This window comes from Serratia liquefaciens ATCC 27592 (genome assembly GCF_000422085.1).
Lineage (GTDB): Bacteria > Pseudomonadota > Gammaproteobacteria > Enterobacterales > Enterobacteriaceae > Serratia > Serratia liquefaciens.
In genome coordinates, this window is the sequence record NC_021741.1 from 3,547,671 (window position 1) to 3,604,522 (window position 56,852).

The 56,852-nt window shown below is 56.6% G+C and carries 54 protein-coding genes and 1 pseudogene (2 of these 55 cut by a window edge); 16 read left to right on the forward strand and 39 right to left on the reverse strand.

Features of this window, described 5'->3' with window-relative positions; all coding sequences use genetic code 11:
• The 6 genes from nuoF to lrhA form a co-directional block, all read right to left on the reverse strand.
• On the reverse strand, positions 1-1,322 hold the 5' portion of the coding sequence (gene nuoF / locus M495_RS16640; RefSeq protein WP_020827846.1) for an NADH-quinone oxidoreductase subunit NuoF. Its footprint begins 31 nt before the window's first position; the window shows 1,322 of its 1,353 coding nt (coding positions 1-1,322); the start codon lies at positions 1,320-1,322; its stop codon lies beyond the left edge, outside the window.
• Positions 1,319-1,870, reverse strand: coding sequence for an NADH-quinone oxidoreductase subunit NuoE (nuoE, locus tag M495_RS16645; RefSeq protein WP_020827847.1), 552 nt, complete (start codon positions 1,868-1,870; stop codon positions 1,319-1,321). Before nuoE ends, nuoF begins: the two co-directional genes overlap by 4 nt.
• Before the next feature lie 2 nt (positions 1,871-1,872).
• Entirely contained in the window at positions 1,873-3,669 is a 1,797-nt protein-coding gene (nuoC, locus tag M495_RS16650) for an NADH-quinone oxidoreductase subunit C/D (protein ID WP_020827848.1), read from the reverse strand.
• A 96-nt stretch (positions 3,670-3,765) separates the two neighbouring features.
• Positions 3,766-4,440 carry a NuoB/complex I 20 kDa subunit family protein gene (locus tag M495_RS16655; RefSeq protein WP_012146021.1) on the reverse strand — a complete coding sequence of 225 codons (675 nt, stop codon included), beginning with the start codon at positions 4,438-4,440 and terminating at the stop codon, positions 3,766-3,768.
• A gap of 23 nt (positions 4,441-4,463) precedes the next feature.
• Positions 4,464-4,901, reverse strand: coding sequence for an NADH-quinone oxidoreductase subunit A (locus M495_RS16660; RefSeq protein WP_020827849.1), 438 nt, complete (start codon positions 4,899-4,901; stop codon positions 4,464-4,466).
• 711 nt (positions 4,902-5,612) lie between these two features.
• The gene (gene lrhA, locus M495_RS16665) at positions 5,613-6,554 is read right to left on the reverse strand and encodes a transcriptional regulator LrhA (RefSeq protein ID WP_041414784.1); all 942 of its coding nucleotides are present in this window, start codon (positions 6,552-6,554) and stop codon (positions 5,613-5,615) included.
• Positions 6,555-7,413: 859 nt separating this feature from the next.
• Here lrhA and M495_RS16670 point away from each other — a divergent pair.
• Positions 7,414-8,628 carry a pyridoxal phosphate-dependent aminotransferase gene (locus M495_RS16670; protein WP_020827851.1) on the forward strand — a complete coding sequence of 405 codons (1,215 nt, stop codon included), beginning with the start codon at positions 7,414-7,416 and terminating at the stop codon, positions 8,626-8,628.
• A 117-nt stretch (positions 8,629-8,745) separates the two neighbouring features.
• Positions 8,746-9,345: a 5'-deoxynucleotidase gene (gene yfbR / locus M495_RS16675; RefSeq protein WP_020827852.1), complete on the forward strand. Its 600-nt coding sequence runs from the start codon at positions 8,746-8,748 to the stop codon at positions 9,343-9,345.
• Between the two features lie 26 nt (positions 9,346-9,371).
• Here yfbR and M495_RS16680 read toward each other — a convergent pair whose 3' ends face one another.
• The 4 genes from M495_RS16680 to yfbV form a co-directional block, all read right to left on the reverse strand.
• On the reverse strand, positions 9,372-11,204 hold the full coding sequence (locus tag M495_RS16680; protein ID WP_020827853.1) for an SLC13 family permease: 1,833 nt from the start codon (positions 11,202-11,204) through the stop codon (positions 9,372-9,374).
• Positions 11,205-11,301: 97 nt separating this feature from the next.
• Positions 11,302-11,958 (reverse strand): sugar phosphatase, encoded by a 657-nt coding sequence (locus M495_RS16685; RefSeq protein WP_020827854.1) that lies wholly within the window; start codon positions 11,956-11,958, stop codon positions 11,302-11,304.
• A gap of 16 nt (positions 11,959-11,974) precedes the next feature.
• Positions 11,975-12,469: a YfbU family protein gene (locus M495_RS16690; protein WP_020827855.1), complete on the reverse strand. Its 495-nt coding sequence runs from the start codon at positions 12,467-12,469 to the stop codon at positions 11,975-11,977.
• Between the two features lie 146 nt (positions 12,470-12,615).
• Positions 12,616-13,071: a terminus macrodomain insulation protein YfbV gene (gene yfbV, locus M495_RS16695; protein ID WP_020827856.1), complete on the reverse strand. Its 456-nt coding sequence runs from the start codon at positions 13,069-13,071 to the stop codon at positions 12,616-12,618.
• A 354-nt stretch (positions 13,072-13,425) separates the two neighbouring features.
• Between yfbV and ackA the strand changes: the two genes are divergently transcribed.
• Both ackA and pta read left to right on the forward strand, forming a co-directional pair.
• A complete protein-coding gene (ackA, locus tag M495_RS16700) occupies positions 13,426-14,628 on the forward strand; it encodes an acetate kinase (RefSeq protein ID WP_020827857.1) in 1,203 nt (400 codons plus the stop codon).
• A gap of 74 nt (positions 14,629-14,702) precedes the next feature.
• Complete coding sequence (gene pta, locus M495_RS16705) at positions 14,703-16,865, forward strand: phosphate acetyltransferase (RefSeq protein ID WP_041415539.1); 2,163 nt, start codon at positions 14,703-14,705, stop codon at positions 16,863-16,865.
• Positions 16,866-16,931: 66 nt separating this feature from the next.
• On the opposite strand, the gene yfcD is transcribed toward pta, so the two are convergent.
• Positions 16,932-17,489: an NUDIX hydrolase YfcD gene (gene yfcD / locus M495_RS16710; protein ID WP_020827859.1), complete on the reverse strand. Its 558-nt coding sequence runs from the start codon at positions 17,487-17,489 to the stop codon at positions 16,932-16,934.
• Positions 17,490-17,579: 90 nt separating this feature from the next.
• Positions 17,580-18,131 (reverse strand): phosphodiesterase, encoded by a 552-nt coding sequence (gene yfcE / locus M495_RS16715; RefSeq protein WP_020827860.1) that lies wholly within the window; start codon positions 18,129-18,131, stop codon positions 17,580-17,582.
• Between the two features lie 259 nt (positions 18,132-18,390).
• Between yfcE and yfcG the strand changes: the two genes are divergently transcribed.
• The 3 genes from yfcG (at position 18,391) to M495_RS16730 (ending at position 20,439) form a co-directional block, all read left to right on the forward strand.
• Complete coding sequence (gene yfcG / locus M495_RS16720) at positions 18,391-19,020, forward strand: GSH-dependent disulfide bond oxidoreductase (RefSeq protein WP_020827861.1); 630 nt, start codon at positions 18,391-18,393, stop codon at positions 19,018-19,020.
• Between the two features lie 104 nt (positions 19,021-19,124).
• Positions 19,125-19,496, forward strand: a complete 372-nt coding sequence (folX, locus tag M495_RS16725) for a dihydroneopterin triphosphate 2'-epimerase (RefSeq protein WP_012146035.1) — start codon at positions 19,125-19,127, stop codon at positions 19,494-19,496.
• A 28-nt stretch (positions 19,497-19,524) separates the two neighbouring features.
• On the forward strand, positions 19,525-20,439 hold the full coding sequence (locus M495_RS16730) for a TIGR01777 family oxidoreductase (protein WP_020827862.1): 915 nt from the start codon (positions 19,525-19,527) through the stop codon (positions 20,437-20,439).
• A 41-nt stretch (positions 20,440-20,480) separates the two neighbouring features.
• Here the strand turns inward: M495_RS16730 and hisP are convergent, their stop codons facing one another.
• The 15 genes from hisP to M495_RS16805 all read right to left on the reverse strand — a co-directional run bounded on the left by hisP (position 20,481) and on the right by M495_RS16805 (position 34,924).
• Positions 20,481-21,254 carry a histidine ABC transporter ATP-binding protein HisP gene (gene hisP / locus M495_RS16735; RefSeq protein WP_020827863.1) on the reverse strand — a complete coding sequence of 258 codons (774 nt, stop codon included), beginning with the start codon at positions 21,252-21,254 and terminating at the stop codon, positions 20,481-20,483.
• Positions 21,255-21,272: 18 nt separating this feature from the next.
• Positions 21,273-21,977, reverse strand: a complete 705-nt coding sequence (locus M495_RS16740) for an ABC transporter permease (RefSeq protein WP_020827864.1) — start codon at positions 21,975-21,977, stop codon at positions 21,273-21,275.
• The gene (locus tag M495_RS16745; RefSeq protein WP_020827865.1) at positions 21,974-22,660 is read right to left on the reverse strand and encodes a histidine ABC transporter permease HisQ; all 687 of its coding nucleotides are present in this window, start codon (positions 22,658-22,660) and stop codon (positions 21,974-21,976) included. The genes M495_RS16740 and M495_RS16745 overlap by 4 nt, the downstream gene beginning before the upstream one ends.
• Positions 22,661-22,745: 85 nt before the next feature.
• On the reverse strand, positions 22,746-23,528 hold the full coding sequence (gene hisJ / locus M495_RS16750; RefSeq protein ID WP_020827866.1) for a histidine ABC transporter substrate-binding protein HisJ: 783 nt from the start codon (positions 23,526-23,528) through the stop codon (positions 22,746-22,748).
• 302 nt (positions 23,529-23,830) lie between these two features.
• Positions 23,831-24,403, reverse strand: a complete 573-nt coding sequence (locus M495_RS16755) for a UbiX family flavin prenyltransferase (RefSeq protein ID WP_020827867.1) — start codon at positions 24,401-24,403, stop codon at positions 23,831-23,833.
• Between the two features lie 131 nt (positions 24,404-24,534).
• On the reverse strand, positions 24,535-26,052 hold the full coding sequence (gene purF, locus M495_RS16760; protein ID WP_020827868.1) for an amidophosphoribosyltransferase: 1,518 nt from the start codon (positions 26,050-26,052) through the stop codon (positions 24,535-24,537).
• 21 nt (positions 26,053-26,073) lie between these two features.
• Positions 26,074-26,574, reverse strand: a complete 501-nt coding sequence (gene cvpA / locus M495_RS16765; RefSeq protein ID WP_020827869.1) for a colicin V production protein — start codon at positions 26,572-26,574, stop codon at positions 26,074-26,076.
• A gap of 232 nt (positions 26,575-26,806) precedes the next feature.
• Positions 26,807-27,577, reverse strand: coding sequence for a cell division protein DedD (gene dedD / locus M495_RS16770; RefSeq protein ID WP_020827870.1), 771 nt, complete (start codon positions 27,575-27,577; stop codon positions 26,807-26,809).
• The gene (gene folC, locus M495_RS16775; protein WP_020827871.1) at positions 27,578-28,843 is read right to left on the reverse strand and encodes a bifunctional tetrahydrofolate synthase/dihydrofolate synthase; all 1,266 of its coding nucleotides are present in this window, start codon (positions 28,841-28,843) and stop codon (positions 27,578-27,580) included.
• Positions 28,844-29,050: 207 nt separating this feature from the next.
• On the reverse strand, positions 29,051-29,959 hold the full coding sequence (gene accD, locus M495_RS16780; RefSeq protein WP_020827872.1) for an acetyl-CoA carboxylase, carboxyltransferase subunit beta: 909 nt from the start codon (positions 29,957-29,959) through the stop codon (positions 29,051-29,053).
• Between the two features lie 233 nt (positions 29,960-30,192).
• Positions 30,193-30,855 carry a DedA family protein gene (locus M495_RS16785; protein ID WP_020827873.1) on the reverse strand — a complete coding sequence of 221 codons (663 nt, stop codon included), beginning with the start codon at positions 30,853-30,855 and terminating at the stop codon, positions 30,193-30,195.
• 75 nt (positions 30,856-30,930) lie between these two features.
• The gene (gene truA / locus M495_RS16790) at positions 30,931-31,752 is read right to left on the reverse strand and encodes a tRNA pseudouridine(38-40) synthase TruA (RefSeq protein WP_020827874.1); all 822 of its coding nucleotides are present in this window, start codon (positions 31,750-31,752) and stop codon (positions 30,931-30,933) included.
• Positions 31,752-32,762 (reverse strand): aspartate-semialdehyde dehydrogenase, encoded by a 1,011-nt coding sequence (locus M495_RS16795; protein ID WP_020827875.1) that lies wholly within the window; start codon positions 32,760-32,762, stop codon positions 31,752-31,754. The genes truA and M495_RS16795 overlap by 1 nt, the downstream gene beginning before the upstream one ends.
• An 89-nt stretch (positions 32,763-32,851) precedes the next feature.
• Positions 32,852-33,973 (reverse strand): 4-phosphoerythronate dehydrogenase PdxB, encoded by a 1,122-nt coding sequence (pdxB, locus tag M495_RS16800; protein WP_020827876.1) that lies wholly within the window; start codon positions 33,971-33,973, stop codon positions 32,852-32,854.
• Positions 33,974-34,150: 177 nt separating this feature from the next.
• Complete coding sequence (locus M495_RS16805; RefSeq protein WP_020827877.1) at positions 34,151-34,924, reverse strand: AraC family transcriptional regulator; 774 nt, start codon at positions 34,922-34,924, stop codon at positions 34,151-34,153.
• Positions 34,925-35,041: 117 nt separating this feature from the next.
• Between M495_RS16805 and M495_RS16810 the strand changes: the two genes are divergently transcribed.
• A complete protein-coding gene (locus tag M495_RS16810) occupies positions 35,042-35,944 on the forward strand; it encodes a DMT family transporter (protein WP_020827878.1) in 903 nt (300 codons plus the stop codon).
• Here the strand turns inward: M495_RS16810 and M495_RS16815 are convergent.
• From M495_RS16815 to M495_RS16825, 3 genes are all read right to left on the reverse strand, one after another.
• A complete protein-coding gene (locus tag M495_RS16815) occupies positions 35,941-37,359 on the reverse strand; it encodes a sensor histidine kinase (protein ID WP_020827879.1) in 1,419 nt (472 codons plus the stop codon). The genes M495_RS16810 and M495_RS16815 overlap by 4 nt on opposite strands.
• Complete coding sequence (gene tctD / locus M495_RS16820; protein ID WP_020827880.1) at positions 37,346-38,020, reverse strand: transcriptional regulator TctD; 675 nt, start codon at positions 38,018-38,020, stop codon at positions 37,346-37,348. The genes M495_RS16815 and tctD overlap by 14 nt, the downstream gene beginning before the upstream one ends.
• Before the next feature lie 220 nt (positions 38,021-38,240).
• Positions 38,241-38,567: a hypothetical protein gene (locus tag M495_RS16825; RefSeq protein WP_020827881.1), complete on the reverse strand. Its 327-nt coding sequence runs from the start codon at positions 38,565-38,567 to the stop codon at positions 38,241-38,243.
• Positions 38,568-38,867: 300 nt separating this feature from the next.
• Here M495_RS16825 and M495_RS16830 point away from each other — a divergent pair, with 300 nt between their 5' ends.
• From M495_RS16830 to M495_RS16840, 3 genes are read left to right on the forward strand one after another with little or no spacing between them, the layout of a single operon-like run.
• Positions 38,868-39,848: a Bug family tripartite tricarboxylate transporter substrate binding protein gene (locus M495_RS16830; RefSeq protein WP_020827882.1), complete on the forward strand. Its 981-nt coding sequence runs from the start codon at positions 38,868-38,870 to the stop codon at positions 39,846-39,848.
• Between the two features lie 13 nt (positions 39,849-39,861).
• A complete protein-coding gene (locus M495_RS16835; RefSeq protein WP_020827883.1) occupies positions 39,862-40,293 on the forward strand; it encodes a tripartite tricarboxylate transporter TctB family protein in 432 nt (143 codons plus the stop codon).
• An 11-nt stretch (positions 40,294-40,304) separates the two neighbouring features.
• Positions 40,305-41,822 carry a tripartite tricarboxylate transporter permease gene (locus M495_RS16840; RefSeq protein WP_020827884.1) on the forward strand — a complete coding sequence of 506 codons (1,518 nt, stop codon included), beginning with the start codon at positions 40,305-40,307 and terminating at the stop codon, positions 41,820-41,822.
• A gap of 35 nt (positions 41,823-41,857) precedes the next feature.
• Here M495_RS16840 and M495_RS16845 read toward each other — a convergent pair whose 3' ends face one another.
• Both M495_RS16845 and M495_RS16850 read right to left on the reverse strand, forming a co-directional pair.
• Positions 41,858-42,487, reverse strand: a complete 630-nt coding sequence (locus M495_RS16845) for a CatB-related O-acetyltransferase (RefSeq protein ID WP_020827885.1) — start codon at positions 42,485-42,487, stop codon at positions 41,858-41,860.
• 155 nt (positions 42,488-42,642) lie between these two features.
• On the reverse strand, positions 42,643-43,638 hold the full coding sequence (locus M495_RS16850) for a DMT family transporter (RefSeq protein ID WP_041414788.1): 996 nt from the start codon (positions 43,636-43,638) through the stop codon (positions 42,643-42,645).
• A 169-nt stretch (positions 43,639-43,807) separates the two neighbouring features.
• Between M495_RS16850 and pdxR (M495_RS16855) the strand changes: the two genes are divergently transcribed.
• Entirely contained in the window at positions 43,808-45,265 is a 1,458-nt protein-coding gene (pdxR, locus tag M495_RS16855) for a MocR-like pyridoxine biosynthesis transcription factor PdxR (RefSeq protein WP_041414790.1), read from the forward strand.
• An 8-nt stretch (positions 45,266-45,273) separates the two neighbouring features.
• Here pdxR (M495_RS16855) and M495_RS16860 read toward each other — a convergent pair whose 3' ends face one another.
• From M495_RS16860 to M495_RS16875, 4 genes and pseudogenes are all read right to left on the reverse strand, one after another.
• Positions 45,274-45,774, reverse strand: coding sequence for a protein disulfide oxidoreductase (locus tag M495_RS16860; protein WP_020827888.1), 501 nt, complete (start codon positions 45,772-45,774; stop codon positions 45,274-45,276).
• The gene (locus tag M495_RS16865) at positions 45,767-46,483 is read right to left on the reverse strand and encodes a DsbA family protein (protein WP_020827889.1); all 717 of its coding nucleotides are present in this window, start codon (positions 46,481-46,483) and stop codon (positions 45,767-45,769) included. The genes M495_RS16860 and M495_RS16865 overlap by 8 nt, the downstream gene beginning before the upstream one ends.
• A pseudogene (locus M495_RS16870) lies at positions 46,480-48,515 on the reverse strand (protein-disulfide reductase DsbD family protein). Before M495_RS16870 ends, M495_RS16865 begins: the two are co-directional and overlap by 4 nt.
• A 49-nt stretch (positions 48,516-48,564) precedes the next feature.
• Complete coding sequence (locus tag M495_RS16875; RefSeq protein WP_020827890.1) at positions 48,565-48,930, reverse strand: hypothetical protein; 366 nt, start codon at positions 48,928-48,930, stop codon at positions 48,565-48,567.
• A gap of 305 nt (positions 48,931-49,235) precedes the next feature.
• Here M495_RS16875 and flk point away from each other — a divergent pair, with 305 nt between their 5' ends.
• The gene (gene flk / locus M495_RS16880) at positions 49,236-50,264 is read left to right on the forward strand and encodes a flagella biosynthesis regulator Flk (RefSeq protein ID WP_020827891.1); all 1,029 of its coding nucleotides are present in this window, start codon (positions 49,236-49,238) and stop codon (positions 50,262-50,264) included.
• A gap of 95 nt (positions 50,265-50,359) precedes the next feature.
• Here the strand turns inward: flk and M495_RS16885 are convergent, their stop codons facing one another.
• The gene (locus M495_RS16885; protein ID WP_020827892.1) at positions 50,360-50,815 is read right to left on the reverse strand and encodes a rhodanese-like domain-containing protein; all 456 of its coding nucleotides are present in this window, start codon (positions 50,813-50,815) and stop codon (positions 50,360-50,362) included.
• Positions 50,816-50,908: 93 nt separating this feature from the next.
• Here M495_RS16885 and pdxR (M495_RS16890) point away from each other — a divergent pair, with 93 nt between their 5' ends.
• Positions 50,909-52,342, forward strand: coding sequence for a MocR-like pyridoxine biosynthesis transcription factor PdxR (pdxR, locus tag M495_RS16890; RefSeq protein ID WP_020827893.1), 1,434 nt, complete (start codon positions 50,909-50,911; stop codon positions 52,340-52,342).
• 32 nt (positions 52,343-52,374) lie between these two features.
• Here the strand turns inward: pdxR (M495_RS16890) and M495_RS16895 are convergent, their stop codons facing one another.
• Positions 52,375-53,271, reverse strand: coding sequence for an endonuclease/exonuclease/phosphatase family protein (locus M495_RS16895; protein ID WP_020827894.1), 897 nt, complete (start codon positions 53,269-53,271; stop codon positions 52,375-52,377).
• 214 nt (positions 53,272-53,485) lie between these two features.
• Between M495_RS16895 and pepT the strand changes: the two genes are divergently transcribed.
• Complete coding sequence (pepT, locus tag M495_RS16900) at positions 53,486-54,718, forward strand: peptidase T (protein WP_020827895.1); 1,233 nt, start codon at positions 53,486-53,488, stop codon at positions 54,716-54,718.
• A 43-nt stretch (positions 54,719-54,761) separates the two neighbouring features.
• On the opposite strand, the gene M495_RS16905 is transcribed toward pepT, so the two are convergent.
• A complete protein-coding gene (locus M495_RS16905; protein ID WP_020827896.1) occupies positions 54,762-55,874 on the reverse strand; it encodes an SLC13 family permease in 1,113 nt (370 codons plus the stop codon).
• A gap of 157 nt (positions 55,875-56,031) precedes the next feature.
• Here M495_RS16905 and apbE point away from each other — a divergent pair, with 157 nt between their 5' ends.
• Positions 56,032-56,852, forward strand: partial view of an FAD:protein FMN transferase ApbE gene (gene apbE, locus M495_RS16910; RefSeq protein WP_020827897.1) — the 5' portion only. Its footprint extends 211 nt past the window's final position; the window shows 821 of its 1,032 coding nt (coding positions 1-821); it begins with the start codon at positions 56,032-56,034; its stop codon lies off the right edge, out of view.

Sequence of the window (56,852 nt, forward strand, 5' to 3'; positions counted from 1 at the left end):
TGAATGCCGCCAATCGCATGCGCGTTACTGAAATGCTTCACGGCGATGCCCGCTTCGAACTCTTCACGGAAATATTTAATTGCGCTTTGCAGTGGCTCTACGGCACCTGGCGCGTGGGCGCAGAAGGTTTTGCCCGGGCCGAGGGAACGGCACAGCTGCTCGAGGGTTTCGATATCCCCCGGCTGCCCTTGGCCATTTTCCAACGCACGCAGGATCTTCACGCTCCACGGCAGGCCGTCACGGCATGGCGTACACCAACCGCAGGACTCGCGAGCGAAGAACTCTTCCAGGTTGCGCACCAACGGAACCATACCGATTTCGTGGTCCACCGCCATCGCCAGCGCGGTGCCAAGACGGCTGCCGGCTTTACCGATGTTCTCGAAGTCCATCGGCAGATCGAGATGATCGGCAGTCAGGAAGTCGGTCCCTGCACCACCTGGCTGCCAGGCTTTGAAACGCAGTCCGTCACGCATGCCACCGGCGTAATCTTCCAGAATTTCACGTGCGGTGGTACCAAACGGCAGCTCCCAAACGCCTGGGTTTTTCACCCGGCCGGAGAAGCCCATTAGTTTGGTCCCGGCGTCGTTACTTTTGCCGGCGGAGATCCCCTTGTACCAGTCAATGCCGTTCGCCAGAATGGCCGGCACGTTACACAGGGTTTCTACGTTGTTAACGCAGGTCGGTTTGCCCCATACGCCGGAGGAAGCCGGGAATGGTGGCTTGGAGCGCGGGTTGGCGCGGCGGCCTTCCAGCGAGTTAATCAGCGCGGTTTCTTCGCCGCAGATGTAGCGACCGGCACCGGTATGAACAATCAGCTCGAAGTCGAAACCGCTGCCCATGATGTTCTTGCCCAGATACCCGGCTTCGGTAGCCTCGGCAATCGCACGGCGCAAATGCACCGCCGCTTCGATGTACTCACCGCGCAGGAAGATATAGCCGCGGTAAGCCTTCAGCGCGAAAGCCGAGATCAGCATGCCTTCCACCAACAGGTGCGGCATCTGTTCCATCAGCAAGCGGTCTTTGTAGGTGCCCGGCTCCATTTCATCGGCGTTACACAACAGGTAACGGATGTTCATGGATTCGTCTTTCGGCATCAGGCTCCACTTCAGACCGGTGGAGAAACCTGCGCCGCCGCGGCCTTTCAACCCGGCGTCTTTCACCAGGTTGACGATCTCGTCCGGAGCCAGGCCTTTAATGGCCTTTTCGGCGCCCGCATAGCCGTTTTTGCTGCGGTATTCATCCAGCCAGACCGGCTGTTTGTCATCGCGCAGTCGCCAGGTCAGCGGGTGCATTTCGGGAGTGCGTACAATGTCTTTAATCATTGATACTGCTCCAGTAGCGTCTCGATATCTTCAGGCTTCAGCTGACTGTGAGTGTCCTCATCAATCATCATGGTCGGCCCTTTATCGCAGTTGCCCAGACAGCAGGTTGGCAGCAGAGTGAAGCGACCATCAAAGGTGGTTTGACCCGGTTTGATGCTCAGCTTCTTCTCGATGGCGGCCTGAATGCCCTGGTAACCGGTGATGTGACAAACAACGCTGTCACAATAACGGATCACGTGACGTCCTACTGGCTGACGGAAAATCTGGCTGTAGAACGTGGCCACGCCTTCTACGTCGCTGGCAGGAATGCCCAGCACTTCCGCGATGGCATAAATCGCACCGTCCGGAACCCAGCCGCGCTGCTTCTGCACAATTTTCAGTGCTTCGATTGAGGCGGCGCGTGGATCCTCGTAATGGTGCTTTTCGTGCTCGATCGCATCACGTTCTTCCGCGCTCAGCTCAAATGCATCAACGCCGCTCTGAGGAGCGGACGCATTGATGGGTTCAAGCGCTTCGTTATTCGCGTGATTGTCTTTTTGATCATGCATAGTTAGCGGTCCACATCTGACATTACAAAATCGATACTACCCAGATAGACGATCAGGTCGGAGACCAGGCTGCCACGGATTACCGCTGGGATTTGCTGCAGGTGCGCGAAGCTTGGCGTACGTACCCGGGTGCGGTAGCTCATGGTGCTGCCGTCGCTGGTCAGGTAGTAGCTGTTGATCCCTTTGGTGGCTTCAATCATCTGGAATGATTCGTTGGCTGGCATCACCGGGCCCCAGGAAACCTGCAGGAAGTGGGTGATCAGCGTTTCAATGTGCTGCAGCGTACGCTCTTTCGGCGGCGGCGTGGTCAGCGGGTGATCGGCCTTGAACGGGCCTTCCGGCATGTTGTTCAGGCACTGCTCAAGGATGCGCAGACTCTGGCGCAGCTCTTCTACCTTCAGCATCACGCGGGTGTAGCAGTCGCTGTTGCCGTCGCCGACCGGGATTTCGAAGTCGAAATTCTCATAGCCGGAATACGGACGCCATTTGCGCACGTCGAACTCGATACCGGTGGCGCGCAGGCCGGCGCCGGTCACGCCCCACTCCAATGCCTCTTTGGCATTGTAGGATGCAACACCCACGGAACGGCCTTTCAGGATGCTGTTCTTCAGCGCAGCCTTGACGTAGGAATCCAGGCGTTTTGGCATCCACTCCAGGAATTCACGCAGCAGACGATCCCAACCGCGCGGCAGATCGTGTGCAACACCGCCAATACGGAACCAGGCCGGGTGCATACGGAAACCGGTGATCGCTTCCACCAGATCGTAGATTTTCTGACGGTCGGTAAAGGCGAAGAACACCGGGGTCATGGCGCCGACGTCTTGAATGAACGTACTGATGTACAGCAGGTGGCTGTTGATGCGGAACAGTTCGGACAGCATTACGCGGATAGTGTCAACGCGCTCCGGCACCTTGATACCGGCCAGCTTTTCAACCGCCAACACGTAAGGCATTTCGTTCACGCAGCCGCCGAGGTACTCGATACGGTCGGTGTACGGAATGTAGCTGTGCCAGGACTGACGCTCGCCCATTTTCTCGGCGCCACGGTGGTGGTAACCGATATCCGGAACGCAGTCGACGATCTCTTCGCCATCCAGTTGCAGAATGATACGGAATGCACCGTGCGCAGATGGGTGGTTCGGGCCAAGGTTGAGGAACATGAAGTCCTCGTTCTCGGTGCCACGCTTCATGCCCCAGTCTTCCGGCTTGAAGGTCAGCGCTTCCATTTCCAGATCTTCTTTCTGTTTGGTCAACACAAAGGGATCGAACTCGGTGGCGCGCGCCGGGTAATCCTTACGCAGCGGGTGGCCTTCCCAGGTTTGCGGCATCATGATGCGCGTCAGGTGCGGGTGGCCGTCGAAGGTAATACCGAACATTTCCCAGGTTTCACGCTCATACCAGTTGGCGTTAGGGAAAACCTTGGTTGCTGTGGGCACGTGCAGGTCTTTTTCAGACAGCGCCACTTTCAGCATGATATCGCGGTTGCGTTCGATAGAAATCAGATGGTAGAAAACAGAAAAATCCGCGGCCGGCAAACCGTCGCGGTGGGTGCGAAGACGCTCGTCCACGCCATGCAGATCGAACAGCATGACGTAAGGCTTCGGCTGTTTTCTCAAAAACGTCATTACTTCCAGTAACTGGTCAGGCTTGACCCATACCACGGGCATTCCGGTACGGGAGGGCTGAACAGTGAAGGCTTCCGGCCCAAAACGGTTGCGCAGTTCGCCAATCACCGGATCGTCGAGGTGATCTCGGGTCTGCCAGGCCGGCAAGGCGTCGTGCGTCGTTGAATCTGTCATAATTTTTTTTCACCACACTAAAGGGTTATTTCGCCGCAAGTTCACTTTTCGCTGTGTTAACCAATAGCGCACTAAGATGGACGTTAAATGAACGTCTTAAATCTCGTCAGGCGTCCGAAGGTTGGTCACCGCGATACGCTCGCCGTGTTTACGCTCTCTTTCAGACTGCATATTGGCGCGGTAAACGCCCTGATCGCCAACAACCCAGGACAGCGGACGGCGTTCTTTACCGATCGATTCCTGCAGCAGCATCAGCGCCTGCATGTAAGCCTCTGGACGCGGTGGACAACCCGGGATATACACATCGACCGGCAAGAATTTGTCCACGCCCTGCACGACGGAATAGATATCGTACATGCCGCCGGAGTTGGCACAGGCACCCATGGAGATCACCCACTTAGGCTCCAGCATCTGTTCGTACAGGCGCTGAATAACCGGGGCCATCTTGGTAAAGCAGGTACCGGCTACGACCATCAGGTCAGCCTGACGCGGCGAAGCACGCAATACTTCGGCACCAAAACGAGCCACGTCGTGAACGGCGGTAAACGACGTCACCATCTCCACGTAACAGCACGAAAGGCCAAAGTTATAGGGCCAAATAGAGTTTTTACGCCCCCAGTTCACCATGTCATGCAATGCATGTTCGAGTTTACCCATGTAAACCGTGCGGTGAACCTGTTGATCCAGGGGATCGGCGACGACCTCCTGTTTTTGCAGGGGGTAACGGTCGTTCTCACCGTTCGGGTCTATGCGGGTGAGCGTATAGTCCATCTTAATGCCTCGTTTTTTACCGACTACTGCGGATGACTGTTGGTGTTAGTGATCGTGCCTGGTTTACTCAGACGTTTGGAACGCGACGGTGTCCAGTCCAATGCGCCGATACGCACCAGATAAAACAGACCGGCCAATAGCACCAAAATGAAAATGGCGGCTTCGATGAAGCCAACCCAACCGCTCTCGCGAATGGAGACCGACCAGGCGTACAGGTACAAGGCTTCAACATCGAAAATAACGAAGAACATGGCGACCAGGTAGAACTTGGCGGACAGACGCATACGCGCCGTGCCGACAGAGTCGATGCCTGATTCAAACGGGGTATGTTTGGCACGCGCACGGGCTCTCCCACCCAGGAAGAACGCGCCCAGCAGCATTAAACCGCAAAGCCCGATAGCCACGACAAAAAATACGGCGAACGCCCAGTGATGAGCGATAACTTCAGTGGTTGTTGACATACTCTATGCTTACTCATCAAAAGTGGCGTCGATCGCTCTGCTCTTGTATCTGGCAGTTAGTGCACCACATCGATTTAAGGGAAGGATAAATAAACCACACAAACAAACTGCTTTTACAGCGAGTTAGGCAGCGTTTTACTGTGGGCTTTTTACTCCTTTCTATAACCTTTTGTCAACTTTGACAAAAGTATCTACACACTAGTTTACATACGTATCATTTAATTAACATTTGATGCGCCTGGCTTAGGCTAAATCGTGTCAGTTAATTGCCGTGTAGAAACAGATAGATATAAACCAACATGCACATTTCAGTTTTACTATACCATTGTCTCAGGAATCTCCTGTTCTTCCACTCACTACCTAGGGGTATTTTTTTGATCCAGGACACGTTTTCAGCATAAAACCTCAAAAAAAGTGTGGCCCTTTAATAAATTTTGTCAATTCTGGCGGTAAAAATTGCCGTGACACGCTATCAAAATAACCCTATTTATTCCAGGCCTTTAGCAGCGAAATTAATCGTTCAAAAAAACAGCGAAAGTCATTTTTTTCGTCTGATAACCGTTCTCATTACCCAGCAAAACTTAAATAAATACCTACTTCGATATCTGAATCAAACGAACTCGACATAAATAAAACTTTTACCGAATTTTGGCCAAAAAAAACCTCCGCCGAAGCAGAGGTTTTATCATCCCGTTTTAACGCGTTTCGGCGTTATTCTTCATCATCAACCAAACAAGCATCATCTTGCAACGATGCCCCAGGTCCGTTGAAGCTGTAGTTGTCATTGCCATTCTGCATAGCGCTGAAAATCGCCATAGCCAGCTCGTTACCGCACTGGGAGTCTTTGCACAGGCTATATTGAGTATCAGGAAGTGCTGGCAACCCTTCCGCTGTGCCAAGCACTCGCAGATCCGGACTCATCATTTCGATAGGACGAACGGTAATACCCAGACCGGCCTTGCAGGCAGCGCGAACGGCGGAAAGCGTCGAAGCCACATAGGCGATCCGCCATGGGATCCCAGCGTCGTCCAGGTGTTTGATCGCCATCGCGCGGAACGGACTTGGATCGTCCATCACCACCAACGGGATCGGCTCACCGGCCTGGAAATAGTAATCCGCCGCGCAATACCACAGGGTTGGCGAAGTACGCAGCACAATGTGCGGACGATCGGCTGTCGCTGCCGCTAGAGTGGTAATCGCCAGATCAACTTCACCGTTTTCCAACATGTCGATCATGAACGAGCTCGGCTTTACCCGAACGTCAATCGCCAGTTTTGGATACACCGACGTGACGCGGTTTAGCAGGAAAGGCAGGATGGTATCGGCGGTATCGTCGGAAGCGCCAATAGTCAGAACACCCTTTATATTGTTATACATCAATGAAGTACAAGCTTCGTCGTTGAAACGCAGGATTTTCCTGGCGTAACCGAGAAGCTGAATACCGTGTTCGGTCAGTAATTTGTTGCGCCCATGACGGGCAAACAACTCTTTGCCAACCAGCTGCTCTAACCGCTGCATTTGTTGGCTGACGGCTGATTGAGTACGACAAACGGCGACTGCCGCCGCCGCAAAGGTATTCAAATCAGCAACAGCTACAAAGGTTCTTAGCAGATCGAGGTCGAGATTGAGTATCGGACGATTTGCAGTTGTCATAGTGTTTTCTTCACTTTTTGAATTCTAATTTACAAACTACCCTGGTGTGTTTCTAAGACATCGTTTAAAGGGCGATGTCAGACATGACAGTACCCCACTCATTAGTGGAGGGCAAAAAAATTACTTTTATTTCGTTACCTCTATCGCCTTTTAAAATGTGATCTATCGTAAATGCTTATCGAATGCCGTACTTTATAAGTGGTGAAAGTGTTTGATTTTGACCGGGCTAAATATTTTACTCATTCAACGCGTGAGATTTCCACACCAATCGTGCTGCACAACCCCCGCATCCAGACTGGCCTCAGCGTCATTTTATATACTGAAAAGTAAGTAGCTCGCAGCGTAACGTTCGGTTCATTTTTTCACGACTTTAATAAATTCAACCAGTAACATTTTATGCGTGAATAAATCTCTAATAACTACTTAAACGCTGCTTAAGATAGAAACTGAAATATGGCTAATGTAATTCATTGTTGTCTTTCAGTGTGGATCGCCGATTGCCATCCCGCTATCAGACTACTCCGGCATTATCATTTCTTTACATTTTAACTTCTTTAATCTCTGGCACCGCTTAACAGTTCTCCAAGTTTCCTTTCTCACACGGCGTGAGTGTGGGTAATTATGACTGTACGCCACCCGACAAGCAGAACAAAAAACCAAATAAATAAAAAATAGCAATATTAAAAACCACAAAAACACTTTAACATTGCTTATCTCACTTGGGTTCCTGCGTTCCCCCCTGCGTTTGCACCAAAGGCGTGCATGGCCCTTCAAAAGCGCCCGCGCCAGGAGTACATTGGGCAGGTTGCGGTGTTCCACGGTAGGAACGCCCCCATCCCAGCAAAAGGCTCAACTTTTTATGTCCCCCATTGAGAAATCCAGCAAACTGGACAACGTCTGCTATGACATTCGTGGCCCGGTGCTCAAAGAAGCTAAACGTCTTGAAGAAGAAGGCAACAAAGTCCTTAAACTGAACATTGGCAACCCTGCCCCTTTCGGTTTCGATGCTCCTGATGAAATCCTGGTCGACGTGATCCGCAATTTGCCCACGGCGCAAGGCTATTCTGATTCCAAAGGGCTCTTCTCGGCGCGCAAAGCGATTATGCAGCACTACCAGGCCCGCAACATACGCGACGTGACCGTTGAGGATATCTACATTGGCAACGGGGTTTCCGAGCTGATCGTGCAATCCATGCAGGCGTTGCTCAATAGCGGCGACGAAATGCTGGTGCCGGCGCCGGATTACCCACTGTGGACCGCGGCAGTTTCGCTGTCCGGCGGTAAAGCCGTGCATTATCTGTGCGATGAGCAAGCCGGCTGGTTCCCGGATCTGGATGACATCATCAGCAAGATCACTCCACGCACCCGCGGCATCGTGATCATCAACCCGAACAACCCCACCGGTGCGGTGTACAGCAAGGCCTTGCTGGAGCAGATCGTCGAGATCGCCCGTCAGCACAACCTGATCATCTTCTCCGATGAGATTTACGACAAAATTCTGTATGACGAAGCCGAACACCATTCGATCGCCGCGCTGGCACCGGACCTGCTGACCGTCACCTTTAACGGATTGTCCAAAACTTACCGTGTGGCGGGTTTCCGTCAGGGTTGGATGGTGCTGAACGGGCCGAAAAAACACGCCAAAGGCTATATCGAAGGCCTGGAAATGCTGGCGTCGATGCGTCTGTGCGCTAACGTACCGATGCAGCACGCTATTCAAACCGCACTGGGCGGTTACCAAAGCATCAGCGAATTTATTCAACCCGGCGGCCGTCTGTATGAACAGCGTAATCGCACCTGGGAACTGTTGAACGAAATCCCGGGGGTTTCCTGCGTGAAACCTCAGGGCGCGCTGTATATGTTCCCACGCATCGATGCCAAACGTTTTAATATTCACGACGATCAGAAATTGGTGCTGGATCTGCTGCTGCAGGAAAAAGTGCTGCTGGTGCAGGGCAGCGCCTTCAACTGGCCGTACCCGGATCATGTGCGCATCGTTACGCTGCCGCGCGTAGATGAACTGGAAATGGCGGTCGGCAAACTGGGCCGCTTCCTGGAAGGCTATCGTCAATAGTCATGATGGGCGCAGCCTGCTGCGCCCTTCTCCCCCATCACCGCACTGCCTGAGTTGCATAACCCGCCATCACTGCTCACAATGGAACCCTCACTTGCCGTTGTATAAGAGAGCACCATGAGCCAGAGCCACTTTTTTGCCCATCTGTCACGTTTGAAACTGATTAACCGCTGGCCGCTGATGCGCAATGTACGTACCGAGAACGTTTCCGAGCACAGCCTGCAGGTGGCATTTGTCGCCCATGCGCTGGCGGTGATCAAGAACCGGAAGTTCAATGGCAACCTGAGTGCCGAGCGTGTCGCCCTGCTGGCGATGTACCACGATGCCAGTGAAGTGATCACCGGCGATATGCCGACGCCGATCAAATACTACAATCCGCAGATCGCCCACGAGTACAAGAAGATCGAAAAGATCGCCCAGCAGAAACTGCTGGATATGATCCCGGCCGAATTGCGCAACGATTTCCGCTCGATTCTCGACGAGCACTATTACACCGAAGACGAAAAGTTGGTGGTGAAGCAGGCCGATGCGCTGTGCGCCTACCTGAAGTGTCTGGAGGAGCTGTCTGCCGGCAATAACGAATTCAAGCTGGCGAAGGCGCGATTGGACAAGACCTTGCAGCAGCGCAGCAGCCCGGAAATGGACTATTTCATGAACGTGTTTATTCCCAGCTTTAGCCTGTCGCTGGACGAAATCAGCCTCGACTCCTCTCTGTAAATCTTATGGCGCAGCACGCTGCGCCGTTAAAAAGCATACAGCCAGGGCACGATAACCACGCTAACCAGCATCACCAACAGCGTGAACGGCACGCCCATACGCACAAAATCACCGAACTTATAGTTCCCTGGCCCCAACACCAACGTGTTCACCGGTGAAGAAACCGGTGTCATAAAGGCCGCCGAAGCGGCAATGGCGATAATCATGGCAAACGGGTACGGTGACACCCCCATTTCGCGGGCGGCGGCAATGGCGATCGGCGCCATCAACACCGCGGTTGCCGTATTGGAGATAAACAACCCAATAGTGGCGCACAGAACAAACAGGCACACCAGCATCACCCTTGGCCCGGCACCGCCGGCAACGTCCATTAACCCGCGTACGATCAAATCCACCCCGCCAGTCTTCTGCAATGCCTGAGCAAAGGGCATCATGCCGACAATCAAAATAATGCTCGGCCAGTGGATCGATTTGTAGGCACTTTCCATGTCGATACAGCGGAACTTACCCATCAGCAGGCAGGCAATCAATGCGGCGATCGGATTGGGGATCTCGTCGGTCAGCATCATCGCCACCATCAATGCCAGACAGAATAATGCGTGCGGCGCCTGGGTGATGGCTGGTGCAACCTCGTCGACCTCGGCGGGCAGATTGAGCACGATAAAATCGTGGGTTTTCGCCTGCAGCTGGCGAATTGCCTTCCAGTCGCCAATCACCAACAGAATGTCACCCAACGCCAGGGGCTCATCCACCAGCTTGCCCGCCAGGGTTTCGCCATTACGGCGGATCCCCACCACGTTCAGATCGTAACGGCTGCGAAAGGCAGATTCGCGCAGGCTTTTTCCCAACAGCGTCGAGTCAGGAATCAACGACACTTCCGCCATACCGACGTTGCGCGACTGCTCGGAAAAATAGTCGCCGCGCAGAACCATAGGTTCCAGTTGCTGCTCACTGCAAAATTCCCGTAAATCGACCTGGCTGTCCGACATGTCGAGCAGCAGCACATCGCCTTCGCGCAGCTCGGTACTGCCGGATGCGCTGACCATTACCCGCCGAAAGCGCTTCCAGCGTTCAATGCCCACCACATTGGCGCCGTAGCGAGCACGCAGGTGCAGCTCGTCCAGCGAATGTCCCACCAGCGGCGAACCGCTGCGCAGCGCCAGCCGACGCGCCCGGCCGGTCAGCTTGTAGTCACGGATCAAATCGCGGAAAGTGCGTCGCTGCCAGGTTTCGCGCGCCTTATCGCCGTCTTCATTACCCAGCCAACGGCGAGCCACCAGCATATAGCCCACGCCCAACACCAGCACCGCTAGGCCTACCGGCGTCACGCCGAAGAAGCCAAAACCGCTGATGCCTTCGCGCACCAGCTCGCTGTTTACCACCATGTTCGGCGGGGTCGCCACCAGGGTCATCATGCCGCTGATCAGGCCGGCAAAGCTCAGCGGCATCATCAACCTTCCCGGGGCGATTTTCATTCGCGCCGCCACGCTGAGCACTACCGGGATAAAAATTGCCACCACGCCGGTCGAGCTCATGAATGCCCCCAGGCCGGCGACGGTGACCATCAGCAACATCAGCATTTTGGTTTCGCTACTGCCGGCGACCTTCACCAGCCAGTCTCCCACCTGATAAGCCACCCCGGTACGCACCAGCCCTTCACCAATCACGAACAGCGCAGCAATCAGGATCACGTTGGGATCGCTGAACCCGACCGTGGCCTCCGGCAGGGTCAGGGTACCGCTCAGCACAAAGGCGATGATCACCAGCAACGCCACTACGTCCATACGCAGTTTATTGGTGGTAAACAACACAATGGCAATCAACAGTAAACTCAGCACCCACAGTAATTCGCTGTTCAAAACGGCCTCACCCGGCAGAGATATCCAAGGGCTTAAAAATTAGCATAAAAAAACCCCGCGGGTGCGGGGTCTAATCAATTTGGGTGAAGATAACGCGTTACGCCACCAGGTTAATCGCGGCGCCCTGCTCCGTTTTGCTCACGGCGATCTGCTCAAGCGATGACAGCAGCAGATCGACCTGATCCAACTTTGGCGCATCGGCTGGAGCATTGACGGCAATCACCTGGCAGCCTGCGGCCAACCCGGAAAGAATGCCGGCAGCGGCGTCTTCCACCACCACACAATCTTGCGGTGCCAACCCCAGGCGCTCAGCCCCCAACAGGTACGCATCCGGCTGCGGCTTGCCCTTTTTCACCTGCTCGGCAGTAATGAAAACCTCCGGCTGTGGTAGGCCACCGGCGTTCCGCCGAGCGGTAGCTACCGGGATCGAGCCGGAAGTGACGATCGCCCAGGGAATGTCGAGTTGATTCAAGCGCGCCAGCAAGGCAGCGGCGCCGGGCAGTGCGGTAACGCCCTCGGTGTCCTGCGCTTCCACCTGTTCCAGCAGCAGAAACTCCTGCTGGATCGCCGCCTCGCTTTCATCCGGCATAAAATGACGCAACGAGGTAATGGCCTGTTTACCGTGAATAAAATCCAGCACGTCCTGCGGATCAACGCCGCGGCGTTTGGCCCAGTTAACCCAGGCGCGCTCTACCGCAGGCAATGAATCCACCAACGTCCCATCAAGATCGAACAGAAAACCCTTACACTCCACAGGAAACCTCTTTTAATCAGGCATTGATAATTTGCGCTATCTCAACGGCGCTCAAGTGATACTGGCGTGGACATGACAGCCAGATAGCCAGCATACGCTGGTACTTTTCCCACATTTTGGTTTGGGCGTTGAAGCCGTGGCTGCCGGAATCGAAATGAGTATAGCGCCCCTCGGTGTTAACCAGGAAACGCACGTAGCTCAGATGGCGCGCCTCGGTCGCGGCGTCAAAGCCGAGAAACGCCAGGCGGCGGGCTTCAATACCTTGTTTGTCTTTCAGATTGTCCCAGGAAACCTGCAGCGCGTGGTGCATTTCCATCACGTTGATAATGGTGCGGCACACGTCTTCGCTCATTTCGCCGAAGTCGCGATCCAGCTCGCGCATCTGCAGGCCAAAACCGCGTTCGATAATGGTCTGCAAGCGACGGTAACGTTCGGCGTTATCCGGGTCCAGCAGGGTCATCATCTTGTATTGGTTCGACAGGATCAGGCGTTGGGCGTGGGTCATTTCCATTATAATTTCCTCGATAAATTACTCATGGCGAAAGCATCGCACAGCGCAATATCACAGGAAATCACAACTCGCCGGTTCTTTGATTTGAACGGGGGTTATTGGCCTGAACGCTAAAATGGCCGCCGGCAATACGGCCATTTTTAGTGTTAAAGGTCATCCAGGAAGGTTTTATCCAGCTGCTTGAAGGCGCGCTTCAGCAGGTCTGCCAGCGACTGGTAGGTTGGCGTGCCTTCTACCGGCGCGACGGCCTGACCGGCTTCCGTCAGCTTGTTGCGTACCTCATGGAACCACTGCAGCAGCGTGGGCGGCAACGGGGTAACCGAACGACGGCCCAACCACCACAGACCCTGCATCGGCATGCTGCAGGCAAACAGTGCGGTGGCGATCGCCGGGCCCAGTTGGCCCCCCAGGGCAATCTGCCAGGTCAGGGTAAACACCGCCAGCGGCGGCATAAAGCGGACGGCAAAGCGGGTGGCACTCGCAACGCGATTCTCCGGAAAGACCGGAGCCAGACGTTTGTCTGACGGCCAGGTTTTCATGTAATGCTGCCCGCGCTGGAAGACCTGAAACCAGCTTACGGAACCGGACGGTTTGCTCGTCATCGCGTACCTCAACGTCACAAAGAAAAATAAGGGCACGGCCAACACATACTAAAAAATTTGAAGCTTTAAATTTATTTTGTGTTTGCCTCGGGCTATCGGTATCCTAGGCCGGCCTTTTGGCCGGTAGAAGATGACAATAATTCTGTCAACTTTTAGCCCTATAAAAATCAAGATTATTTAAACCGCAGAGAAATCATCGGTTTTTTCATCGTCATGTGGTTTGTGCAATTCACATGATGTTAATCATAAATGTCAACGGCATTATGCGCTACGCTTGTTGTCTGATTGACGATTAATTCACCACGTGTTTTGGTATTTCCTTTAACAACACGAACTATTTAAGTAGGTACTTCCATGTCGAGTAAGCTAGTACTGGTCCTGAACTGCGGCAGTTCTTCCCTGAAGTTCGCTATCATCGATGCTGTCAACGGTGAAGAACACCTCTCCGGCCTGGCCGAATGTTTCCACCTGCCTGAGGCTCGCCTCAAGTGGAAGATGGACGGCGCCAAACACGAAGCGGCTCTGGGTGCCGGCGCTGCGCACAGCGAAGCACTGAACTACATTGTTAATACTATTCTGGCACAAAAACCGGAGCTTTCTGCACAGCTGACCGCTATCGGTCACCGCATTGTGCACGGCGGCGAGAAGTTCACTTCTTCTGCCGTAATCAATGACGAAGTCTTGCAGGGTATCAAAGATTCGGTGCCATTTGCACCACTGCATAACCCAGCGCACCTGATCGGTATCGCTGAGGCATTGAAATCCTTCCCTAAACTGGCGGATAAAAACGTTGCCGTGTTCGACACCGCGTTCCACCAGACCATGCCGGAAGAATCCTACCTGTACGCCCTGCCGTACAGCCTGTACCGTGACCACAGCGTTCGTCGCTATGGCGCACACGGCACCAGCCACTTCTACGTAACTCAAGAAGCTGCGAAAGTGCTGAACAAGCCGGTTGAAGAAGTTAACCTGATCACCTGCCACCTGGGCAACGGCGGTTCCGTAACCGCAGTGCGCAACGGCAAATGCGTTGACACTTCTATGGGTCTGACCCCGCTGGAAGGCCTGGTCATGGGCACCCGCAGCGGTGACATCGATCCGGCGATCATCTTCCACCTGCACGACTCTCTGGGCATGAGCGTTGATCAAATCAACAAAATGCTGACCAAAGAATCCGGCCTGCTGGGCCTGACCGAAGTCACCAGCGACTGCCGTTACGTTGAAGACAACTACGCAACCAAAGCCGATGCAAAACGCGCTATGGACGTATTCTGCCACCGTCTGGCCAAGTATATCGGCGCTTACAGCGCACTGATGGACGGCCGTCTGGACGCGGTGATCTTCACCGGCGGCATCGGCGAAAACGCCGGTATGGTGCGTGAGCTGACCCTGGACAAACTGGGCCTGCTGGGCTTCGAGATTGACCACGAACGCAACATGGCCGCTCGCTTCGGTAAATCCGGCGCCATCACCAAAGACGGCAGCCGCCTGGCGCTGGTTATCCCGACCAACGAAGAGTTGGTCATCGCGCAAGACGCATCCCGTCTGACCGCGTAACGCTCTCCGACACCGTCAGCCCAGGCTGACGGTGCTGTTTTAGCCTCATGTTAATTCGTGAAGAGGACTATTCTGTGTCACGTACAATTATGTTGATCCCCACCGGCACCAGCGTCGGCCTGACCAGCGTCAGCCTGGGTGTCATCCGCTCCATGGAGCAAAAAGGCGTTAGCCTGAGCGTGTTCAAACCTATCGCTCAACCACGCACCGGCGGCGACTCGCTCGACCAGACCACCACCATCATCCGCAGCAGCAACTCCACCATCACGGCGGCCGAACCGCTGCGCATGAGCTACGTTGAAGGCCTGCTGAGCTCCAACCAGCAAGACGTGCTGATGGAAGAGATCGTGGCGCGCTATCACGAAAACACCAAAGACGCGGAAGTGGTGCTGATCGAAGGCCTGGTGCCGACCCGTAAACACCAGTTCGCCAACGCGCTCAACTATGAAATCGCCAAGACCCTGAATGCGGAAATCGTTTTTGTACTGGCACTGGGCAATGATTCCCCGGCTCAGTTGAAAGAGCGCATCGAGCTGGCTCGCAGCAGCTTCGGCGGCAGCAAGAACAAAAACATCACCGGCGTGATCATCAACAAGCTGAACGCCCCGGTTGACGAGCAGGGCCGCACCCGTCCTGACCTGTCCGAGATCTTCGACGACTCCACCAAGGCCAGCGTAACCAACGTTGACCCGGCGCAACTGTTCGCCAACAGCCCGCTGCCAGTGCTGGGCTGCGTGCCGTGGAGCTTCGACCTGATCGCGACCCGCGCTATCGACATGGCCCGTCACCTGAAGGCCACCGTGGTCAATGAAGGCGACATCATGACCCGTCGCGTGAAGTCTGTAACCTTCTGTGCGCGCAGCATTCCGCACATGCTGGAACACTTCCGTCCGGGTTCACTGCTGGTCACCTCGGCAGACCGTCCTGACGTGCTGGTTTCTGCCTGTCTGGCCGCGATGAACGGCGTGGAAATCGGCGCAGTGCTGCTGACCGGCGGCTACGCTATCGACGAGCCAATCAGAAAGCTGTGTGAACGTGCATTCCAAACCGGCCTGCCGGTCTTTATGGTCGAAACCAACACCTGGCAGACCTCGCTGAGCCTGCAAAGCTTCAACCTCGAAGTGCCGGCGGACGACCACCAGCGCATCGAGAAAGTGCAGAACTACGTGGCTAGCCACATCAACGCCGAATGGATCGAGTCACTGACTGCGACCTCCGAGCGTTCGCGTCGCCTGTCTCCACCGGCGTTCCGCTATGAGCTGACCGAGCTGGCACGTAAAGCCGGCAAACGCATCGTGCTGCCGGAAGGCGACGAGCCGCGTACCGTGAAAGCGGCGGCTATCTGCGCCGAACGTGGTATCGCTGAGTGCGTGCTGCTGGGCAACCCGGAAGAGATCCAGCGCGTTGCCGCTGCGCAAGGCGTTGAGCTCGGCAAAGGCATCGAGATTGTTGATCCGGTCGCCGTGCGCGAGCAGTACGTTCCACGTCTGGTTGAGCTGCGTAAGAGCAAGGGCATGACCGAAGTGGTTGCGCGCGAGCAACTGGAAGATAACGTGGTTCTCGGCACCCTGATGCTGGAGAAAGGCGAAGTCGACGGCCTGGTTTCAGGTGCGGTTCACACCACCGCCAACACCATCCGTCCACCGCTGCAGCTGATCAAAACGGCACCGGGCAGCTCGCTGGTGTCCTCCGTGTTCTTCATGCTGCTGCCTGACCAGGTTCTGGTCTACGGCGACTGTGCGATCAACCCGGACCCAACCGCTGAACAGCTGTCTGAAATCGCGATCCAGTCGGCAGACTCCGCTGCGGCCTTCGGTATCGAACCACGCGTTGCCATGATTTCCTACTCCACCGGCAATTCCGGCGCGGGTAGCGACGTTGAGAAAGTGCGTGAAGCGACCCGTCTGGCGCAGGAAAAACGTCCTGACCTGATCATCGACGGCCCACTGCAGTACGACGCCGCCATCATGGCCGACGTCGCCAAGTCCAAAGCGCCAAACTCTCCGGTTGCAGGCCAGGCTACCGTGTTCATCTTCCCAGACCTGAACACCGGTAACACCACCTACAAAGCGGTACAGCGTTCTGCTGACCTGGTGTCCATCGGGCCAATGCTGCAAGGCATGCGCAAGCCGGTGAACGACCTGTCACGTGGCGCACTGGTAGACGACATCGTTTATACCGTCGCCCTGACCGCCATTCAGTCTTCCCAGGCTGATGCAGCAGCAGTCAAAGCCTGATAATCCCCGAATTATCAGATAAAAAAAACCGGTCAATTGACCGGTTTTTTTATTTGCGCGAACGCATCAGGCATTTTCATCGCTATCGCGCAATGGCTTGCCATAGGCCTGTTCGTTGTTGCGCGTCAGCCATAGCGACAGCGCTTTTAACGAGTCCGGCGTGAATTCGTCGCAGCGGGCGGTGATTTCTTCCGGCGTCAGCCAGCTAACCTCAACCACTTCTTCTTCCTGCAGTGCAAAGGGGCCATGCGAGACACAGCTGAACAGCGCCCCCCACACCCGGCACTGCTCTTCTTCAAAGTAGAACAGCCCGTGCTCGGCAAAAGGCACGCCGGCAATGCCCAGTTCCTCTTCCGCCTCGCGGCGAGCGGAGTCCAGCACGTTCTCCCCGCTTTGCACTACGCCACCGGCAGTGGCGTCCAGCCAACCCGGATAGAAATCTTTAATGTCGGTGCGACGCTGCACCAGAATTTTTCCCATTCCATCATGCACCACAATATAGGTAGCACGATGACGCAGCCGTTGAGCACGCATCTGTTGGCGACTGGATTGAGCAATCACTTCATTTTGCTCGTTGACGATATCAACCCACTCGGTATCTGCAGCCTGACCCTGTTCCGCCATCCTCTAAAACCTTCTATTTTGGCGCGATGCATCCCGCGCACTGGTTAATCAATGAGTGTTTTTCAAAGATTTTTATTGTGTGTGTATAAATTAGTGCGTTAATGCCACCTCTGCAACAGCCTTGCCGCCGTCCAAAGTGACCACACTTAAAATGCCGTCCTCCAGTATGCCATAGCTGGCGGGAAAGCCCCCTTTCGGAATGCTGACCGACCCTGGATTAAAGCAGTAAATTTCGCCCTGCCGTTCCGCCTGCGGTAAATGGCTGTGCCCGTAGACCAGCACATCACCGGCAGATAACGGCGGCAGTGCGGAAGGATGATAAAGGTGTCCGTGGGTTAAAAACAATCGTCTTTTTTGCAATAGCACCTGCTGCCAAGACGCGGTGATGGGAAATGACAATAACATCTGATCAACTTCACTGTCACAGTTGCCGCGAACGGCGATGATCTTGTCGCTATAGCGATTCAATTGTTCAGCAACCTGCGCCGGTTGATAGCCCGCTGGCAACGCATTTCGCGGCCCGTGATTCAGCAAATCACCCAGCAGGATCAGCCAGTCGGCACCGCTTTGCTCAAAACGTTCCAGCACGCTTTCGGTGGCGGGTAGCGAACCGTGTATATCAGAGGCGAATATCAGCTTCATAACCTTTCCTTTGGCAGGGAAATAACGGCTATTTTATCGCAGTGGCCAGCGACGGCAAGGCTGCCGAGGAAGCGATTCCTGAAGACCCGGAATTGTGATGCATGTTGTAGAGATAGCATCAGACGAATCTCACATAGCCTGCTATTCTTAGCTGCTATTGTTGGTAACCCTATAGAAAGATCTCTGATATACCTTTGTGCGCGGCGAAGACCGCAACAACGTGTAATGACTTACAGATCACCTTACCGCAGGAGGCAACATGATTGACCTGTATTACGCGCCTACTCCCAATGGTCACAAAATTACCCTGTTTCTGGAGGAGGTTGGCTTACCCTACCGTATCCATCGCGTAAATATCAGCGCCGGCGACCAGTTCAAGCCGGATTTTCTGAGCATTTCACCCAACAACAAAATTCCGGCCATCGTCGACCAGCAGCCGGTTGATGGCGGTGCGCCGATCAGCCTGTTCGAATCCGGCGAAATCCTGCTGTATCTGGCGGAGAAAACCGGCAAATTGCTGAGCAAAGGCCTGCGCGAGCGTGCCGCTACGCTACAGTGGCTGTTCTGGCAAGTCGCGGGCTTTGGGCCGATGCTCGGGCAAAACCATCACTTTAACCATTACGCGCCGCAGCCGGTGCCCTACGCCATCGAACGCTACCATCTGGAAACCAAGCGTCTGTATGCCGTGTTGGAAGCCGAGCTGCAAAAACACCCGTACCTGGGCGGCGACAACTACAGCATCGCTGATATTGCGACTTACCCCTGGGTGGTGTCTCACCCACGCCAGCGCATCGATCTGGCGGATTACCCGGCGGTACGCAACTGGTTTGAACGCATCAGCAACCGTCCCGCTACCGCACGCGCCTACAAGCTGGCCGAACAGGGCTAAATTTCCCGCTCCCCGACCCGCGGGGAGTTTCCTTTAGCTCGTTATCTTTTCCTTACTTTCCGTGTATTCTGAGCGGCAATAATCAGACCTGTGGAGATCTTCTGATGTCATTCAGTCAACCCGACGCCATTATTCGTATAAAAAACCTGCGGTTGCGTACTTTCATCGGTATCAAGGAAGAAGAAATTAACAATCGTCAGGACATCCTGATTAACGTAGTGATCCACTACCCGGCGGATAAAGCGCGCGACAGTGAAAATATCGACGACGCGCTCAATTACCGCACCATCACCAAAGCCATCATCCGCCATGTGGAAGATAACCGCTTCGCCCTGCTGGAAAAATTAACTCAGGATGTGCTCGATATCGTGAAACAACATGCCTGGGTAACCTATGCTGAAGTAGAGATAGATAAACTACTGGCCCTGCGCTACGCCGACTCGGTTTCGATGACCATGAGCTATCGCCGGGCCTGAAAACCACCTGTTTCAGGGAGAATCGACCATGCGGATCCTGATCACCGGCGCCACAGGATTGATAGGGAGCAGCCTGACGCGGCGGCTGTTGGGCCTTTCTCACCAAGTCACGGTGCTGAGCCGTAACGTGCCCCACGCTCGTGAGCGCTTCGGTGAACAGGTCAGCTACTGGTCAACGTTGCAGGATCAGCCTTCGCTCGATGGCTTTGACGCCGTGATCAACCTGGCCGGCGAGCCGATCGCCGACAAGCGCTGGAGTAAGGCGCAGAAAGAACGCCTGTGCCACAGCCGTTGGGATCTGACCGAGCAGTTGGTGAAATTGATTAACGCCGGCAGTACCCCGCCCAGCGTGCTGATTTCCGGTTCCGCGACCGGTTATTACGGCGATCAGGGCCAGGCGGTGGTCACCGAAGACGAAGCGCCGCATGACGAGTTCACCCATCAACTGTGTCAACGTTGGGAATCGTTGGCGTTGCAGGCGCAAAGCGATGCCACCCGCGTCTGTCTGCTGCGCACCGGCGTAGTGCTGGCGGCAAAAGGCGGCGCGCTGGCGAAGATGCTGCCGCTGTTCCGCTTCGGTCTGGGCGGGCCCATCGGCAGTGGCCGTCAATACCTGCCGTGGATCCACCTGGACGACATGGTCAATGGCATTATCTATTTGCTGGATCACCAGACCCTGCAAGGCCCTTTCAATATGGTTGCCCCCTACCCGGTCCACAACGAGCAGTTTGCCGCTCAGTTGGCCAACGTGCTCGATCGACCGGCATTTTTGCGCGTACCGGCATTCGCCATGCATTTATTGATGGGGGAAGCGGCAGTGTTGGTCTTGGGTGGGCAACGTGCGGTGCCGAAACGGCTGGAAGAGGCAGGCTTCAGCTTCCGCTTTCTGGAGCTGGAGCAGGCGCTGGATGATGTGATCAATCAGCGGGACCCAGTCCGCTGAGGAAGTTATCGGGGCCAGAAAAATCCGGCCCCGACAATCGATTATTTTAATGCGCCGGAAAGAAACTGCTGCAAACGCGGGCTTTTCGGATTGCCAAACAGTTCGGCCGGTGGCCCCTGCTCTTCAATCAGCCCTTTGTGCAGGAAAATCACGTGGCTGGACACGTGGCGAGCAAACTCCATCTCGTGCGTCACCACCACCATGGTTTTCCCCTCTTCCGCCAGCTTTTGCATGATGCGCAGCACTTCCCCTACCAGTTCCGGATCCAGCGCCGACGTCGGTTCATCAAACAGTAAAACTTCCGGCTCCATCGCCAACGCCCGGGCGATCGACACGCGCTGCTGCTGCCCGCCGGACAGGTGCACCGGGTATTTGCCGCGGGCACGTTCATCGATGCCGACCTTATCCAGATAGCGTATCGCGCGCTCACGCGCCTCGGTCTTGCTCAACCCCAGCACCTGCACCGGTGCTTCCATCACGTTCTCCAGCACCGTCATGTGGCTCCACAGGTTGAAGTGCTGAAACACCATGGTCAGGCGGGTACGCAGCAGCTGCAGCTGTTTCTTGTCGAACACCTTAAGCTGCCCGTCCTTGTCGCGCACCATGCGGATATCTTCATTGTTCAGGCTAATGGACCCTTCACTCGGCTTTTCCAGGAAGTTAATGCAGCGTAAAAAGGTACTTTTACCGGACCCGGAAGAGCCGATGATGCTAATCACATCCCCTGCGTTAGCCGCCAGCGATACGCCTTTCAACACTTCGTGTTCGCCATAGCGCTTATGCAGTTCGGTGACGGCTAATTTATTCTCAGACATAGTGTGTTCCCGTCATTATCAGTGATTAACGTGTGCCATCCAGCGCTTTTCCGCCTTGCGGAACAGGCTGATTAACCCGTAGGAGATAATCAGATACAGCACCGCCGCAATGCCGAAGGCATAAAACGGTTGATAGGTCGCCGCATTGATGTCACGCGCTATCTTCAGCAGATCCGGCACGGTGGCGGTAAACGCCAGCGCGGTAGAGTGCAACATCAGGATCACTTCGTTGCTGTAGGCCGGCAACGCGGTGCGCAGCGCGGAAGGTAAAATGATGCAGCGATACATTTTAAAGCGTGAGAAACCATAGGCATTGGCTGCCTCGATTTCACCATGCGGTACCGCGCGAATAGCCCCGGCGAAGATTTCGGTGGTATAGGCACAGGTGTTCAGCGTCAGCGCCAAAATGGTGCAGTTGAGCCCGCTGCGGAAGAAGGCGTTGAGGAAGTCCGTACCACGCACGATTTCCAGGCTGTACATGCCGGAGTAGAACACCAGCAATTGCACATACAACGGCGTGCCGCGGAAAATGTAGGTATACAGCCATACCGGGAAACGCACCCAGCTGATGGAGGAAACGCGCGCCACCGCCATTGGGATCGCCAGCAAACCGCCCATCACCACCGAGGAGATCAGCAACCACAGCGTGACCGCCACGCCGGTAAAGCGATAACCGTCGCTCCACAACAACGACTGCCAATACTGTTGCAAAATTTCGATCATAGCTCAGCCCTCCGGACGCCGAGGGAATAACGCCGTTCAAGCCACAACAGCACGCCATTGGACACGGTGGTGAAGACCAGATAAACCACTCCTGCCACGATCGCAAAGAAGAACGGCTGATAGGTGCCTTTACCGGCCAGCTGGGTGGCCTTCACCACGTCGTTCAGGCCCAGAATTGACACCAGCGCCGTCGCCTTCAGGATCACCTGCCAGTTATTGCCGATGCCCGGCAGGGCAAAACGCATCATGGCAGGGAACAGAATGCGGCGGAATATTTGCGAACCGGAAAAACCGTAGGCGGTGGCCGCTTCTATCTGCCCTTTCGGCACCGCCAAAAAGGCCCCACGAAAAGTCTCAGTGAAATAGGCACCGTAGATAAACCCGAGGGTGATGATCCCCGCGCTGAGCGGATCAATATCGATTTGCGAAAAACCAAGCAGTTCGGTGATGTTGTTAAGTGCAATTTGCAGGCCGTAGAAAATCAGCAGCATCAGTACCAGATCGGGTACGCCACGGATCAGCGTGGTATAAGCGCCAAACAGCGTGGAAAGCAGGCGGTTATGGGAAAGCTTGCCACCGGCGCCGATCAAACCAATCACCACCGCCAGCAGTACGGAACTGAGGGCCAGCTCCAGCGTCACCAGAGCGCCCTCAAATATCAATTGGGAGTAGCCTTGCAGCATTTACTTCACCCTGTCGTCATAGGATCCCGAACCATCGGGGCCGGCAGACCGGCCCCGTAGTCACAACATGGAAGGGTATGCGGCATTAACCGCCGTAGACGTCAAAGTCGAAGTATTTCTTCGCAAACTTGTCGTAGGTGCCGTCTTTGCGCATTTCGGCAAAGGCCTTATCCAGCGCCGCCTTGAGCTCGGTATCGGTCTTGCGCAGGCCCATGCCGGTGCCTACGCCAAAGAATTTGTCATCCTTCACCGATTCGCCGGCGAAAGCGTAATCCTTGCCTGGAGGCTGTTTCAGGAAGCCATCACTCCCTGCGACTTCATCCTGGAAGGCGGCATCGATACGGCCGGATGCCAGGTCGGCGTAGACCAAATCCTGGTTCTGATAAGGCACAACGGTGATGCCCTTAGGTTGCCACATGGCGTTGGCATAGGCTTCCTGAGTGGTGCCCTGCAGCACGCCGACGCTCTTGCCTTTCAGCGCATCCACGGTAGGCAACAGTTTCGACCCTTTCGGCGCGATCAGGCGGGCGTTAGCGGCATACAGCTTGTCGGTAAAGGCAATTTCCTGCTGGCGTTTTTCGGTGATCGACAAAGAAGAGATGATGGCGTCAATTTTCTTCGCCTTCAGGGAAGGGATCAGCGCGTCAAAATCGCTTTCCACAAAGGTACATTGGGTATTTATGCGTTTGCACAGCTCTTTGGCCAGATCGATATCAAAGCCGACCAGCTCACCTTTGGCATTTTTGGACTCAAAGGGTGCATAGGTCGGATCGGTACCTATCTTCAAGGTCGATGGTACGGCGGCAAATGCGCTGCTTGCCGCGCTTAAAGCCAAGACTAAAGGAAGAACCTTAACCAGCTTTTTCATAAATTACCCTCAAATTGATTTTTTCGATGCCACTGCGGGCATTATTTTTCCACCAAATCAATTTGCAGTAATCGTGCCACATTGGTTGCTGTAGGCGGAGGGAACGGCTCCGACCTTCACAAAACTGTTTCCTGGGACGATAACCGCAAAATTAAATCGGCCTGGCTGGGCCGCGCCACGGGCAATGGAGAAATACCAGCGCCTTGAAACAGTGAACGTGATGAAGTGGGATCATTATGGTGCAGGTGCCGCCCTAATTCAGTGCGGTGTTGCACAAATGTGCCAAATTGGAGAGAAATTTGTTAATTGGCACCTTGCCAGCGGGAAAATAAATCTTTGGGTAATTCAATATCGAACTGATCGACCACCCGGTTCACCGTTTGGTCGATGATGTCTTCTACGCTTTCGGGGCGGTGATAAAACGCCGGCACCGGCGGCATAATGACGGCCCCCATTTCTGCCGCTTGAGTCATCAGGCGCAGGTGGCCCACGTGCAGCGGAGTTTCACGCACGCACAGCACCAACCGGCGACGCTCTTTCAGCACCACGTCAGCGGCGCGCGTCAGCAGACCATCGCTGTAGCTGTTGGCGATACCGGACAACGTTTTGATTGAGCAAGGTAAAATCACCATCCCGATAGTTTTGAACGATCCGGAAGAGATGCTGGCGCCAATATCGCGCGAGTCATGTACCACATCGGCCAGCGCCTGCACTTCGCGCAGGCTGAGTGCGGTTTCCAGCGACAGCGTTTGTCGCGCTGCATTACTCATCACCAAATGGGTTTCCACCTCTGCGACGTCACGCAATACCTGCAGCAGGCGCACGCCGTAGATAGCGCCGCTGGCGCCGGAAATACCGATGATGATTCGTTTCATAAAGCTGGCCTCTGCCACGGAAAAAATAGGATCAGGCAGACTTTGCCGCAATGGCGCTATATAAGCAAGTCAGGCGGGAATAATGCACCGCAGCGACCGCCGCGGTGCACCATTTTGGTCAGTGCGAAGGCTTAACCTTCGTTGTGCATTTCCAGATTTTCCGCTTCGGTCTGGCTACGCATTTCTTTGGCGTCGTCATTGCGCAGCGATTCCAGATACTCGAGGTAGCTCTGGTCGACGTCTTTGGTGACGTAGATACCGTTGAATACCGAGCATTCGAACTGGCTGATGTCCGGGTTCTCTTCACGCACCGCTTCAATCAGATCGTCCAGATTCTGGAAGATCAAACCGTCGGCGCCGATGATCTGGCGGATTTCATCCACTTCACGGCCGTGGGCAATCAGTTCGTTGGCGCTTGGCATGTCGATGCCGTACACGTTGGGGAAACGAATCTCCGGCGCTGCGGAAGCCAGATAAACACGCTTCGCCCCGGCGTCGCGCGCCATTTCCACGATCTGTTCAGACGTGGTACCGCGCACGATGGAGTCGTCCACCAGCAGCACGTTCTTGTCGCGGAATTCGGCGCGGTTGGCATTCAGCTTGCGGCGTACCGATTGGCGACGCGCCTGCTGGCCAGGCATGATGAAGGTACGGCCGACGTAGCGGTTCTTCACAAAGCCCTGACGATACGGCTTGTCCAGGATACGGGCGATTTCCAACGCGATATCACAGGAGGTTTCCGGGATCGGGATCACCACGTCGATGTCCAAATCTTCCCATTCGCGGGCAATTTTCTCACCCAGCTTCTGCCCCATGCGCACGCGGGCGCTGTAGACCGAGATCTTGTCCATAAAGGAGTCTGGACGGGCGAAGTAAACGTATTCGAACAGGCACGGGTTGGTTTTTGGGTTCTCTGCACACTGACGAGTGAACAGTTGGCCCTTGTCGGTGATGTACACCGCTTCCCCAGGCGCCACATCGCGCAGGAACTCGAAGCCCAGCGTATCCAACGCCACGCTCTCGGAAGCCACCATATACTCGTTGCGGCCGTCTTCAAGCGTGCGTTTGCCAATCACCAGCGGGCGGATGCCGTTAGGGTCACGGAACGCCAGCAGGCCATGGCCGATGATCATCGCGACGCAGGCGTAAGCGCCGCGCAGCTGCTGGTGCATGGCGGCAACGGCGGTGAATACGTTGTCGGACTCCAGCGGATAGTGTTGGAAACGGTCCAGCTCGCTGGCCAGCACGTTCAGCAAAATCTCGGAATCGGAGGTGGTGTTGACATGGCGGCGACCGCTTTCAAACAGCGTTTGACGCAGTTCATGGGCGTTGGTCAGGTTGCCGTTGTGTGCCAGCGTAATGCCGAACGGTGAGTTTACATAGAAAGGTTGAGCCTCTGAGGCACTGGAGCTGCCAGCCGTCGGGTAGCGCACATGGCCAATACCCATGTTGCCCTGCAAGCGCTGCATATGGCGTGCCTCGAACACATCCTTCACCAGACCGTTTGCCTTACGCAGACGGAACCCGTTATGGGCATCGATGGTGACGATGCCTGCGGCATCCTGGCCACGGTGCTGTAGCACCGTCAACGCATCATAAATCGACTGGTTTACCGGCATAAAACCGGCGATACCGACAATACCGCACATGTTGTCTTTTCCTCATCAGCGCTACCGCCCCGGTAAATGGGTCGGTAAGAAACTCGACGTGCTCTGCAGGTAGTCAAAGAACCACCTGATGATGTAACTGAACTGGGGAATAAGCTGCGACTGTTTCCAGTCTGCGCTTTGTGAAAAGCCGGTAAAGGTATCCAGGAAAAACAGTATCGCCGAAACGATTAACACGCCGCGCAGTGCGCCGAAACAGACGCCCAGCACCCGGTCGGTGCCTGATAACCCGGTTTTCTCTACCAGTGAGCTAATCACATAGTTAACAATAGCTCCTACGATCAGGGTCGCGATAAACAAGATGGCAATCGCGATGCCGTTTCGCACCAGTTCATCTTCAAAACGAGTGAAGTAGACCGCAAGGTAAGAGTAGAAATGGCTGGCAACAAAAAACGCACATCCCCATGTCACAAGTGACAATGCTTCGCGAACAAACCCTCGGATCAGGCTAACCAGAGCCGAAAATCCAATCACCGCTATAATGACGTAATCAATCCAGACCATGAACTATTCCAATGATGAATCGCCCCTGCATCCAATTCGCGGCGAATTCTAACAGAAAAAGAAAACGTTTGCGTAGGGGTTTTCCTACCACGTTACAAATAAAAAGCGGCGATAAAAAAATTCCCAATCGCCGCGCCTACATAGGCCATTTCAGCTACGAAAGGCACAGTTTTTTTAATGATTATACCGTCATCTTTCGGTTCCGGGGCACAGCATGCTGTGCCCCCTGCGCTTAACGTACGCCGTACGGCTTCACCTGACCGCTCAAGCCGCTGATAGAATTCAGCGCGGGCAGCGAAGACTGCAGTTTCTGTTTCGAGGCGTCTGGCCCGACATAAATCCGGGTGATCTGCCCCTGTACCGGCGTTGACGGCACGGTAAAGGCACGATAGCCGGACAACCTCAGCGACGCCACCACCTCATTAACCTTGGCGGCGTTCTTCAGCGCCCCGAGCTGCACCACATATGCCTGCCCTGCCGGCGCTTTCTCTTCCGCCGGTTTCTGCACGGGTGCAGGTTCAGGCTTCGGTGTCGGTGTCGGCGTAGGCTCCGGTTTCGGCTCTGGCTTAGGTTCAGGTTTCACCACCGGCTTCACTTCCACCGGTTTCGGCTGCTGCACCGGTTTTGGTTTCACTTCCACTGGCTTGGTCTCAACCGGTTTCGGTTTCGGCTGCTGTACCGGTCGGGTTTCAACCGGCGGCGGCGTAACCTGGGTCGGCTGCTGAGCCGGCTGGCGGATGGCCTGTTGCGTCGCCGCTTCATTGGCGGCCTGCTGCTCCACCATCGCGCCCGCGCCTTCCGGCGGTTGGGCCGGCAGCGTCTGGCTTACCGGCGGCACCACGTCGTTTTCTTCCACATCACCGGCCTTCGGCACCAAAGGGATGGCGGCGAACTCGTCCTCATAATGTTTCTTTTTACCGTCCAGCAGCCCTGGCAGGATAATCACCCCCAGCGCAACCAAAATGACGGTACCGACCAATCGGTTTTGAAATTTACTTGCCACTCACACTCCCCGCATCTCGTCTAACGCCGCCATTACCTGTGCAACGGTGTGGAACGATCCACAGACGATCACAATATCCTGAATATCAGCGTCCTGCATAGCCTGACGCCAGGCAGTTTCGACATCGGCGAACTGCCGCGGTTCCGTCAAATGTTGTGCCAACTGCTCGGCGCTGGCACCGCGCGGCCCTTCCAGCGGCGCACAATACCACTCATCGACCTGCTCACTCAGACAGGCCAGCGTACCGGCGATGTCTTTGTCCGACAGCATGCCCACCACCGCGCGCACTTTACCGCCATTGCGCGGCAACGTCGCCAGACGCCCGGCCAGATAACCGGCTGCGTGTGGGTTATGCGCGACATCGAGGATCAACATCGGATCGCGGCGCACAATCTGGAAGCGCCCAGGCAACGTCGCCTGCTGCAGACCGGCGAAGATCGCACGTTCATCGATTTCCAGCGCAGAAAAATGCAGCGCCGCCAACGCCGTCGCGGCATTCGCCAGCGGCACATTTGGCATCGGCAAGTCGGTCAGCAAGGTGCCACCGCCCTCCCACTGCCAGCGTTCGCCCTGTTCGCTGAAGGTCCAGGCGTCGCCGCGACGATACAGCTGCGCCCCCAGCGTATCCGCCACCTGCTGAATGGTCGCCGGCATATCCGGTTCCCCCACCACCGCAGGTTTACCACCACGGAAAATACCGGCCTTTTCGCGGCCAATGCTTTCGCGATCGCTGCCCAGCCAGTCGGTATGATCCAGCGCGATGCTGGTTACCACCGCCACGCTCGGATCGACGATATTGGTTGCGTCCAGGCGGCCGCCCAGGCCCACTTCCAGGATCACCACGTCAAGCTTAGCCTGTTTGAACAGCTGCAACGCCGACAGGGTGCCAAATTCGAAGTAAGTCAGTGAGGTTTCGCCCCGGCCCGCTTCAATGGCGGCAAACGAACGGCTGTGTTCGGCCTCGCTCAGCTCATCGCCTTGAATGCGCACACGCTCGGTGTAGCGCACCAGGTGCGGCGAGCTATAAACGCCGACGCGCAGACCGGCCGCCATCAAAATGGCTTCCAGGGTGCGACAGGTGGTGCCTTTGCCGTTGGTACCGGCAACGGTGAACACCGTCGGTGCAGGGGTGAGTAAATCAAGATGCGCTGCAACGCGCTGTACGCGTTCCAGGCCGAGTTCGATCGCCTGGCTGTGCAGACGCTCAAGATAGAAAAGCCACGAGCTCAATGGCGACGTGGCTTGGGGAATTTGGTGGTTTTGCATGAGTCCCGTCACTGAACTTGGGTTCATTAATCCATCAGGGCACCACCCTCACCGCGGTAAAGGCGATGCTCTGCATGATACCCGTTGTCTTCCAAGCGTCGGAATGGACCGCTACGCTCAATCTACAAGGGTATTTCAACCGTCACTTAGCCACAAAATGACGGTTGAAACCCGCGAGACCTGCGCCGCGCGGGTGACTTATCAGCCTCAGGCGTCGGCCTGACTTTCCTGCCCGGCCACCGGCGCTACCTCATCGAAATGCGGCTGCGGCTGGTTGGTCAGCTTGGAAAGGATACTCGCCAAGGTCTGGCGCATTTCCGGGCGACGCACGATCATGTCGATCGCGCCTTTCTCAATCAGGAACTCACTGCGCTGGAAGCCCGGCGGCAGTTTTTCACGCACCGTCTGCTCGATGACGCGTGGGCCGGCAAAGCCGATCAGCGCCTTCGGCTCGGCGATATTGATATCGCCCAGCATGGCCAGACTGGCGGAAACGCCCCCCATGGTCGGGTCGGTCAGCACCGAAATGTACGGCAGACCGCGTTCCTGCAATTTTGCCAACGCTGCGCTGGTTTTCGCCATCTGCATCAGCGACATCAGCGCTTCTTGCATACGGGCGCCGCCACTGGCAGAGAAACACACCAGCGGACAGTTGTCTTCCAGCGCCTGCTCAACCGCACGAACAAAACGCGCGCCGACCACGGACGACATGGAACCGCCGATGAAGGCGAATTCGAATGAAGCGGCAACGATCGGCATACCGTACAGCGTGCCTTTCATCACCACCAATGCATCTTTTTCACCGGTCGCTTTCTGCGCGGCAACCAGGCGGTCCTTATACTTCTTGGAATCCTTGAACTTCAGAACGTCTTTCGGCTCCAGTTCGCTGCCCAGCTCCACTTCACTGCCTTCATCAAGCAGGGTATGCAGACGCATACGCGCAGTCATGCGCATGTGGTGGTCGCATTTCGGGCACACTTCCAGATTACGCTCCAGCTCGGCGCGGTAGAGAACCTGGCCGCAGCTATCGCATTTGGTCCAAACCCCTTCAGGAATACTCGCCTTACGGGTTTGGGTAATATTGCTCTTGTTAAGAATTCGTTCAATCCAGCTCATCGATGACCTTTCTGTTTGAACCTGGCAGACGCCAGTCCGCAGTTCATGCTTTAACAATCCCCCCGAAAACAAACCCAATGAAAAAGTGCCCGAGCAAAACGCGACTAGCGCGCGACAGAGGCACTGGTTTCAAGGTTGTTAACAGGAACAGACCATAAATGTCGCTCATTAAACCATATCGGCCCGACACTGTGGATAAAAAACTGGTCGAACCGACAGGTTGAGCGATGTTTTTACTGTTTTTGCTGGCGAGCAGCCGCGCGCTTGTGGCGCCAAATTTCAATGATGCCCGGCAGAATTGAAACAATGATGATAGCCACGATCAACAGTTTCAGGTTTTCCTGCACGATCGGCAAGTCGCCGAAAAGGTAACCAGCATAGGTGAACAGCAGCACCCAAACCAGTGCGCCAATCACGTTGTAGGCAGCGAAATGGCGATAGGACATATGCCCCATACCGGCAACGAACGGCGCAAAAGTACGCACGATCGGCACAAATCGCGCCAGAATGATCGTCTTCCCGCCGTGTTTTTCATAAAACTGGTGGGTTTTATCCAGGTAGCTGCGGCGGAAGATTTTCGAATTCGGGTTACTGAACAGCTTTTCCCCGAACAACCGCCCAATAGTGTAGTTCACCGCATCCCCGAGTATCGCCGCGCCGATCATCAACGCCACCATGGTGTGCACATTCAGATCGTTGGTCGGCAATGCCGCCAGCGCCCCTGCAACAAACAGCAGAGAATCCCCCGGCAGGAAAGGCGTCACCACCAGGCCGGTTTCGCAAAACAGGATCAGGAACAAAATACCGTACACCCACATACCGTATTGCGCCACCAGCTCGGCCAGATGCACGTCAATATGCAGAATAAAATCAATCACAAACTTGATGATGTCCATAGGTTCTCTCTTTGACCGGGTGTCTCACCCACCCGGCAGGTACACAAGGGAGCAACGCGTCAGTCGCGCCGGCGTTTAATCGTCGGGTAAAAACAGTGGCCCCATCGGTGGCCGGGGTAAAGCAAAGTGCTCAGGATAATCAACGCTCACCAGGTATAACCCTTCGGCCCGCGCCGTAGCCGCAGCCAGATTGCGATCCTTCAGCGCCAGCAACTCGGCCATCCAGTTCTCGTCCTGATTGCCGCAGCCAATTTCCATCAGGCTACCGACAATGTTGCGAACCATATGATGCACAAAGGCATTCGCCTTGATATCTACCACAATATATTCACCGTGGCGCGTAACCTTAACGTGTTTTACGTTACGCCAGGGAGTACGCGACTGGCATTGCACGGCGCGAAACGACGTAAAGTCGTTTTCGCCCAGCAGCGCCTGCGCCGCCCTTTCCATCCGGTCGGCATCCAGCGGGTGATAAAAATGGGTCATCCCCTGCTGCAATACCGCTGGGCGGTAGCGGTGATTATAAATAATGTAGCGGTAACGGCGCGCGGTGGCGCTGAAACGCGCATGGAAATCTTCAGGCACGCCGGTTACCCAGCGCACAGCGATATCCGGCGGCAGATGGGTGTTGACCCCCATCGTCCAGGCGGCGTCCTTGCGCTGCGCGGTGGTTTCAAAATGCACCACCTGACCGGTAGCGTGCACCCCGGCGTCGGTACGTCCGGCGCACAGCACGTTGATCGGCGCGTTGGCCACCTTGCTCAAGGCCTGTTCCAGACAGGCCTGCACGCTGGCCACTTCCTGCTGACGCTGCCAGCCATAATAACGGCTGCCGTCATATTCAATCCCCAGCGCGATTTTCAGTGTCGGCTGGGTGGGCAAAACAACCTCTGACATCAGTACATCTGCTCCTGCACCAGACGCTCTGCGGTTTCGATAGCCATCAGCGCGCCACCGAAGCGTACGTTGTCGGCGACCGACCAGAACTGCAGAATTTCAGGAATGCCGTAGTCATTGCGCAAGCAGCCCAGGCTCAGCGCATCGCTGCCGGAAGCTTCCGTGACCTGAGTCGGATAGTCGTCTTCTTCGCTCAGTTGGATATCGTCTACCTGCTCCAGCTCGCTGCGCGCTTCTTCCGCAGAAATTGGGCGCAGCGCTTCCAGATGCACCACCTGCGCATGGCCGTAAAACACCGGCGACTGCACGCAGCTCACCGAGATCGGCAGCCCTTCGTCCTGCAGCACTTTACGCACCTGGTCGACGATCAACCGTTCCTCGCGCACGCTGCCCTGCTCGTCGGTCATCAACGGCAGCAGGTTGAACGCCAGCTGCTTGGCAAACACGCCCGGCTCGGCCGGAATGCCGTTCAGCAGGCGCGCACTCTGACCGGCCAAATCGTCTACCGCCACTTTTCCGCGGGCAGAGACCGACATCAGGGTGGTGACGTGCAGACGGGAAAGCCCGGCCTGTTCGGTCAAAGGTTTGATGGCCGTCAGCAGTTGGCTGACCATGCTGTCGGCCACGGCGACGATATTACGATTACGGTAATCCGCCAGCACCTGCGGGTTAACCCCCGGTACCACCAGCGGAACGTCCGGCTCCAGCGCAAACAGGCCACTGGTGTCGATCACCAGGCAGCCCATATTGCCGGCTTCTTCCGCATAGCGGGCCGAGGCTTCGCTACCGGCGACGAAGAACGCCAATTGGGCCTGTGACCAGTCGAATTCTTCCGTTTTTTGCACCAGAACCGATTTGCCATTGAAGCGCACCGTGGCACCGGCACTGCGTTCGCTGGCCAAAGGATAGAGTTCGCCCACCGGGAACTGGCGTTCCTGTAACAATTCCAGCAACGCTTCACCTACCGCGCCAGTGGCGCCAAGCAGAGCGATATTCCAGCCGTCAGACATTGGGTTTCTCCAGAGTATTTTTCAAATGCAGATGGGCGACTGATTCGCCGCCCTGATAACAAAATTAGTCACTGTGGCTTAAGAAAGCCTTACGCGATCGAAAAGCCCAGCTTGTGCAGCAGCTCCGCACTGGCGCTATCATCACACTGGACGCGTAATGAAGACCATTCACGGCGCTCCTGATAATGTTTGCGCAGACGATCAAACTCGCCCGGTTGCCCGGCCACTTTACGCAGCGGCGCGTCGTCGCGGCGCACATCATACACCAAGTGCATCAATCGTTTTAATTTGCCTTCGTCCAGTGGCCCATTGAGCTGGATCTGACTGAACTCGGGCACCGGCAACAATGAGGCCAGTTCGATCTGCTGCGGCTGTCCCAGGTGGCGGCTGAAAGCCTCGAAGACCTGCGTCGTGCCGCGCGCCTTGCCCTCCAGCGTGTAGCCGGCGATATGCGCGGTACCGATATCGACCCGCGCCAGCAGCGGCAGACACAGCTCCGGCTCCGGTTCCCACACGTCCAGCACCGTGCTCAGCTTTTTGCCTTTTTCCAGCGCCTGCAACAGCGCCGCGTTGTCGACTACCGGGCCGCGGCAAGCGTTGATCAGAATGCGATTGTCCGGCAGTGCCGCCAGCAGTTCGGCGTCAGCCAAATGCAGTGAATGATAAGGGCCGGATTTATTGAGCGGCGTATGGAAGGTCAGCACGTCAGCTTCCGCCACCAGCTTCTCCAATGGCCAGAACTCGCCGCTGTCACCACGATCGGCCCGCGGCGGATCGCACAGTAAGGTACGTACGCCCAGCGCTTTCAAACGGGCATCCAGCCGTGAACCTACGTTGCCGACGCCGATAATGCCGACGGTTTTATCGCGCAGGTGAAAACCGTCACGCTCAGCCAGCAACATCAGCGCGGAGAAGACATATTCCACCACGGCAATGGCGTTACACCCCGGTGCCGCAGAAAAACCTATGCCCTGCTGTTGCAGCCAGGCGTCGTCTACGTGATCGGTGCCGGCTGTCGCGGTGCCGACAAAACCAATGCGGGTGCCGGCCAGCAGCGCTTCATTCACTTTGGTCACCGAGCGCACCATCAACGCATCGGCATCCGCCAACGCATCACTCGGAATTGGGCGGCCAGGCACGGCCTGTACGTTCCCCAAGCGACTGAACAATTCAGTCGCGTACGGCATATTTTCATCAACCAGGATTTTCACTTGTTGCTCCGACGGTTTACGGCTATTTATACCCAAAATAATTGGCGCGGCATCAAGGCGGTAAGAGCAGGAGTCCCCAGAAGCTTACTCAAATAAGTGACTGGGGTGAGTGCTCGCAGCCAACACAGAGGCGGCGTCAAGTATGAAGCGTTATCTGGGAAATAGTGTGCCACTGAATCATGCCCGGCGAAAGCGCTCGGGGGTGGTGCCGGCGATTTGCTGAAACATGACGATAAACGCCGACGCAGAGCTATAGCCCACTTCCAGCGCAACCTCTTGTACGGTTTTACCCTGCTCCAACAGCGAAACGGCATGCAAAAAACGCAGGCGCTGACGCCATTCGCTAAACGACATCCCCAAGTCCTGCTGGCAGCGGCGCGACAGCGTGCGTTCAGTGGTGTAGACCCGAGTGGCCCAGATGGCGAGCGAGGTATTGTCCGACGGACAGTGCTCCAGGGCTTCCAACACCGGTGCCAAAAATTTGTCTTCGGAGGTCGGCAGATAAGTTTGCTGCACCGGTGATACATGCAGTTGGTCGATCAACGCGCGGCACAGGCGTAAATCCTGTTTGCTTTGCGGGATGTATTGTTTGCGAGCGTAAAAATCTTCGGCAATGGCGCGGAAAATCGGGGTCACGCTGACCAGACAAGGTTCTTTCGGCAAACCGGCGCACAGCGGCAGCGCAATATCCACCATGCGACACTGCGCCAAGCGCTGGTTATAGCAGGAGTGTTCAATCTCCGCCGGCGCCCACAACACAAACTCTGGCGGCGCCAAAAAGCGCTGGCCGCCGATACGCAGCACCATGACGCCAGCTTTTACCCACATCAACTGTCCCCAGCTGTGGCGATGTGGCTGGAACTCGGTACGCGCATTGAACTCTTCGCAGCGGAACTGCACCGGCCGCGGCGCCGGGATCAAGGCTTCTGGGAAATGGCGGATTTCTGGCATGGTTTCGCCCCGTTACTTGTCTTGTTTGGCAGAAAATTTGTCTGAATATCGCTATATATAATAAACCGGACACGAGTAAACTAGCCAGCATGTTAGTCGTTAATGAGAATAATTATCATGAATATGCTCTTCCCTTTGCTGGCGGTTCTGATTTGGTCAATCAACGCCGTGGTCAGCAAACTCTCGGCCACCGCTATCGATCCGGCCGCGATCTCCTTCTACCGCTGGTTGCTGGCGCTGATCACCCTTACGCCGTTCGTACTGCCCGGCGTGATCCGCCACTGGTCGGCGATACGCGCCAACTGGTGGAAATTGCTGGTCCTCGGCATGCTGGGCATGGTGTTGTATCAGAGTCTGGCCTATTACGCGGCGCACAGCGTCAGCGCGCTGTTTATGGGCATTATTGTCTCGCTGATCCCATTACTGACCATTCTGATCAGCATCGTGCTGTTGCGCGTCGCTCCCACGGTAGGTATTGCCATCGGCAGCCTGTTGTCTTTGGGCGGCTTGATCTGGCTGGTGAGTGCCGGTAACCCGGGTGAGTTGCTGCAGCACGGCATCGGCAAGGGGGAATTGATGATGTTCGCCGCCACCGCCTCTTATGCGCTGTACGGCGTGCTGACCAAACGTTGGGCGATTGCCCTGCCGAACTGGCAGTCGTTGTATGTGCAGATCCTGTTCGGCGTGGTGCTGTTACTGCCGAACTTCCTGATGGCACAAGACGTGTCTCTGACCAGCCAAAACATCCCGCTGGTGCTGTTTGCCGGCATTCCGGCCTCGATTGTCGCACCTTATCTGTGGATCCACGGCGTTATGCGTCTGGGGGCCAATACCGCGTCGATCTTTATGAACCTGGCACCGGTATTTACCGCCATCATTGCGGTGCTGTTCCTGCATGAACATCTGCACAGCTACCATCTGATCGGCGGCGGCATTACCCTGCTGGGCGTGATCCTGTCGCAGCGTCTGCGCACACCGCTGGGGCGCAAGGCCAAACAAGCCGCGGAGTGTCAGAGCTAAGATAATAATTGAAAACGCACCCGCACCAGCAGGCCACCCAGCGTGGCCGAGGTCAACAGCTCCGGGCGGGTGCCGTGATAACGGGTGATATCGCTGACCAGCGCCAGCCCTAACCCGGCACCGGGTTGATCACCCACGTTATCCAACCGATGAAACGGCTGCAGCGCCTGCGCGGTATCCTGTTGGGCAATGCCCGGGCCGCTGTCTTCAATTTCCAATATTCCCTCCCCGGCCTGCTTGTCCAGGGTTAACCGTGCGGTGACCGTGCCCTGATGCGGCGTATATTTCAGTGCGTTATCCAGCAAGTTGGCGCACAGTTCGGTTAGCAACAGCGTTTCTCCGCCGACCCAACAAACCGATTCTCCCTCGTACCCCAAATCGATGCGCTTGCTGCGGGCCTGGGGTAAACGTGAAAAACAGGCATCGCGCAGCACCTGCGCCAGGTTTACCGGCTGCAGTTGGCGATCGGCGTGATGCTCATGAGCTTTGAGCCGTGAGAGATAGAGCAAGCGATCGGTCAGCGCCACGGTGTTATCCAGCGTTGCGCTCATGGCCAGCAAGCTTTCCCGCCACTGCTCCGGCTTATCGCTGGCCAGCGCCACCCCCACCTGGGTTTTCAATACGGTTAACGGCGTGCGCAGCTGATGTGAAGCGTCGGCGCTAAAACGTTCCTGTCGTGCGACCATCACCCGCAGCCGTTCAATATAGCGGTTGAATGCCAGCAACAGCGGCTGCATTTCCGACCAGGGCAACACCATCGGCAATGGCGTCAGTTCACCCGGGTCACGCCGCAGCATAATGCCGGAAAGCTTGCGCATCGGCTTAAGCACCCGCTTGAGCAACGCAAAGGCCAGGATCATGGTCAGTACCACCACGGTTCCCTGGCTGAGCAAAGCGGAAAGCATCATCTGCCGTGCCAGATAGCGACGCGACTCCAGGGTTTCCGCCACCAGAATGGTGGCCATGCCCATCACTCCGGATTCGTTTACCGGCTGGTACAGGGCTGCGACGCGGATCGGGCGACCGCGATATTCGGCGTCATAGAAATGCACCAGCGCCGGGTACAGGCTTGAGCGTAAAATATGCGGCGGCATCGTCGGCAGATCGTCATAGCCGGAGATACTTACGCCCTGCGGGGAGATCACTTCGTAGTAAAGCTGATCGTTCATGTTGCGCTCAAAACTGTCGAGCACCACGTAGGGCACATCCGCCTCAAGCCGGCCATTTCGCACCACCAACCGTTCCGCCACGGTGCGTGCTGACGCCAGCAACGTACGATCGTAAGCCAGCGTAGCGGCATTCATCGCGCTGAAGTAGTGGGTATAAATCGAGATGCCGCCTAACACCAGCAGCGGCAGGCCAAAAAACAACAGCAGTTGATAAAACAGCGATTGCGGCGCGTTAAACCACCTCATTGCAAAGCTCCAGGCTGTAGCCCAGACCGCGCAGAGTGATAATCGCCACGTTGCTGCCCTGCAGTTTTTTTCGCAGCCGGTGGACATAGAGTTCGATGCTTTCCGGATTGGCCTCGTCGGCCAAAGTAAACACCTGTTCAAACAACTGCTGTTTGGCCACCGGCCGACCACGGCGGTGGATCAACGCGGTCAGCACCGCCAGTTCACGCGGCGTCAATTGCAGAGGTTTGTCGTCCAGCTGAAAATAGCCTTCATCGTGATAGGTCAGCGCACCGTATTGCAGCGCCTGCTGGGTCACGCCGACGCTGCGGCGCAGCAACGCCCGAATGCGCGCCTCCAACTCATCCAGTTCGAAAGGCTTGGTGAGATAATCGTCGGCCCCCAGGTTCAACCCTTTAACCCGATCGGCGACGTCGGTTCTGGCCGTCAGCAACAGCACCGGTAAATCCTGCCCTCGCTTGCGCAGACGGGCCAGCAGATCCAGCCCGTTCAGCCGCGGTAACGCTACGTCCAGCACCACCAGCGCATAGGATTCGTTTAACAACAAATGATCGGCCGCCAGCCCGTCCGGCGCGACGTCGACGGCAAAACCGACGCCGGTTAACGCCTTTTGCAGCCAATGGGATAACTCGGGATGATCCTCAACCAATAACAGACGCATGTTTCCATTCCATTGATTTTTCTATGCCCGCAGGCCGAATACTGAGCGATGACGCCAGCATCCGACTTATTGTCAATTAACATCTTTATAACAGCAGGATGGCACGGAAGACGCAGTGATAGAAGGGTTGCCCCCATTCAGTTTTGGGAGCTGGAACACAATTGCGACACGGAATAAACCCTGAGCCGTTGGCAACAGGGCTAATTCGGTTAGCCAGCCACTACATTGCGATTTCGCAGTCGGCCAGGGCGATATCCAGTACCGGTTTCAACTTGGCGGGGGTAAACGGCGGAGACACCAGCACCGAGCGGTTGTTGGCGGCGAAGACCAGATCAATACCGGTGATACAGGCCGTCATGTGACAAGCGTATTTTTCACCTTTGTCATTCGAAAAATGCAGTTCAAAAACGCCGATATCTGCACGCAGGCGCTTCAGTCGGCAATGGCCTTCTTCCCCAACAGTCTCGGCATAAGCCGCGGGCAACATCTTGATGGCACTTACTTTATTGCTGTCCTTGCTGCCGAATAACTTCCCTAATGAAAACATAATACCGCACCTTCATACATTTTATTTTTCGGCATTTTATCGCAAGAAAGAACGACCAAAACTGACATTACGCAGGCTTTCAGCAGGTTTTACGGGCTGTTATTCCCCTGTCGTATGTGTTAGCCGGCGGGCAATCAGGACGATGGTCAGTCGTGTAATTCTCGCTAACAGGAGACACGTATCACATCCCGGAAACTTTTCCCTCGGTTGAAAGGTAAATGAAAGGTTGTTGATTTAACAATCCAGCAACCCGTATCGGCGGGGATCCACACCGACTGAAAAAATACCTTGGGGAAAGCAATGAAAAAAATAATCACCCGCACACTGACCGCTACCGCTCTGCTGCTGGCCACCCATCAGGCTTTTGCCCTGGAAGCGCCGAAACGCACCGAATGTATCGCTCCTGCCAAGCCTGGCGGGGGATTTGACCTGACCTGCAAGCTGATCCAGGTCTCGTTGCAAGAAACTAAAGCCATCGACAAACCGATGCGCGTGACCTATATGCCCGGCGGCGTAGGTGCGGTGGCTTACAACGCCATCGTGGCTCAGCGCCCGGCGGAATTCGGCACGGTAGTCGCCTTCTCCGGCGGCTCGCTGCTGAATCTGTCACAGGGAAAATTCGGCCGTTACAACGTCGATGACGTCAAATGGTTGGCCGCTGTCGGCACCGACTACGGCATGATCGCCGTGCGTGCCGACTCACCGTACAAAACCCTGAAAGACCTGATGAACGCCTTCCAAAAAGATCCCAACAGCGTGGTGTTCGGCGCAGGCGCTTCGATCGGTAGCCAGGACTGGATGAAAACCGCCCTGCTGGCGCGTGAAGTCGGCGTCGATCCCCACAAGATGCGTTACGTGGCGTTCGAAGGCGGCGGCGAGCCTGTTACCGCTCTGCTCGGCAACCACATCCAGGCAGTTTCCGGCGATCTGAGCGAAATGGTGCCTTACCTGCAGGGCGACAAAATTCGCGTGCTGGCGGTGTATTCCGAACAGCGCCTGCCGGGTCAGTTAGCCGATGTTCCGACCGCCAAAGAGCAAGGGTTCAATCTGGTCTGGCCGATCATTCGCGGCTTCTACGTTGGCCCGAAGGTCACGGAAGAGGAGTACCAGTGGTGGCTCGATACCTTCAAGAAAATGATGGCGACCGAGGAATTCAAGCAACAGCGCGATCTGCGCGGCCTGTTTGAATTCGACCTGACCGGCAAAGAATTGGACGCCTACGTGAAAAACCAGGTCAATCAGTACCGCGAACAGGCCAAAGTTTTCGGCCTGGCAAAATAACCGGGGGCATACCATGAGCGATCGCATTTTTGCCGGGTTCTGGCTGCTGCTGTGCATCGGCGGCCTGTTTATCGGCTGGGGTATCCAGAGTGAATACAGCTATGAACCACTGGGTCCGCGGCCCTTCCCACTGGCTATCCTCAGCCTGATGGCGCTGTGTGCGGCACTGCTGCTGTTGAACAAACCTCAAGCCGTTGAATGGCCGCATAACAAGGTGATGCAACGTCTGCTGGTGCTGGTGATCACGCTGGTGCTGTACGCCTGGGGCTTCGAGTGGCTGGGCTTTCCGCTGGCAACCGCGCTGCTGACCTTCAGCATTGGCCTGCTGTTCCAGGCCAGCCTGATAGCGGCGTTGGTGTCTGGCGCGATCATGGGCGTTGCGCTCTATTACGCCTTTGACCGCTTACTTGATGTGACACTGCCACTCGGCGTTTGGCTGAGCTAACGGGGGCGATGATGGAAACCTGGATGTATTTGTCTCAAGGGTTCGAGGTGGCGCTGGTGCCCCAGAACCTGATTATCGCCCTGATCGGCTGCTTCGTCGGCACCATTGTCGGCCTGCTACCGGGTCTGGGGCCGATCAACGGCGTGGCGATCCTGCTGCCGCTGGCGTTTGCCCTCAAATTACCAGCCGAGTCGGCACTGATCCTGCTGGCGACGGTGTATATCGGCTGCGAGTACGGCGGCCGCATCTCCTCGATATTGCTCAACGTACCGGGAGACGCTGCTGCGATCATGACCGCACTGGACGGTTACCCCATGGCACAACAAGGCCGTGCCGGCGTCGCGCTGTCGATTTCGGCGGTCAGCTCCTTTGTCGGTTCGATGATTGCCATCGGCGGGATCATTCTGTTTGCCCCGCTGCTGGCCCGTTGGTCACTGGCATTTGGTCCGGCAGAATATTTCGCCCTGATGGTGTTCGCTATCGCCTGCCTGGGCAGCATGATGAGCCAAAACCCGTTGAAATCTCTGCTGGCGGCGCTGATTGGTCTGGGGCTGGCTACGGTCGGGGTGGACGCCAACACCGGCGTTTATCGTTTCACCTTCGACAGCGTCCACCTCTCCGATGGCGTGCAATTTATCGTGGTGGTGATTGGCCTGTTCTCGGTCAGTGAAATCTTGCTGATGCTCGAAAGCACCAGCGCTGGGCAAAAACTGGTGCGTAAGACCGGCCGCCTGCTGTTTAACCGTAAAGAGGCCGCCGAGTGCGTGGGCCCCACGCTGCGTTCTTCGGTGATCGGTTTCTTCGTCGGCATTCTGCCGGGTGCCGGGGCCACCATCGCCAGCGCCCTCACCTACATGACCGAAAAGAAGATCAGCGGCAACAGCGAAACCTTCGGCAAAGGGGATATCCGCGGCGTTGCTGCGCCCGAAGCGGCCAATAACGCCTCGGCCTGCGGTTCGTTCATTCCGATGCTGACGCTGGGCGTACCGGGTTCCGGCACCACAGCGGTAATGATGGGGGCGCTGACGCTGTACAACATCACGCCAGGTCCGGCAATGTTCACCGAACAGCCGGATATTGTCTGGGGGCTGATTGCCGCGCTGCTGATTGCCAACGTGATCCTGCTGATCATGAACCTGCCGTTGGTGGGCCTGTTTACCCGCATGCTGACCATCCCTTTGTGGTTCCTGGTACCGGCGATTGCCGCGGTGTCGGCGGTCGGCGTTTACGCGGTGCACAGTACCACCTTTGACCTGCTATTGATGGTTGGGCTGGGGGTGTTTGGTTACATACTGAGGAAGATGCACTTCCCGATGTCACCGCTGATCCTGGGCTTCGTTCTGGGAGAAATGCTGGAGCAAAACCTGCGCCGCGCGCTGTCGATCAGCAACGGTGAGTTCAGCATCCTGTGGGGTAGTGGCATCGCGCAAACGCTGCTGGTGCTGGCGGTATCCGTGTTGGTGCTGCCGCTACTGTTGCGCAGAATACGCAAACGCCGCCTGACGGCGGAAGCGGCCAAGGCCGAATAAGTAAAAGGGCGGAGTATCAACTCCGCCCTTTTCATTTAACGTTTAATTTCGCTTATCGCCCGTTCAAGGGCCGCAATATCGTCATTGGCCAGCAAAGGCTGCACCTGAGAAAAATCCTCAGCCGACAGATCATAAATGCGCAAAGCGAGTAACCTGGCTACGATCTGCGGAGCAAAGCGCAGTCTTATTGGTCGCGCCGGATTGCCCCCCACCAAGGTGTAAGGCTCAACATCCTTCGTCACAACGCTACCGGCGGCGACTATCGCTCCTTCCCCAATCGTCACGCCCGGCATCAGCATCGCCCGCATGCCTATCCAGCAGCCGTCCCCCAACCGGGTATCGCCCTTCGGCTGATAGGAAGCCAGAATGCTTTCCATCATCGGATACAGGCAGAACCAATCGGCACGATGGGTATGGTTGCCCCCCATCAGGATCACAGCCTCGGCGGCAATGCAGACATAATCGCCGATCAGCAATTGGTCTATCGTCCCTAGCGGCTGCCACTGTTGGCTGACCTCGTCGCCGTGCAAATAACGCACCACGGAGCGCTCAAAGCCGTCATCCAGGTAATCGCTGTAATAGCTGTGAGTCCCTTTGACGATAATATTGGGGTTGGTCACCGTTTGGTGTAACAGTTCTGTTTTTGACCAGTGTTTTTCAGTCATGGCGCTTTCTCTATATTCATTGCAAGAGCCACAGCCAAATGTCTGTGGCAGTGTTTTTTGGTCGTAAAACACTGCCGCTTTAAGCGATTAACGCCCGTTTTAATCTTGGGTTATTGGTCATTGTTGCCTCCACATCCGGCCCTAATGTTAACAAATCACGTCGCAGCCGTCTTGCTCTTCAGCATCAGCACCCCGCCCATCACCAACGCACTGCCCAGCAGCTGTAACTGATTCATACTTTCCCCCAGCAGGAAGTAAGCGATCGCTGCCGTGAACACCAGTTCCAGCGACAAAATCAGGTTTGCCACCGCCAGCGGCAAGGTTTTCAAACTGATGTTGTACAGGCCGAAACCCAACAGCGTTGGGCCGGCAGCCAGGGTCAGCAGCAACCACCAGCCCCCCCACTCGATACCCTGAACGCCTTGGGACAGGAACCACAATGATCCCGTCATGCCGTGGAACGCTTCCAGCGGGTAAAAGGTCAGCGCGGCATTGAACAACCACTGATAGACCGCCGAAAAGCCGAACACGTACAGGATGGTGTTCCACACCGGGTAACGCCGTTCGGTCGCGACCCGCCCGCCCAGCGTATAGAGGGTGTATCCGATGCCGGACAGCATGCCCACCACCAGCCCCAACAGGTTAAAATGGCTGTTGCCCATGCTGTCGCCGTTGCTGACCAGAAAACAGCCGCCCAGGCTGACCACAATCACCACCAACTGGCGCAGGCTAAGGCGTTCGCTGTACATCATCCAACCGAGAAACACGGTAAAACCGACCGAGCAGTAGGTCAGGATGGTCGCCACCGACGCACCGTTCAGCGCCACCGACAGCGTCCACAGACTGTTGAACACTGCCAACAGCAGACCATAGCAGGCATAAAAGAGGACCTGCGAGCGCTGTAAACGCGCCCATTCGGGTTTGAACAGCAGCAGTACCGGCAACAGCACCAGAGCAACCAGCGCCGCACGCCAAAAAGCCAGCACAAAGGTCGGCAGGTGATAATACTCCGTCAGCACGCGGATAATAATGGCGGTAAAGGCCAGCAACATGGCGCTGATGATAGCAATCACATACCCCTGACTGCTGCCCTGTAAAATGCGCGCCCCCGGGAAAACCGGCCTGGCTGAGATACCCGATGGTAATGACATGACACCCTCAAAAAACGGCGATAGTGAACTCAGGCGAGATTCTAGCGCCGCGCAGTTTTACCGCCAGAGCCACTTTTCCCCGATGTCATACAGGCCACTTTTAACCGCTTGAAGCCCTGTAACTATGGGGTATAGTTAAAATCGCCATCGATAACCGAGCCAATTACGCATGCATATTCCCTTAGACCGTCAGCAGAGCATTCCTTTGTATCTGCAAATTGAGGAAGCGCTGCGGCGGGCAATCCTCAGCGGCGTATTTGTCGATGGCGATAAGTTGCCCTCCACGCGTACGCTCGCCGCCAAATTAGCGGTCAGCCGGTTGACGGTGGACAACGCCTATGCCGAACTGGCGGCCAAAGGTTTTTTGCGTCAACGGCGCGGCAGCGGTGCCTATGTTTCGCACCCACTGCCCCAGCTCGCGCTGCCACGCCCAGCAAGCGATAGCACTTTCCCAGCAGAACGTTTTACTACCCTGACCTCCCGGCTGGATGGCTACCCCGATACGCCGTTGCCGGACAACATCATCAACTTTGCCGCCGGCGTCGGCAGCCCGAAAGTCTTCCCCCAAGAGGAGTTCCGCAAGATACTGCTGTCGGTACTCAGCCGCCATGCGGAAGAAGCCTTTAGCTATGGCGAATACTGCGGCTATTATCCGCTGCGCGATACCCTGGGGCGGATCCTCACCGCTCAGGGTATTCCGACCCATGCAGAGCAACTGCTGATCACCAACGGTTCGCAACACGCCATCAGCCTGATAGTGCAAAGCCTGCTGGAGCCGGGCGACACGGTGATTGTCGAACAACCGACCTACGCCGAAGCGCTGGGGCTGCTGCGCCAGCACCGCATCAATATCGTCACCGTCGCCAGCGACCGGCACGGCATGCTGGTTGAACAGCTGCCCGCACTGATCGAAAAACACCAACCGAAGTTGATTTACACTATTCCCAATTTTCATAACCCCACCGGCCGCTGCATGAGTGAAGCGCGCCGTCGACGCCTGCTGGCACTGGCCCAACAGGCCGGTGTAGTGATATTGGAAGACGATTTTGTCGGCGATCTGCGCTACAACGGCAAACAGCTGCCGTCGCTGCGAGCGCTGGCGCAGCCGGGGGCGGTGATTTACGTCAGTACCTTTTCAAAAATGCTGCTGCCCAGCATGCGTATCGGTTACCTGGTGGCGGACAGCGAACACTATCAGCGAGTCGCTCGTCTGAAACACGTCGACAGTTTTACCAGCTCGAGTCTGATCCAACGCGCGCTAGACGCGTTTGTCACCATCGGCCGCTACGAAAAACAACTTCGGCGCACCGGACGTTTATATCGTCAGCATAGAGACGTAATGGTGACAGCCTTGCAGCAGCAACTGCCGCCCGGCTGTCAGTTTGAAACGCCGGAGGGTGGACTGTTTATCTGGCTGACGCTGCCTGCCGCCGTCAGCACCGAGGCACTGATGCCGCTGGCCTGGCGACACGGCGTAACCTTTGCGCGAGGGGAGTGCTTTTATGCCGAAGAACAGCAAGGCGCACATGGCCTGCGATTGAATTTCGCCGCCAATACGCCGCCGCAGATAGAGGAAGGTATCGCCCGACTGTGCCGGGCGATTAATGAGGTCATCACTTCAGAATAGGCCGCGGTTCAGAGCCCGGCCCACCATAGCCGCAGCTTCATTCCCCAATAGCTGGTCCAGCCGGTGGTGCTTTGCACCACCTTGCCCTGGGAAATGACCACCAAGGTGGGCGTGACGCCGATCTGCCACTGCGCCGACAGCTCGCCACGGGGATCGTTAACCACCGGCAACGTCACACGCTTGCCCGCCAGCCACTGTTCCACCTGACGATCGTCGCCGGAACGCAGCGCCACGGTCAATACGTTGCCGCCCTCGCCGACCAGTCTGGCAACATACGGCGTGGTAAACCGGCAAACCCCGCACCAGCTGGCCCAGAAATAAACCAGCAGCGGCTTGTCCTGGCTGAGCTGCGCCAGCGAGACTTGTTCACCGTTCAACGTCGTCAACGGTTGCGAATCGAACGCCGCCGGTGGCTGCGGCGCGCGTAACCAGTCCATTCCGAACGCAACCGCCAGCACAATCAGCAACAGGATCAGCAGTTCGCGGCCCCAACGCCGCAGCTTAGCCATTGTTAACCTTCGCAAGCTGTTGTTTCACTACCGCCTCCAGATCCTCATACGACACCGCGCCTGGCAGCATTTGATCGCCGATCAGGGTGGCCGGCGTCCCCTGCACTCCAAGCTGCTCCGCCAATGCCATATTGGTGCGCAAGGTGGTCATGCTCTGTTCGCTTGGTGCGACGGCTTTCACCCCGGTTTTCTGCTGTGCGGCAGCGATGCTGGCCGTGTCGTGAAAGCCCTTTTTCGCCATCAGCCGCTGATGCAGTGCCCAGAATTGGTCCGGGTGTTGCTGCCAGGTCGTCAGCGCCACGCGTGCAGAACTGACGGAGCTCTCTCCTTTGAACGGCAGCAGTTTTACCACCAGCGCCACATCAGGATACTGTTTGACGATTTTTTCCAGCATCGGGTCAAAACGCTTGCAGTATGGGCAGTTGTAATCGGTAAAGGCCACCAGCGTCAGTTTGGCGCTGGCCGCTCCCAAACGTGGGCTGGCCGGATCGTCGTATAGGGTTTTGGCGTTTTGCTTGATCGCCTGGCTGATTTGCTGACCGGCGGTCTGTTGCTGCCAGGCATCCACCGCCTGCGCCAGAATATCCGGGTTCGACACCAGCGTTTCGCGGATCAGCTCTTTAATCCGCACTTCTTGTTCCGGGGTAAAAGGAGCCGCAGCCCAGACCGGAGTAACCATCAGCATCAGTAACATCAGTAATTTTTTCATTGTGAATTTCCTTTGGCGGCGGACAGGGTTTGCAAGACGGCATCGCGGGTCAACAGCGGGGATAACACCACGCCGTCAGGGCTGCCGGGGCCATAAATCTGGTTAAAAGGCACGGCAACGCTGCCGCGTTTTTGCAAGAAAGCGCTAATCTCGGCCGAAGGACGGCTCCAGTCTCCTCGCAGGGCGACGACGTCGTCGGCGCTCAGCGCTTTCTGCACGTCATCACGCAACAGCACGTTGAATTTGTTGGCTTTACAGGTTACGCACCAGTCTGCGGTGACGTCGACAAACACCCGTTTGTTCTGGGCGAGTGCCTGGGCGATCGCCTGTTCACTTAGCGGTTGCCAGGTGACATTGTCGTGCAGCGGCTGACGCCACAGCCCGGCGGTCAGCGAACCGGCCAATAACACCACGCCGACCAGCACCAGCGTGCCGGCCGCCAGCTTGGCCGCCAGACGAACCCCATGTTGCCAGCCTACCGCCAACAACAAGGCCAACAGTGCGATACCGCCCAATGCCAGCGTCGGCAAGGTGCCAATATGATTGACCATCAGGCTCAGCAGCCACAGTGAAGAAGCCAGCATCAGCAGCCCCATGGCCCACCGTAAAGTGTTCATCCAACGCCCCGGACGCGGCAGGCGCAGCGCTAAAGCAGGCCATGCGGCAATCAGCAGCCAGGGCAGGCTCATGCCGATACCCAAGGCGACAAACATGCCCCACAGCACCGGCAGCGGCGCAGCCAGTGCAAAGGCCACGGCAGTGCCCAGGAAGGGAGCCGAACAGGGCGTCGCCAGCAAGGTGGCAAATGCGCCCTGCCAGAAATGCCCGCTCAGGCCACGGCCGTTATGGGTCGCCAATTTGGTATTAAGGGAGGAGGACAGCTGCAAATGGAACAGGCCAAACAGGTTGGCGCTGAACAGGAACGTCACCAACACCATAAAGCCGATAAACCACGGGTTTTGGAACTGAATACCCCAGCCCAACGCCTGATTGCTCAAGCGCAGCAGCGTCATCAGCAACGCCAGCGCCATAAAGGACGCCACAATGCCAAACGAGGACGCAAGGAACTGCAGCCGAATGCTGTGTCGGTCGCGCTGCTCCACCTGCAAAATCGATCCCAGTTTGATGCCCAGAACCGGCAGCACACAGGGCATCAGGTTGAGGATCAGGCCCCCGCCAACGCCATTAGCACCGCTTGCCACAGCGAGAAACTGGCGGCGCTCGGCAGCGTCAGCGGCCCGCCAATCGGCAGCGTCACCTGCTGTGCCATGCCGCCGTCGCCGATTACCAACGTCAGGGTTTTACCGCGCAGATCCGGGGCGCTGTCACCCCAGCCATCGCTGACCGGTACCCGCGCCGTCATCAGTGAACCTTCGCTACTGACCTGTGGCTTGCCAAGGTCTGCGTCCTCCAAGGTGTCGAAGAACAGCTCCGGCCGTTGCCAACCGGCGGCTCGCTCGGCGCTGATCTGTAATTCGCCATTGAGATAACCGGCCTTGATGCTCTCCACCAGGCCCTCGGCGATCGGCACCTGGCCCATCGCTTGGGCAAAGTCATGGTCAAACTGTGCGTCAGACGGCGCGGCAAGATCCAGACTGAACGGATAGTCGGTCAAAATACAGACGTTGCTGCAGGTGGACAGCGTCAGCGTCCCCGCCAACTGGCGCGGTGCCGTTCCTTTCATCACCATCGGCAGCTCTACCCGATCGTGGTAGCCCTGCGTGGAAATGCCGGCCACCTCAAAACGCTGCGGCGTCGGCCAATACCAGGCCACCGGAGGCGGATTGCCTTGCCAGGTTATTGCCGGCGCAATGCCGCCTTCCCCCGGCGAACGCCAGTAGGTTTTCCAGCCTTTTTGCAGCTCAATAGCCAACAGCAGCCGTGTTTCTCCTGGCTGCGAGGTGTCAGCGCGGAGTCGCACCTTGGCATGATCGTTGGTCGGGCTTTGCAACCAGCCGCTGTCCGCCGCCTGCAAAGCGGGCAGCCACAGCATTAACAGGCAGACAAACGTCGACCTGATGATATTCAACATGTTTTTTCTCCATAAATAAGACAATCACCAAAACAAACGGGCGATTAACTCATTCACGGAAGACGCATAATCGGAGATGCACCCTGAGGGTGGGAGGGGAAATCACTCTGGGAGGAGGAATGCGCAAACGCGCAGCCACGGTAGGCGCCAACAGCGCCAGCAGCAGGCCAAGCCCGAGCAGCACGGTTTCAAACATCACCGGCGGTGAGACCAATAAGGATTTAGCGCTCAGTTCACAGGGGGTAGGTTGCAGTTCGGCGGCATCGTCGCCGGCGGATGGCGCAGCGCTGGCAGCAGGAATCCCCATCGCTTGCTGCAACGCATGCAGGCTCGCCATGCGCTGAGTCATGCAGGTCAGCACCACCAGGCAAGCCAGGCATAAAAACCATTTCGCAATCCGCTGCTGTTTAACCATGCCGCCCTCAATTCCAAGTCTGCGCTTATCTTAGCGGCGCAGGCGCGTTTAGCAATGTTTTGCCTGTAAAGAAATGTCTTACGACGGTATTGATGACGGGCATTTACGGGTATCATAGGCGCACACCTGCGCTTTTCGCCGGGTACGACGATTATTCTTTCCCCAAAGTCATGGGTGTTGCGGCAAGGCGGCAAGCAAGCGAGTCTCGATGAGCTTACTCAGGTAAGTGTTTCGAGTGAGATTGCGCAGACCACACCGCGGCAACGCCAGCTAAACTGGGGGATACACAGCGAAGGACAGGTGATATGCAACCTTTGAGTGGACCGGGCACCCCGATCGCCAGCGATCGTCCTTCAACCCCGGGCAAAACCACCCCCACAGACGATAGCCCGCTCTCCCCGGCGCAGCGTACGACGCTGGAGAAGCTGGTGGTCAAAATCATGGCGCTAAGCCCGGCCAAATCCGCAGAGATTTGGGTCACGCTGCGTCACGATCTGCAGACAGACAACAGCAGTGAACTGCTGGCGCGTCATTTTCAGCCGGCCGAGCAACTGCTGCAAAACCGTCTGACGCAGGTACAGCAAAACCATGCCAGTCGCCAACTGATGCAGCAGCTTACCGAACTGTTGCCGCAGGGCAATAACCGCCAGGCGGTGAGTGATTTCATTCGCCAGCAGTTTGGCCACACGGTACTGAGCCAGTTGAGCCACTCGCAGTTGCAGCAGGTACTGAACCTGTTACAGACCGGCAGCCTGACGATCCCTCACCCGCAGCAAACTGCCACCAGCGATCGCCCGCTGCTGCCTGCCGAGCATCAAAGCCTGCAACAGCAGGTCACCAAGCTCAGTGCCGCCACCGGCGAGTCGCCGGCCAAGATCTGGCAAACGCTGTTTGATCTGACCGGGGTTAAAACCAACGATCCGCTGCCGGCGCGCCACTTCCAACTGCTGAACCAGTTTTTGCAGGTGAAGGTCGCGCTGAGTCCACAAACCGCGCCGACGCTGAACAACCTGCTCGCCGTGCTCAAACAGCCGGCGGATGCGCAGGAGCAGCAGCAGTTGAATGACTACTGCCAGTCCCGCTTCAACTGCAATGCCAGCGCCCCCTTGACCCACCCGCAGATGAGCGACGTCATCAACCAGCTATTTGCACGTCGTCTGGAAAAAGCCGGTCATGCTCAGCCGAGCATCGGCAACGCTACCGAGCCGCAACCGCTGCTCAATCCGCTGATTGCCGCCCTGCCCCAGCCGCTGCAAAAAGCGCTGAGCAAACCGGCGGTGACGCTTATCCTGTTCATTTTGGTGCTAGCTCTGGTATTGGCGCTGGTGTTTTAACGCCTTCCCTTCCCAAACGATTTCTGGCCTGTGGATGCCCTGTCCAGGGCCAGACTCGAATGCTGATGTTAACTTCGCGGTAACTCCGGCCAACGTCAGGCGCAGCCACAGTCCTCTCCACTGGCACTTCCCACCAGCGAGCCCGGCTGTTCACCGGTGGCCAGGGGATGACCATCACGTATCCAGAAGTCCAATCCACCAATCAGCTCTTTCACCCGCAGCCCCTGTTGAGCCAGTTTGTAAGCCCCTTTGGTCGAACCGTTGCAGCCGATGCCATCGCAATAAGTGACGTAGACCTTGTCGCGATCCAGATGCGCCGTGCCCGCCTCGTTCATCAACCGGTGCGGCAAACTGATAGCGCCGGGAATATGCCCGGCCGCATAGAGTGCCTCTGCACGGGTATCGATCACCAGGATCTCACTGACCCCGTTGCGCAGATCCTCCGCCACGTCCCACGCATCCGCGTAATAACTCAACTTTGCGGCCAGATAATCCAGGCTCTGGGCCGCGCTGCCCGGTGGAAAAGCCAAAACCAATGAAGATACCGCCATGGAATTCACTCCTGTAGAGAAAGACTGATGACAATATTGCCTGATTTTGGTCTTATGCTTGATACCCATTTTCGCCCATGGATAAGTCCCATTATGGCTAACGCACTGCCCACTCTGTTTCATCAACCGGAACACGCCGGTGGCACCTTGCGTGAACGCGTCTGCAGCACGCTGCGCCGGGCTATTCATCATGGGGCTCTTGGCCCTGGGCAACGCTTGCCCTCATCGCGGGTCCTGGCTGAAGATTTGGGCGTCTCGCGCGTAACCACCGAAGCAGCCTATGCCCAGTTGGAAGCCGAAGGCTATCTGCAGCGCCGCGTTGGTCAAGGCACCTTCGTGGCGATCAACATCGTCAAGTCACCACCCGCCGCCAAAGTCAGCGGCGAACCCCGCCTTTCACAACGCGGCACGCAGATCGCGCAAACCGGTGGCTGCCACGATCCATTGCAGCCTCTGCCCTTCGCTGCCGGTTCGCCTGATTTACGTGCTTTCCCACTAAAACTGTGGAAACAGCTCACCGCTCAACAACTGCGTCTGCGTGGGGAAGCTCTGATGCGCTATGGCGATCCTCAGGGCTACTTTCCGCTACGCGAAGCCATTGCCGGCTATATCAGCCAGACGCGCGGCGTTAACTGCGATGCGCAGCAGGTCGTGGTGCTGACCAGTTCGCAGCAGGCCCTGCAGCTGATTGCCACCCTGCTGTTGGATAGCGGTGACAAGGTGTGGATGGAAGACCCCGGTTATCGCGGTGCCAGAAACGCCTTTAGCAGCGTCGGAGCCGAACTTGTCCCGGTCAAGGTGGACGACGCCGGACTGATGCCCGATGAACACCTGCCTGCACCTCGACTGATTTACCTGACGCCCTCGCATCAATACCCCACCGGCGTAGCACTCAGCCTGCCACGCAGGCTCGAGTTGCTGGCGCTGGCACAACGGCAGCGGGCCTGGATTATTGAAGATGATTACGACAGCGAGTTTCACTATGACGGCCAGCCGATGCCGGCGATGCAGGGGTTGGATCGGCACGGCAACGTGCTTTATCTGGGCACCTTTTCCAAGGCGCTGTTTCCTTCCCTACGGCTGGCTTATGTGGTGTTGCCACCGGCGTTAGTGGAGCCTTTTACCACCGCACGCACGGTATACGACGGCCACAGCGCCCAATTGATGCAGGCGGTGACCGCCGAATTTATCCAGCAGGGGCACTTTGCCGCCCATATCCGCTATATGCGCCAGCTGTACCGCAGCCGACGTGACCTGTTACTGGCGGAGGTGCAGGAAAAGCTTGGGCATTTCGCCACCCCGCAACCGGCAGGGGGAGGCTTGCAGCTCAGCGTTTGGCTGCCGCCCGGGCAGGAGAGCGCCCTGACTCAGCAGGCGCAGCGCCTGGGCATAGTCACGCCCGGATTGACGGCACAGTACCAAACCCCGAGCCTGCAGCGCGACGGCTGGCTGCTGGGCTTTTCCGCCCTGACACCGGGCGAGATCCGCGCCGCCGTCGAGCGGTTGACGCGGATCTCGCCTGCTTGACCTTGCGGGGCGCTTGGCGGCCCCGAGTCAGGTTATTGCTCGGTCAACCGCAGCTCGGCCACCAACGGCAGGTGATCGCTGACTGCCGGCCAGTGAATGCCGTTCCAGTCGCCGCTGGCGTTCGGCACCGTCAGGCTGTCCAGATGCCAGCGCTGGGCATTGCCGCTAAAGATATAATCGACCTTGATTTCGGCGTTTTCCGCCGGCCAGCTGCGGCCATCCTGCTGCTTGGGCATGATGTCGTTCCAATAGCGGCTCAGCTCAGTCCAGGTGACGCTGCCCGGTACGTCGTTCATGTCGCCGAACAACAGCTTGATACCGCGCATTTCAATCGTGCGGTCATTCAGTTCGCGCACCTGATCCAGCCGCATCGCCGGATCTTCCTTGGTGTCCAGATGGGTATTGATCAGGGTAATCGGCGCCGGGAACTCGGGCACGTCGGTCTGGGCGCTGAATGCAATTCGCTGTTCGCGCTGACCGGAAGGCAACGGGTAAATTTTGCTGTCATGCAGCGGGTATTTCGATAGGAACGCCAGCCCATATTCGCCGCCGTCAAAATCAATCGCGCGGCCGAACGCGACGTGCATACCGGTCAGTTTGGCCAGTTCCTCCGCCTGATCGAGCTTGCCGCTGCGGCCGGTCAGTTTGTCCACCTCCTGCAGCGCCACCACATCGACATTCATCGCCTTGATCGCTTTGGCGATTGCGGTCATGTCGCTGACCTTGCCGGCGGCGATATTGAAGCTGGCTACGCGGATCTTCGGTGCCTGCTCCAGGCTATAGGTTTTGTTTTTCAGACCGCCAAGCGCACTGGCCACTTCACGGCTATTGGCGTTGCTGTTGGCATGGCCACCATCGGTGGATGACCAGGCCGTATGCGATATTCCCAGGGATAACAAAGTGATAAGTAAAGCATGACGTGAGCGCATGTATTCTCCTTTAACGATCCTATTATTTGGGGGCACCCGTTCCCCCACAGCTAACAACGATTTTGCCGCAGTTACCCGAGACTATTTCCTAGTTGTGCCGCTATTTTTTTATTCTGCGCGGCATCTCGCATTCCGGCAGCGAAAGCATTGCACCATTGGACAACCGGCTGATTTAGCTTTAAAACCGTTAGACCGCTTATCGAGAGGAACCCGCATGACCAGCGCCATTGCCGAACAGCTCACCGAACGTTTCTTCCGCTATCTGGCGGTGACCAGCCAGAGCGACGCCGCCGCAACCACCTTGCCCAGCACGCCGGGCCAACATGATATGGCCAAGCTGCTGGCGGCCGAACTGCGCCAGCTAGGCATGCAAGACGTGCAAATCGACGATCACGCTACCGTGACCGCCCGCAAACCCGGCAATCAGCCAGGCGCTCCGCGTATCGGCTTTATCACCCATATCGATACCGTTGACGTTGGCCTGTCGGCCCATATTCACCCGCAGCGCCTGCGCTTTACCGGCCAGGATTTGTGCCTGAATGCCGAACACGATATCTGGCTACGCACCGCCGAACATCCGGAGATCCTGGCCTATCCGAATGAAGAAATTATTTTCAGCGACGGCACCAGCGTGCTCGGCGCCGATAACAAAGCGGCGGTCACGGTGGTCATGACCCTGCTGGCCAACCTGAGCGCCTCCGATCGCCACGGCGACATTGTGGTGGCCTTTGTCCCGGATGAGGAAATTGGCCTGCGCGGCGCCAAAGCGCTGGATCTGACGCGTTTCGAGGTGGATTTTGCCTATACCATCGACTGCTGCGAGTTGGGGGAAGTGGTGTATGAGAACTTCAATGCCGCAGGTGCGGAGATCCGTATCGAAGGGGTCACCGCGCACCCCATGTCGGCGAAGAACGTGCTGATCAACCCGATTCGCATCGCCAACGACATCATCAACCAATTCGACATCAAGGACACGCCGGAACATACCGAGGGGCGCGAAGGCTACTTCTGGTTCAACGATCTGACCGCCAATGCCAACCTCGCTACGTTGAAAGTGTCGATCCGCGATTTTGACCTGGCCGGGTTCAATGCGCGTAAAGAGCGCATTCAGGAAGTGGTGCAACAGGTGGCGGCAAACTACCCGCGCGCCAAGGTCAGCTGCAAGGTGACGGATATCTACAGCAATATCAGCAACTCTATCGGGGAAGACCAGCGAGCCATTGAGCTGATTTTCGGTGCCCTGGCCGCCCACGGCATTCCCCCCAAGGTGATCCCGATGCGCGGCGGCACCGACGGCGCCGCACTCTCCAGCCGTGGGCTGCTGACGCCGAACTACTTCACCGGCGCGCACAATTTCCATTCGCGCTTTGAGTTTCTGCCGATCAGCGCCTTTGTAAAATCCTATCAGGTGACTCGCAGCATCTGCTTGCTGGCGGCACGCGGTTAGACGCCATAGTTAACAAGCGCGGTATGGCAGGAAAATACCGCGCTTAAGCCAACAGCCAGCCAAGCAAGCCGGCCCAGACCAGTAACGGCAACGAATAGTAATGAAATTTCAGCCAAATTTTGCGCTCGTCCGCCATACGCAGCGCAATCAGGTTCGCCAGCGAACCGATCGCCAGCCCAAAGCCACCGGCGTTGACCGCAAAGGCCAGCAGTTGGCTGGAAGGCACGTAGTTGAGCATTAAAATGGTCGCCGGCACGTTGCTGATCACCTGCGACAGGCCAATCCCCAAAGCGTAAATGCCCCCGTTACCCAGCGTAGCGATATCGGCGAACCAAGGCTGGATCGCCTGCAAGCGGGTAAACAGCCCCACGTCGATGAACATGGCGATAAAGACGAAAATCAGGCTCCAGTCGATCTGCAGCAATACCCGACGCGCCAGCAGCAAAAAACCGACGAACACCGCCAACAGGCCATACAGCGGCAGATCAAGATCCAGACACAGCAGAAAAATCACGTACAGCGCCACACAGCCCAGCAACTGGCGTAGCTGATACGGATAACCTTCGGTGTGCGGCGCTTTAACGATATCCCGCGCCGGGAAGCAGAACCCGGTCAGCAGCAGCAAACTGACCAGCATCACCACGCCAAACGGTGCCATTTGGCCAATGAACCCCAGGAAAGAGAGTGAAGACTTGCTCCACAGCAGAATGTTTTGCGGGTTGCCAATCGGCGTCAGCAATGAACCGGCATTGACCGCCAGCGCCTGGAAGATAATCAACCGGCCAATCGGTACCGACGACAGTTTTTTCAGCGTGATGGTCAGCGGAATGACGATAAACAACGCCACGTCGTTGGTCAGGAACGACGACAGCAACGCGGCGGAAAACACCAGAAACAGCGCCAATCGCCGCTCGCTGTGCAGCGTATTGATGATTTTGCGGCCAACAAAATCGAAATAACCGCTGACCTCGACGCCCTTGGTGAGTAACATCAATCCAAGCAGCGTAATGATGGTGCGCCAATCGATAAAACTGTTTAACGCAGGCAGCTGTTGCGGATTAAAGGCCGCCATCAGTACGCCGACTAACAGCAAAATATGCAAAAAACGATCTTTCAGGAACGGCTGAATCAGCCGGGAAACGGCGTTTGAACTCATGTTGAGCGCTTCAAAAAAACAACCAGGGATCAGGAACCAGACGTTAGCCCAAGCACGGCGGCAACGCCAGCAAAATGCTCTTTTACCGTTAACTGCTTTTCATTTGCCGCGCTTTACTTTATTTGTAGCGCCTTTCACTGTTCCAAAGGATGTTTTCATGGCTAACGTTTTTGCCAAAGGGCTGTTGCTGAGTGTGACCATCGGCTTACTGGCTGCCTGTAATGACCCGGATACCCGCCCGCAGATCGACATTGAAGGCAAAACCATGGGCACCTTCTACAGCGTCAAGGTCAGCGGTGACGTGGCGGTCAATAAACAGCAGTTGCAACAGCAGATTGACGCCGTGCTGGAACGCGCCAATGACGATATCTCCACCTATCGCAATGATTCTGTGCTTTCGCGTTTTAATCAAACCCAGAGTACCGAGCCACAACCGATCCCGCGCGGAATGGCGGATATTATCCTGATGGCTCAGCGCATTGGCCGCGACACTCAGGGCGCGATGAATATCACCGTGGGTCCGCTGGTGAATTTATGGGGCTTTGGCCCAGACAAGCGTGTGGTCAAGGTACCGAGCCAACAGCAAATAGAGGCGGCACAAAAAAATATTGGCCTGCAGCACCTCAAGCTACTCAGCGACAGCCGTGGCGAATGGCTGCAAAAGGACTTGCCCGGGATGTATGTTGATCTCTCGACGTTGGGCGAAGGCTATGGCGTCGATCAGTTGGTGCAGCTGATGGCCCGTAATGGTATCACCCATTATCTGGTGTCGGTCGGCGGTGCGGTTTCCTCGCGCGGCGTTAACGGGCAGGGCAAACCCTGGCGCGTGGCGATCCAAAAACCGACCGACCGCGAAAATGCGGTTCAGGCGCTGGTTGATTTGCAGGGTTACGGCATCAGCACCGCCGGCAGCTACCGCAACTATTTTGAACAGGACGGGCAGCGCTATTCGCACGTGATCGATCCCACAACCGGCAA

Excerpts from the sequence above, each read along its gene's own strand:
- M495_RS16655 (WP_012146021.1), bottom strand. The coding sequence starts at position 4,440 with ATGGACTATACGCTCACCCGCATAGACCCGAACGGTGAGAACGACCGT.
- M495_RS16755 (WP_020827867.1), bottom strand. The coding sequence starts at position 24,403 with ATGAAACGAATCATCATCGGTATTTCCGGCGCCAGCGGCGCTATCTAC.
- nuoC (WP_020827848.1), bottom strand. The coding sequence starts at position 3,669 with ATGACAGATTCAACGACGCACGACGCCTTGCCGGCCTGGCAGACCCGA.
- M495_RS16795 (WP_020827875.1), bottom strand. The coding sequence starts at position 32,762 with ATGTCTGACGGCTGGAATATCGCTCTGCTTGGCGCCACTGGCGCGGTA.
- cvpA (WP_020827869.1), bottom strand. The coding sequence starts at position 26,574 with ATGGTCTGGATTGATTACGTCATTATAGCGGTGATTGGATTTTCGGCT.
- folX (WP_012146035.1), top strand. The coding sequence starts at position 19,125 with ATGTCATTCAGTCAACCCGACGCCATTATTCGTATAAAAAACCTGCGG.
- M495_RS16840 (WP_020827884.1), top strand. The coding sequence starts at position 40,305 with ATGGAAACCTGGATGTATTTGTCTCAAGGGTTCGAGGTGGCGCTGGTG.
- M495_RS16865 (WP_020827889.1), bottom strand. The coding sequence starts at position 46,483 with ATGAAAAAATTACTGATGTTACTGATGCTGATGGTTACTCCGGTCTGG.
- flk (WP_020827891.1), top strand. The coding sequence starts at position 49,236 with ATGCAACCTTTGAGTGGACCGGGCACCCCGATCGCCAGCGATCGTCCT.
- M495_RS16845 (WP_020827885.1), bottom strand. The coding sequence starts at position 42,487 with ATGACTGAAAAACACTGGTCAAAAACAGAACTGTTACACCAAACGGTG.
- M495_RS16690 (WP_020827855.1), bottom strand. The coding sequence starts at position 12,469 with ATGGAAATGACCCACGCCCAACGCCTGATCCTGTCGAACCAATACAAG.
- lrhA (WP_041414784.1), bottom strand. The coding sequence starts at position 6,554 with ATGACAACTGCAAATCGTCCGATACTCAATCTCGACCTCGATCTGCTA.
- nuoE (WP_020827847.1), bottom strand. The coding sequence starts at position 1,870 with ATGCATGATCAAAAAGACAATCACGCGAATAACGAAGCGCTTGAACCC.
- M495_RS16835 (WP_020827883.1), top strand. The coding sequence starts at position 39,862 with ATGAGCGATCGCATTTTTGCCGGGTTCTGGCTGCTGCTGTGCATCGGC.
- hisP (WP_020827863.1), bottom strand. The coding sequence starts at position 21,254 with ATGTCTGAGAATAAATTAGCCGTCACCGAACTGCATAAGCGCTATGGC.
- M495_RS16745 (WP_020827865.1), bottom strand. The coding sequence starts at position 22,660 with ATGCTGCAAGGCTACTCCCAATTGATATTTGAGGGCGCTCTGGTGACG.
- M495_RS16875 (WP_020827890.1), bottom strand. The coding sequence starts at position 48,930 with ATGGTTAAACAGCAGCGGATTGCGAAATGGTTTTTATGCCTGGCTTGC.
- accD (WP_020827872.1), bottom strand. The coding sequence starts at position 29,959 with ATGAGCTGGATTGAACGAATTCTTAACAAGAGCAATATTACCCAAACC.
- purF (WP_020827868.1), bottom strand. The coding sequence starts at position 26,052 with ATGTGCGGTATTGTCGGTATCGCCGGTTTTATGCCGGTAAACCAGTCG.
- yfcG (WP_020827861.1), top strand. The coding sequence starts at position 18,391 with ATGATTGACCTGTATTACGCGCCTACTCCCAATGGTCACAAAATTACC.
- M495_RS16905 (WP_020827896.1), bottom strand. The coding sequence starts at position 55,874 with ATGAGTTCAAACGCCGTTTCCCGGCTGATTCAGCCGTTCCTGAAAGAT.
- M495_RS16805 (WP_020827877.1), bottom strand. The coding sequence starts at position 34,924 with ATGCCAGAAATCCGCCATTTCCCAGAAGCCTTGATCCCGGCGCCGCGG.
- hisJ (WP_020827866.1), bottom strand. The coding sequence starts at position 23,528 with ATGAAAAAGCTGGTTAAGGTTCTTCCTTTAGTCTTGGCTTTAAGCGCG.
- M495_RS16730 (WP_020827862.1), top strand. The coding sequence starts at position 19,525 with ATGCGGATCCTGATCACCGGCGCCACAGGATTGATAGGGAGCAGCCTG.
- pepT (WP_020827895.1), top strand. The coding sequence starts at position 53,486 with ATGACCAGCGCCATTGCCGAACAGCTCACCGAACGTTTCTTCCGCTAT.
- ackA (WP_020827857.1), top strand. The coding sequence starts at position 13,426 with ATGTCGAGTAAGCTAGTACTGGTCCTGAACTGCGGCAGTTCTTCCCTG.
- folC (WP_020827871.1), bottom strand. The coding sequence starts at position 28,843 with ATGCAAAACCACCAAATTCCCCAAGCCACGTCGCCATTGAGCTCGTGG.
- M495_RS16860 (WP_020827888.1), bottom strand. The coding sequence starts at position 45,774 with ATGGCTAAGCTGCGGCGTTGGGGCCGCGAACTGCTGATCCTGTTGCTG.
- M495_RS16830 (WP_020827882.1), top strand. The coding sequence starts at position 38,868 with ATGAAAAAAATAATCACCCGCACACTGACCGCTACCGCTCTGCTGCTG.
- M495_RS16785 (WP_020827873.1), bottom strand. The coding sequence starts at position 30,855 with ATGGACATCATCAAGTTTGTGATTGATTTTATTCTGCATATTGACGTG.
- yfbR (WP_020827852.1), top strand. The coding sequence starts at position 8,746 with ATGAGCCAGAGCCACTTTTTTGCCCATCTGTCACGTTTGAAACTGATT.
- M495_RS16670 (WP_020827851.1), top strand. The coding sequence starts at position 7,414 with ATGTCCCCCATTGAGAAATCCAGCAAACTGGACAACGTCTGCTATGAC.
- truA (WP_020827874.1), bottom strand. The coding sequence starts at position 31,752 with ATGTCAGAGGTTGTTTTGCCCACCCAGCCGACACTGAAAATCGCGCTG.
- M495_RS16825 (WP_020827881.1), bottom strand. The coding sequence starts at position 38,567 with ATGTTTTCATTAGGGAAGTTATTCGGCAGCAAGGACAGCAATAAAGTA.
- M495_RS16815 (WP_020827879.1), bottom strand. The coding sequence starts at position 37,359 with ATGAGGTGGTTTAACGCGCCGCAATCGCTGTTTTATCAACTGCTGTTG.
- M495_RS16885 (WP_020827892.1), bottom strand. The coding sequence starts at position 50,815 with ATGGCGGTATCTTCATTGGTTTTGGCTTTTCCACCGGGCAGCGCGGCC.
- yfcD (WP_020827859.1), bottom strand. The coding sequence starts at position 17,489 with ATGGCGGAACAGGGTCAGGCTGCAGATACCGAGTGGGTTGATATCGTC.
- M495_RS16895 (WP_020827894.1), bottom strand. The coding sequence starts at position 53,271 with ATGCGCTCACGTCATGCTTTACTTATCACTTTGTTATCCCTGGGAATA.
- M495_RS16740 (WP_020827864.1), bottom strand. The coding sequence starts at position 21,977 with ATGATCGAAATTTTGCAACAGTATTGGCAGTCGTTGTTGTGGAGCGAC.
- pdxR (WP_041414790.1), top strand. The coding sequence starts at position 43,808 with ATGCATATTCCCTTAGACCGTCAGCAGAGCATTCCTTTGTATCTGCAA.
- yfbV (WP_020827856.1), bottom strand. The coding sequence starts at position 13,071 with ATGACGAGCAAACCGTCCGGTTCCGTAAGCTGGTTTCAGGTCTTCCAG.
- pdxR (WP_020827893.1), top strand. The coding sequence starts at position 50,909 with ATGGCTAACGCACTGCCCACTCTGTTTCATCAACCGGAACACGCCGGT.
- yfcE (WP_020827860.1), bottom strand. The coding sequence starts at position 18,131 with ATGAAGCTGATATTCGCCTCTGATATACACGGTTCGCTACCCGCCACC.
- M495_RS16850 (WP_041414788.1), bottom strand. The coding sequence starts at position 43,638 with ATGTCATTACCATCGGGTATCTCAGCCAGGCCGGTTTTCCCGGGGGCG.
- tctD (WP_020827880.1), bottom strand. The coding sequence starts at position 38,020 with ATGCGTCTGTTATTGGTTGAGGATCATCCCGAGTTATCCCATTGGCTG.
- M495_RS16660 (WP_020827849.1), bottom strand. The coding sequence starts at position 4,901 with ATGTCAACAACCACTGAAGTTATCGCTCATCACTGGGCGTTCGCCGTA.
- M495_RS16810 (WP_020827878.1), top strand. The coding sequence starts at position 35,042 with ATGAATATGCTCTTCCCTTTGCTGGCGGTTCTGATTTGGTCAATCAAC.